The following is a 55,642-nucleotide window of genomic DNA, read 5'->3' as shown; positions in this document are numbered from 1 at the left end:
GTTGCCAACTCCCCAGGGCTTATCGCAGGCTCCAACGTCCTTCATCGGCTCTCGATGCCAAGGCATCCACCATGTGCCCTTCACAGCTTGTCTCCACACACACACACCCCACCACACCCCAGAAAACACCAGGGCACGGCGGCCACGCATGCACAGAAGACACAGACTACAAAGATGCTCGCGTCCACTATCCAGATCTCAAACAACAACCCCACACCGCCCCGACGACTCCCCTCTCCGACGAGGAGCCCAGGCACGGCCAGGACCAAGACAACCAACCCACCCCCACACCCCGATCCCCCACCACCACACACCATCAGCGCAGCAGCAGGGGACAACCAGGGAAACCAGCAGGGGCCGGCCCGATGCCTCAGAACCCCAACAGTGTGCCCCCACCCCGACCACCAGCCACCAGCACCGGACACAACCGGCACCAGCACCCAGCAACCACACGGGCAGGGAATGTCGACAGATTCCACTAGTGAACACCCCACACAACCCACCAGACACTCGCCCGGTGAGCACAGGGCGTGCTCCTTAGAAAGGAGGTGATCCAGCCGCACCTTCCGGTACGGCTACCTTGTTACGACTTCGTCCCAATCGCCAGCCCCACCTTCGACCACTCCCTCCGCAAGCGGTTGGGCCATGGGCTTCGGGTGTTGCCGACTTTCGTGACGTGACGGGCGGTGTACAAGGCCCGGGAACGTATTCACCGCAGCGTTGCTGATCTGCGATTACTAGCGACTCCGACTTCATGGGGTCGAGTTGCAGACCCCAATCCGAACTGAGACCGGCTTTTTCCGATTCGCTCCCCCTCACGGGATCGCAGCGGTCTGTACCGGCCATTGTAGCATGCGTGAAGCCCTGGACATAAGGGGCATGATGACTTGACGTCATCCCCACCTTCCTCCGAGTTGACCCCGGCAGTCTCCCATGAGTCCCCAGCACCCCGAAGGGCCTGCTGGCAACATGGAACGAGGTTGCGCTCGTTGCGGGACTTAACCCAACATCTCACGACACGAGCTGACGACAGCCATGCACCACCTGTACACCCCCAAAAGAAGCCCCATCTCTGGAGCGGCAGGGTGTATGTCAACCCAGGTAAGGTTCTTCGCGTTGCATCGAATTAATCCGCATGCTCCGCCGCTTGTGCGGGCCCCCGTCAATTCCTTTGAGTTTTAGCCTTGCGGCCGTACTCCCCAGGCGGGGCGCTTAATGCGTTAGCTGCGGCACGGAACCCGTGGAATGGATCCCACACCTAGCGCCCAACGTTTACGGTGTGGACTACCAGGGTATCTAATCCTGTTCGCTCCCCACACTTTCGCTCCTCAGCGTCAGGACATGCCCAGAGAACCGCCTTCGCCACCGGTGTTCCTCTCTGATATCTGCGCATTTCACCGCTACACCAGGAATTCCGTTCTCCCCCTGCATGCCTCCAGTCTGCCCGTATCGAAAGCAAGCCCAGAGTTAAGCCCTGGGTTTTCACTCCCGACGCGACAGACCGCCTACGAGCCCTTTACGCCCAATAATTCCGGACAACGCTCGGACCCTACGTATTACCGCGGCTGCTGGCACGTAGTTGGCCGGTCCTTCTTCTGCACCTACCGTCACTTGCGCTTCGTCGGTGCTGAAAGAGGTTTACAACCCGAAGGCCGTCATCCCTCACGCGGCGTTGCTGGATCAGGCTTCCGCCCATTGTCCAATATTCCCCACTGCTGCCTCCCGTAGGAGTCTGGGCCGTGTCTCAGTCCCAGTGTGACCGGTCACCCTCTCAGGCCGGCTACCCGTCGAAGCCTTGGTAGGCCATTACCCCACCAACAAGCTGATAGGCCGCGAGCACATCCTCCACCGAAAAACTTTCCACCCCCCCACATGCGTGAAGGAGTCATATCCGGTATTAATCCCGGTTTCCCGGAGCTATCCCGAAGTGGAGGGCAGATTACTCACGTGTTACTCACCCGTTCGCCGCTCGAGTACCCCCGAAGGAGCCTTTCCGCTCGACTTGCATGTGTTAAGCACGCCGCCAGCGTTCGTCCTGAGCCAGGATCAAACTCTCCGTAGAAAACCTACAAAAAACTCAAACCTGACAACAAACCCTGACACAATTGCCAGAATCAATCATCAAACCCAAACAACAACACAACAAACATTGCGCCATTGACAGGGCACACAAACTAATTCTATCGACATAAACACACTGTTGAGTTCTCAAACATCGGGCGCGCACCGACACCGACCCTTGCGGGCCAGCGCTGGGGCAACCTGCAAAAACTTACCGGTCCGGCTCGGTGCCCGTCAACTCGACGGGGCCGGGCTGTTCCGGCGCCGCGCGCGCCACCCAACGAGGGCCAGAGCCCGAGGTGTTGGGAGCCGCTCTCGCGACGGGTGGAACGTTAGCAGCGCGCTCGTCACGATCCCAAATCGGGTGCCCTCGTGGGCCTCGGGGTGGCCGGCCGGTAGGTCGAGACGGACCGCTCGCCGGGCAGCCAGAAGCGCCACGGACGCTCGGGAGCACCTCGCAGCCCGACCCGGGGGCCCGTCTGCCACCCGGTCATCGGCTCCCCCAGCTCCAGGGTCACCGGACCCGTGGCCAGGTCGGTCCCGTCCTGCTCGTGGGTGATGCCGAGGACCGAGCACAAGCGCGCGGGTCCGCGGGCGAGGTCGCGCTCGGAGGACCGTGGTCGACGCAGAGCCGCGACGTCGACACCCGCCACCACCTCGCCGGCACGCAGCAGCACCGCGCTGGCGACCCCGTCCTCCCCCGTCACCACGTTGCAGCAGTGGTGCATGCCGTAGGTGAAGTAGACGTAGAGGTGCCCCGGCGGGCCGAACATCACCTCGTTCCGTGCGGTGCGACCCCGGTAGGCGTGCGAACCCGGGTCGTCGGCACCGGCGTATGCCTCCACCTCGGTCAGGCGCACGGCGACGTCGCCGTGACGGACCACGGCGCCCAGCAGCCGGGGGGCGACCTCGAGGACGGGGTGGGCGAGAACAGCGGCCAGGTCAGGCAAGGCGCTCCCGCAAGGTGGTCACGGCGTCGGCGAGCTCGGCGAGCTGTTCGCGCACGCGGACCGGTGCCGTGCCACCCCGCCCGCGGCGGGACGCCACCGACCCCTCGACGGTGAGCACGGTCCGCACCTCCGGTGCCAGGTGCGGGGAGATGGCCCTCAGCTGATCGTCGGTCAGGTCCGGCAGGTCGAGGCCTAGCTCCTCGCACCGGCGGACGCAGGCGCCGGCGAGCTCGTGGGCGACCCGGAACGGCACGCCCTGCCGCACCAGCCACTCCGCCACGTCCGTCGCCAGGGAGAACCCCCGCGGCGCCAGCTCTGCCATCCGCGCGGCGTCGAAGCGCAACGTGGCGACCAGCCCGGTGACGGCGGGCAGCAGGACCTCGAGGGTGTCGACCGAGTCGAGCACCGGCTCCTTGTCCTCCTGCAGGTCGCGGTTGTAGGCCAGCGGGAGTGCCTTCAGCGTGGTCATCAGCCCCGTCAGGTTGCCCACGAGGCGGCCGGCCTTGCCACGCGCGAGCTCGGCGACGTCGGGGTTCTTCTTCTGGGGCATGATGCTCGACCCGGTCGACCAGGCGTCGTGGAGCTCGACGAAGCCGAACTCGTGCGTCGACCACAGGATCAGGTCCTCGGCCAGTCGGCTCACGTCCACCCCGACCATCGCGGCGACGAACCCGAACTCGGCGACGAAGTCCCGTGCTGCGGTGCCGTCCATCGAGTTGGCCGAGCTGCCCGTGAACCCGAGCTCGGCGGCGACCGCCTCCGGGTCGAGACCGAGCGACGAGCCGGCGAGGGCGCCTGACCCGTACGGCGAGTCGGCGGCGACGCGCGTGTCCCAGTCGAGGAGCCGGTGCACGTCCCGGACGAGGGGCCACGCATGAGCGGCGAGGTGGTGGGCCAGCAGCACCGGTTGCGCGTGCTGGAGGTGGGTGCGGCCCGGCATGACCACGTCGAGGTGGTCGTGCGCCTGCCTGTGCAGGGCCGCGACGAGGTCGAGCACGTGCCCGGCCACGACGCGCGCGTGGTCGCGCAGGAACACCTTGAGCATCGTGGCGATCTGGTCGTTGCGGGACCGGCCGGCGCGCAGCCGGCCGCCCACCTCGGGGCCGACCTCCTCGAGGAGCAGACGCTCGAGCGCGCCGTGGACGTCCTCGTCGCCCGGGTCAGGACGCAGCTCGCCGGCGGCGTACCGCTCCCCCAGGACGGTGAGCCCCCGCAGGAGCTCGGTGTGGTCGTCGTCGGTCAGCAGCCCGGCCCGGTGCAGGGCGTTGGCGTGGGCGCGCGACCCGGCGAGGTCGTAGGGAGTCAGCCGCCAGTCGAAGTGGGTCGACCTCGACAGCGCCTCGAGCTCGGGCGACGGCCCGCCGGCGAAGCGGCCACCCCACAGCTTGCCCTCGTTGGTCGTCATCAGTCGGTCCCGAACTCCATAGCGGCGTGGTCCAGCGCCGCCTCGCTCTCGTCACCCTCCGCCTGCGGGTTGCGGGTGATCCGGTCGTAGCCACCCGGCTCGATCGCCCCGTAGAGGGTTCCGTTCTCGACGAGCACCTGCCCCTGGTCGAGCGGCTGCCCGGCGTACATCTCGAGCTTGGCGCGCGAGTCGGCGATGTCGAGGTTGCGCATCGTGAGCTGGCCGATGCGGTCCAGCGGCCCGAACGCCGCGTTCTCGGTGCGCTCCATCGACAGCCGGTCGGGGTGGTAGGAGAACGCCGGTCCGTCGGTGGCGAGCACGGTGTAGTCCTCTCCTCGCCGCAGCCGCAGCGTGACCTCCCCCGTCACCAGCGAGGCGATCCACCGCAGCATCGCCTCGCGCAGCATCAGGGCCTGGGGGTCGAGCCAGCGGCCCTCGTAGAGGAGCCGTCCGAGCCGCCGGCCGTCCGCGTGGTACTGGGCGATCGTGTCCTCGTTGTGCACGGCGTTGAGCAGCCGTTCGTAGGCGGCCCACAGCAGGGCCATCCCCGGCGCCTCGTAGATGCCCCGCGACTTGGCCTCGATGATGCGGTTCTCGATCTGGTCGCTCATGCCCAGGCCGTGACGACCGCCGATCGTGTTGGCCTCGTGGACCAGCGCGACCGGGTCGTCGAAGGTGATGCCGTTGAGGGCGATCGGCCGGCCTTCGTGGAACCGGACCGTCACGTCCTCCGCCTCGATCGTGACCGCCGGGTCCCAGAACCGGACACCCATGATCGGCTGGACCGTCTCCAGGGACACGTCGAGGTGCTCGAGGGTCTTCGCCTCGTGGGTGGCGCCCCAGATGTTGGCGTCGGTCGAGTAGGCCTTCTCCGCGGAGTCGCGGTAGGGCAGGTCGCGCTCGGAGAGCCAGCGGCTCATCTCGGCACGCCCGCCGAGCTCGTGGACGAAGTCGGGGTCCAGCCACGGCTTGTAGATGCGCAGCTCCGGGTTGGCCATCAGCCCGTAGCGGTAGAAGCGCTCGATGTCGTTGCCCTTGAAGGTCGACCCGTCGCCCCAGATGTCGACGCCGTCCTCGTGCATGGCACGGACGAGCATGGTGCCCGTCACCGCGCGGCCCAGCGGCGTGGTGTTGAAGTAGGCCCGACCTCCCGAGCGGATGTGGAAGGCGCCGCAGGCGATCGCCGCGAAGCCCTCCTCGACGAGCTGGGTCCTGCAGTCGACGTGGCGGGCCAGCTCGGCGCCGTACTCGAGGGCGCGACCGGGCACGCCGTCGATGTCGTGCTCGTCGTACTGACCGATGTCAGCGGTGTAGGTGCAGGGCACCGCGCCCTTCTCGCGCATCCAGGCGACGGCGACGGAGGTGTCGAGCCCGCCGGAGAACGCGATGCCGACGCGCTCGCCGACCGGGAGGGAGACCAGGACCTTGCTCACGTGGGAACCCTTTCGGGAGAGGTGGGACGGGTGCGCGGGCGGCCGCTCAGCCGGGGACCGTCTGGTCACCGGCGAGGGCCACGAATCGTCGGGCCAGCGCGTCGCCGCCCCCCGAGACCCGCCCGATCACCAGCACGGTGTCGTCGCCGGCGATCGTGCCGAGCACGTCGGACAGCTCTGCCTTGTCGAAGGAGCTGGCCAGGAACTGGGCGGCACCGGGGGGCGTGCGGAGCACGACCAGGTTGCCGACGGCCTCGGCGCTGACCAGGAGCTCGTTGCAGAGCCGCGCGAGCCGCTGGTGTGCCGCGGCGTTGTCGCCGGGCACCACGGGCCGACGGTCGCCGCCCTCCCCCGGCACCGAGTAGACGAGCGCGCCGGAGTGACCGCGCACCTTGACCGCCTCGAGCTCGACGAGGTCGCGGCTCAGCGTCGCCTGCGTGACGTGGAGGCCGCTCGCGGCGAGCAGCTCGGCGAGCTCGGTCTGCGACCGCACCTCGTGGTGGGTCACCAGGGCGATGATGCGCTGGTGGCGGGCGCTCTTGGTGGTCGGCCGGAGGGCGGCGTCAGTCATCGTCGGCCCCCAGCAGCCACGTGAGGATCGCCTTCTGGGCGTGGCGCCGGTTCTCGGCCTCGTCCCAGACAAGACTGCGCGGCCCGTCGATGACCTCCGCGTCGACCTCCTTGCCGCGGTAGGCCGGCAGGCAGTGCAGCAGGACGGCGTCGTCGGCCGCGCGGGCGAACAGCTCGCTGGTCACGGTGTACGGCGCGAGGTCGGCCAGCCGGTCGGCGGCCTCGTCCTCCTTGCCCATGGACACCCAGGTGTCGGTGACGACGACATCGGCGCCGGTGACGGCCGCCACCGGGTCGGTCTCCAGGGCCACCGACCCGCCGGTCCCGGCGGCGACCGCCGCCGCGCGCTTCACCATGGCTGCGTCCGGCACGTAGCCCTCCGGGGCGCCGATCACCACGTGCATGCCCGCGGTCGCACCCGCCAGCAGCCAGGAGTTGCCCATGTTGCAGGCGCCGTCCCCGACGAAGGCGACGCGCTGCCCCGCGAGCCGACCACGGTGCTCCTGCACCGTCAGCAGGTCGGCCAGCAGCTGGCACGGGTGGTAGTCGTCGGTCAGCGCGTTGACGACCGGCACACCGGCGTACGCCGCCATCTCCTCGATCCGGTCCTGCCCGTAGGTGCGCCACACGACCACGGAGGCCTGGCGTCCCAGGACGCGGGCGACGTCGGCGATCGACTCGCGGACCCCGATGCCAGCGAGGCTGCCGTCGACCAGCATCGGGTGGCCGCCGAGCTCCGCGATGCCGGCCGCGAAGGACGCCTGGGTCCGCAGCGTCGGCTTGTCGAAGATCATGGCGACCGTGTGCGGGCCGGCCAGCGGCTGCCGGTCGAACGGGGCCTGCTTCATCGATAGCGCGAGCGCCAGCACCTCCGCCTGCTCGGCGGGGGTGAGGTCGTCGTCGGCAAGGAAGTGACGGGTCACGAGGGGTCCTCCACGATCCCGGCCCACGCGTCGGCGAGCTCGGCCACGTCGGCCTCGGTGATGGTGAGCGGTGGGGCGAAGCGCAGGCGGGCCGGGCCGGTGTTGTTGAGCAGGAAGCCGGCGTCCTGCCCCCGGGTGACGACCCCGACGGCGCGCTCGTCGGCCAGCTGGGCGCCGATCATCAGCCCCCGCCCCTCGACGGCCGTCACGTGGGAACTGCTCCGGAGCATGTCGACCAGCTGCCCACCGCGGTCGACGGCGTTGCCCAGCAGCCCCTCCTTCTCGACGGTCTCGATGACGGCGAGGCCGGCCGCGCAGGCGACCGGGTTGCCGCCGAAGGTCGTGCCGTGGTTGCCCGGCCCGAGCAGCGCTCCCGCCTCCCCCAGTCCGACGCACGCGCCGACGGGGATCCCGCCGCCGAGCCCCTTGGCGAGGGTGACCACGTCGGGGGCGACGGCGGGGTCGTGGGCGAACCACTCGCCGGTGCGTCCCACGCCGGTCTGGACCTCGTCGAGCCAGAGCAGCGCACCGTGGGCGCGAGTGATGTCGCGCGCGGCTGCGAGGTAGCCGTCCGGCGGGACGACGACACCCGCCTCGCCCTGGATGGGCTCGAGGACGACGGCCGCCGTGCGGTCGTCGACGGCAGCACGCAGCGCCTCGACGTCCCCGTAGGGCACCCAGTCGACCTCGCCGGGCAGCGGCTCGAACGGCTCGCGGTAGGCGGCCTTGTGGGTGAGCGCCAGCGCTCCCATCGTGCGGCCGTGGAACGAGCCCTCCGCGGCGACGAGCCGGGTACGGCCGGTCCGGCGGGTGAGCTTGAGGGCCGCCTCGTTGGCCTCGGTGCCCGAGCTGACGAAGAAGACCCTCCCCTCGGACCCGCCGAGCAGCTCGAGGATGCGCTCGGCCAGCTCCACCTGGGGGGCGGTGGTGAAGAAGTTGGAGACGTGGCCGAGCGTGCGCAGCTGCTCGGTGACCGCGTCGACCAGTGCGGGGTGGCCGTGACCGAGGGCGTTGACGGCGATCCCGCCGAAGAAGTCGAGATAGCTGCGGCCGGCGTCGTCCCACACCCGGGCACCCTCGCCCCGCACCAGCGCGAGCCGCGGTGGGCCGAAGGTGTTCATCAGCGCCTGGGGGTAGCGGTCCTGGAGAGTCATCCCTTCGCCTTCCTGAGCCGGGTCGGTACGCCGGGGAGCACCTGGGTGCCGATCCCCTCGTCGGTGAAGAGCTCGAGCAGCACCGAGTGCGGCTCGCGACCGTCGACCACGGTCGCCTTGGCCACGCCGCCGGTCACCGCCCGGTGGCAGGCGGTCATCTTCGGGACCATGCCGCTGGCCAGCGTCGGCATCAGCTCCTCGAGCGCCTCGGGGCTGATCTCCTGGATCACGTCGTCGCTGTCGGGCCAGTCGCGGTAGAGCCCCTCGACGTCGGTGAGCACCAGCAGCTTCTCCGCGCCGAGCGCGATCGCCAGGGCGGAGGCCGCGGTGTCGGCGTTGACGTTGTGGACCCGGCCGTCGGCGTCGGGCGCGACGCTCGAGATGACGGGGATCCGCCCGGCGTCGACGAGGTCGACCACCGCCTCCGGGCGTACGGACGCGACCTCACCCACGAGGCCGAGGTCGACCTCCTCGCCGTCGACGATCGTGTTGGCCGGCTTGGCGGTGAACAGCCCGGCGTCCTCGCCGGACAGGCCGACCGCGAGGGGTCCGTGGTCGTTGATCAGCCCGACCAGCTCGCGCTGCACCTGCCCGACCAGCACCATGCGCACCACGTCCATGGCCTCGGGGGTGGTGACGCGGAGCCCCCCGCGGAACTCCGACTCGATGCCGAGGCGGTCCAGCATCGTCGAGATCTGGGGGCCGCCGCCGTGCACGACGACCGGCCGGAAGCCCGCGAACCGCAGGAAGGCGATGTCCTCTGCGAAGGCCTGCTTGAGGGTGTCGTCGGTCATCGCGTTCCCGCCGTACTTCACCACCACGACCTTGCCGTGGTAGCGCTTCAGCCAGGGCAGGGCGCCGGCGAGCACCCGCGCCTTGGCCGAGGCCCGCTCGTGCTGCGCGGTGAGGTCGGGGAGGTCGGGGACGTCGGGGGTCTGGGGCTGTGACGTGGTCATGAGCTGTAGGCGCTGTTCTCGTGGACGTAGGCGTGGGTCAGGTCGTTGGTCCAGACGGTGGCCCGGGCGGGCCCCGCCTTGAGGTCGATGGTCACGCTCACCTCGCGACCCGACAGGTCGACCTTGGCGGGGTCCTCCGCCGGGGTGGAGCGTCGGCACACCCAGACGCCGTTCATGGCGACGTCGAGGTCGGCCGGGTCGAAGGCGGCACCCGTGGTGCCGATGGAGGCCAGCACGCGGCCCCAGTTGGGGTCGTTCCCGAAGACGGCGGTCTTGAACAGGTTGCTGCGCGCCACGCTGCGGCCGACCTCGACCGCCTCGTCCTCGCTCGCCGCACCCAGGACGGTGATCGCGATCTCGTGGCCGGCTCCCTCGGCGTCGGCGAGGAGCTGCATGGCGAGGTCGGTGCAGGCCCGGGTCAGCGCGTCGGTGAAGTCGTCGGTGGTCGGCGTGATGCCCGAGGCGCCGCTGGCCATCACCGAGACCGTGTCGTTGGTGGACATGCAGCCGTCGGAGTCGAGCCGGTCGAAGCTCACCCGCGTGGCGGACCGCAGCGCGGCGTCGAGCTCGGCCGCGTCCACCACCGCGTCGGTGGTGAGCACCACGAGCATCGTCGCCAGCTGGGGCGCGAGCATGCCCGCGCCCTTGGCCATGCCGCCGATGCTCCACCCGGCACCCTCGACGACGACCTGCTTGCTGACGGAGTCGGTCGTCATGATCGCCTCGGCGGCATCAGCACCCCGGTCGGGCGCGAGGCCGGCGTACGCCGCGTCGACCCCCGCGAGGACGGCGTCGCGGTCGTTGGCCAGGCCGATCAGCCCCGTGGAGCACACGACGACGTCGACGGCCCCGATCCCGAGGTGTCCCGCGACCCGCTCGGCGACCGCATGGGTGGTCTGGAAGCCGTCCGGGCCGGTGTAGCAGTTCGCGCCACCCGAGTTGAGCACGATCGCCCGCACGACTCCGTCGCGGGCGGCCTCCTCGCTCCAGAGCACGGGATTCGCCTTGCAGCGGTTGGCCGTGAAGACACTCGCGGAGTCGTGGCGGGGCCCGTCGTTGACGACGAGCGCCACGTCGCGCGCGCCGGTGGACTTGAGACCGGCGGCCACGCCCGAGGCCCGGAAGCCGGCCGGGGTCGTGATGCTCACGGGGCGAGCCCGACCGTCGTCAGGCCGGTCGTCTCCGGCATGCCCAGCGCGAGGTTGAGGCACTGCACGGCGGCGCCTCCGGTCCCCTTGGCGAGGTTGTCGACGACACCCACGGCGAGGAGGCGGCGTGCGGCCTCGTCGACGGTCACCTGCACCTGGACGGCGTTGGAGCCGAGCACGGACTGGGTCTGCGGCCACTGGCCCGGGGGCAGGACGCGCACGAACGGCTCGTCGGCGTAGGCCTTCTCGTAGACCGCGTGCGCCTCGTCGGCGCTGACGTCGCCCGCGAGCGGCGCCGAGCACGTGGCGAGGATCCCCCGCGACATCGGGACCAGGGTCGGCGTGAAGCTGACCCGCACGTCACCTCCGGCGACCTGGGTGAGGTTCTGGACGATCTCCGGGGTGTGCCGGTGGACACCCCCGACGCCGTAGGCACTGGCGTTGCCCATGACCTCACTGCCGAGGAGGTGCGGCTTGGCCGCCTTGCCGGCACCGCTGGTGCCCGAGGCGGCGACCACCACGACGTCGGGCTCGACCAGGCCGGCGGCCAGGGCGGGGACGAGGGTCAGCGTCGAGACGGTCGGGTAGCAGCCCGGCACGGCGATCCGGGCTGCCCCGGACAGCCGGTCGCGCTGGCCCGGCAGCTCCGGCAGCCCGTAGGGCCACGACCCGGCGTGGTCACCCCCGTAGAACTGCTGCCACGCGGCCGCGTCGCGCAGCCGGTAGTCGGCCCCGCAGTCGATGACCACGGTGTCCTCGCCCAGAGCAGCCGCCAGTGGCCCCGACTGCCCGTGCGGAAGCCCGAGGACCACGACGTCGTGGCCTGCGAGGGTCTCGGGGGTGGTCTCGTCGAGCACCCGGTCGGCCAACGGGCCGAGGTGGGGCTGCAGCGCCCCCAGGGGTTGACCCGCGTTGGAACCACCCGTGAGGGCACCGATCTCGACGTCCGGGTGGCCGAGCAGGAGCCGAAGCACCTCGCCCCCGGCGTACCCGCTCGCTCCGGCAACAGCGACGCTGACTGGCATGTGCATGACCATACATGCAATAGCACGATCATGCATCTGCGATCGGTCCCGTGACGTGCGCGACCAGCGGGTCTAGCCTGCGAGGATGAAGCTCGACTCCGAGGATTACCTCCGGCACCTCGCGTCCGAATCATCACGATTCCGCGAGGTGCTCTCGTCGTGTGAGCCGTCGGCCCGCGTCCCGGGCTGCCCGGACTGGAACGCCGCCGACCTGCTGTGGCACCTCACCGAGGTCCAGGACTTCTGGGCCCACGTCGTCACGCACCGGCCCAAGGCACCGGACGACTACCCCGACCCCAAACGACCCTCGGGGCACACCGAGATGCTCGCCGTCTTCGACGAGCGGTCACGGGCACTGCAGGACGCGCTGGCGGCGGCGGAGGCGCCCGACGAGGCCTGGACGTGGTCCACCGAGCAGACGGTCGGCTTCATCATGCGTCGCCAGGCGCTCGAGGCCTTGGTCCACCGGGTCGACGCCGAGCAGGCCGCGGGTGCGGAGTCACCGCTGGACGCGGCTCTCGCCGCTGACGGCGTGGACGAGGTGCTCGACGTCATGTACGGCGGGTGCCCGCCGTGGGGCAGCTTCAGCCCGCTCCCCCACTACCTGCGGCTGGACATCACCGACACCGACGAGCAGGTGTGGGTACAGCTGGGCCGCTTCTCCGGGGACGATGCCGAGGGGACCCACCACGACGAGGACGACATCCACGTCGTGGCGGACCCGGGCGTCGAGCCCGACGCCGTCATCAGCGGCGCTGCCGCGCCCTTGCTGACGCGGCTGTGGCGCCGCGGTGACGGATCGGAGATCCACCTGGCCGGCGACCTGAAGATCGTCGACCACTTCCGGCAGGTCATCCACCAGCCGATCAACTAGTCGGCCGATCCGGTCGGCCGGTCCTCCCGGAGGGCGTGCCGCGGCGGCTGGGGCCGCTGGAACCCGAGCTCGCCACCGATCCGGCCGCCGTAGGGCCGACCGTGGTCGGCGTACTCCTCCCGGGAGAAGACGAGCTGGCGCACACCGAGGTCGACCCGTGACCCCGTCCGCAGGACCCGCTCCCGGATCCGCTCGCCGTGCACGCGCACATCCGGGTGCAGCGCCACGAGCACGAACTCGTCGTCCGCGTCGTGACGCACCTCCGCATGCCTGGCGGCGAGTCCCGGCAGCACGACGTCGCACGCGGGGTCGCTACCGATCGTCGTGACCTCGCTCTGCAGCCAGTGCACGGGATGGTCGCTGCGCGCGACGTCCGTCATCGGCACCTCGACCAGTCGGGGACCACCGCCACGACCCGGGTCGTGCGTCGTGGTCACCCGCTTCACCGGGCGTCGCAGGAAGGTCGGCGCGACCGGGTACGGCGTGGAGGGCGGCGTGAGGCCGCCGCCCGGCAGCGCTCCGCCGGCGTCACGTGCCCGACCTCGACCGGCGGCCAGCAGACCCCGGACGCCCGCAACGCGCAGGTGGGCGCTGCGGGTCACCGGACGCTGCCACCAGGGGGTGCGGACGTCGCCCATCCGCAGCAGGCTGCGACCCCCGCGGTCGGTGACCCGCACGCGCAGGCCGAGGTCCGCCAGCTCGTCGGCGACGCGACGCAAGGACTCCGCGTCGCTGCCGCCGGCGAAGGCCGCCGGGTCGCTCACGGCGAGCGTGAGGTCGCTGCCGCTGCCGGTGAGCGAGCCGGTGACCGGTGGCCGACCGTCGACGTCGACCTGGAAGCACAGGTCGGCCTCCACGCGGGTGACCCTCGCGGTCACGAGGACTCCCGCGTGGTGGAGTCGTCGGTGGAGACCCGGAGGGTACCGTCGAACTTCCACACGGCCCGAGGGGCGCTGGGTCCGGTGTCCCGCGGGATCTCGACGGACATGTCGACGAACTGGTAGTTGATCGCGGCGCGGCGGCCGGTCAGGAACGACCACATCTCGCGGCCGAGGTCGGTCCAGTCGACGACCTGGTTGCTGGACTCGTGGGTGCTGGTGCTCATGACTTCCTCCTCAACAGTTTCCTAAACACGTTGTTTAGGTTACTGTTCAAGTATGAGCACGGAGACGACGAAGACGCAAGGGGCCCCCCCAGCACCTGACACGCTGCTCACGATCGGGGAGCTCGCGGCCCACACCGGTCTCACCCCCGAGCTGCTGCGCACCTGGGAGACCCGTCACGGGTTTCCCGAGCCGATCCGGTTGCCGAGCGGGCACCGGCGCTACACAGGTGACGACGTGCGCGCGGTCCAGCGGGTGCTGGAGGAGCGTGACCACGGTGTCCGCCTGGAGCAGGCCATCGCCGCCGCGGTGCGCGCCGGGTCCGTCGAGGACTCCGGGTCGGTCTACGCCGCCCTGTCCGCGCGCCACCCGACCCTCCCCTCCTACACCCTGACGAAGCGGACGCTGTTGGCGCTGTCGTGGGCGATCGAGGACGAGAGCGTCGCCGCGGCCACGCAGGCCGTGCTGATCGGCACCTTCCAGAAGGCGCGCTACTTCGGCCACTCGCGGGCCCGCTGGGAGGACCTGGCGCGTACCGCCCGCGGGGCGATGGTGATGGCGAACTTCACCGAGCACGACGACGACGCCCGGCCGGTGCGGGTGGCTCTTCCGGACGACTCCCCGTTGCTGCGGGAGTGGATCGTGGTGTGCGACGGGGCCAGCCTCGCCGCAGTGCTGGTCGCCATCGAGCTCCCCGGACAGGACGCGGTACCGGAGCCCGAGCGGCACTTCGAGGCGATCTGGAGCGTCGAGGGCCGGATCGTGCGTGACGCCGCGGCGATGACGGCGGGGGCAGGAGCCGCCCTCGGCTCCGAGGGCTCGCGACGCGTCCTCGGGCTGCTGGAGGACGCACCGCCACCCGCGCCCGCCTCGACCCGCAACGCGACAGCGGTCTTCAACCGCATGGTCGCCTACACGGACGGCACCGTGCTGCGCGGACGGGGGAAGCGATGACGGGTGAGCGGCTGGCGCGTGCGGTGGACACGACCCTCGACCGGACGATCGCTCCCGGCTACAGCAAGGTCGGCTACCTGGTCCGCAAGGCGTTGCCGGGATGGCCGGCCGACCCGTCCCCGCACGCCCTGGCCGGCCGCCACGCGCTCGTGACCGGGGCGTCCTCGGGACTCGGCACGCAGACCGCCGACGAGCTGGCAGCACTGGGCGCGCACGTGCACCTCGTCGTGCGCGACTCCGACAAGGGTCGATCCGTGCAGGACCGCCTGGTCGCCACCCACGGCGACAGGTTCACGCTGTGGACCGCAGACCTCGGCGACCTCGCGCAGGTCGAACGCCTGGCCACGGGCATCGCGGCCACGGCTCCCCCACTCGCGGCCCTGGTCCACAACGCCGGGGCCCTGCCTGCCCAGCGCACGCTGTCACCCCAGGAGCACGAGCTGACGATGGCGCTCCACGTGCTGGCCCCGGTGCTGCTCACCGAGCGGCTGCTGCCGACCCTGGACGGGAACGACGCGCGGGTGCTGTTCGTGACCTCGGGTGGGATGTACGCCCAGCGGCTGCGGGACGACGATCCCGAGTACCGCCGGGGCGACTACTCGGGCACCACGGCGTACGCCAGGAGCAAACGCGCGCAGGTCGAGCTCCTGCCGCGACTCCAGGAGCGGTGGGAAGCGGCGGGCGTCTCGGTCTACGCGACCCACCCCGGGTGGGCGGACACGCCCGGGGTGCTGGACTCCCTGCCGACCTTCCACCGCGTGACCGGTCCGGTGCTGCGGGACCTCCACCAGGGTGCCGACACCACCGTCTGGCTCGCCGCCGTGGAGCCGGCGCCCGAGGGCGGCACGCTCTGGCACGACCGGCGGCAACGGCCCGTCGCCCTCACCCCACGGACCCGCAGCACGGCCGCGCAGGTCGACCGGATGTGGCGCTGGGTGCAGGACCAGCTCGATCTGCCCGACCGCGCCGCCTGACCGGGGTCAGCTCCGCAGGATCGCGCCGTGCCGTTCGCCCGCCAGGGCGACGGCGTCCTCCCGCGCGGCCGATGCCTCCCCCTCCGTGAGCGTGCGGTCGGTGGCCCGGAAGCGGAGGGCGAACGCCAGGGACTTCTTCCCCTCCCCGACCTGGGCACCGGTGTAGACGTCGAACAGTCGCACCGACTCGAGCAGGTCACCCGCGCCCTCCCGCAGGGTGGCCTCGACCTCGGCAGCGGTGACCCCCTCGTCGACGACCAGGGCGACGTCCTCCTTGGCCACGGGGTAGTGCGACCAGCCGCGGGCCCGGACCTCCTCGGGGGCGAGCGCGAAGAGGCGGTCCAGGTCCACCTCCGCGGCCACGGCACGGGACGGCACGTCGAAGGCGGCGCACACCCGCGGGTGCAGCTCGCCGGCCCAGCCGACCACGACACCCTCCGCCAGCAGCGCCGCGCAGCGGCCCGGGTGCCACGGCGCGTGCGTGGACGCGCTGACCTGCAGGTCGACGCCGAGCACGTCGGCGACGTCACGAACGGCGGCGACCGCGTCGCTCCACTCGAACGTCCGGCCCTCACCCCACCAGCCGGACCGGACCTGCTCGCCCACCGCGACCACGCCGAGGTGGAGCGGCTGCTCGGGGACGGCCTTGACCAGCGCGGCGTACTCGTCGTCGTCGGGGCGGCGGTCGACCGGCAGGATGGCGGTCGCCTCGCCGCGGGGCTCGGTGACAGTGGCGAGCTCGAAGATCGCCACGTCGTCGGCACCGCGCCCGTGGTTGCGCGCGACCGCCCGCAGCAGGCCAGGCAGCAGCGTCGTCGTCATCGCCGGCTCCTCCGCGGAGAGGGGGTTGGCGAGGGTGAGCACCGTCCGGCGCGGGTCGTCGGCCGGGAGCTGGAGCCGGTCGAGGTCCGCGTGCCCGACGAAGGGGAAGCTCACGACCTCGACGAAGCCCGAGCCGGCCAGTGTGCGGCCGACGCGACGACGCAGCCGCTGCCGCCGGGTGAGGCCGCGGCCCGGCGGGGCGGGCGGCAGCACCGACGGCACGTTGCGGTAGCCGACGATGCGGGCGACCTCCTCCACCAGGTCGTGCGGGTCGCGCAGGTCGGGGCGCCACGGCGGGACCGTGGCGGCGACCCGGTCACCCTCGCGCTGCACGGCACACCCGACCGCCGTCAGGTGCTGGACCGTCGTGTCGGCGTCGATGTCCATCCCGGTGATGCGGGACGGCAGGTCCACCGGGATGGTGATCGTCGGGGAGGCCGGCGGGGTCCCGACCACGGTCACGCCGGGCTCGGCCGTCGCACCGCCGTACGTCGTCAGCAGCTCGACGACGCGGTCTGCGGCGGCCTCGCAGATCGTGGGGTCGACGCCCCGCTCGTTGCGCTTGCCCGCCTCCGAGGTGACACGGTGCCGACGACCGGTCCGGAACATCGCGACCGGGTCCCAGTGCGCGGCCTCGACCAGCACCCGCGTCGTGGACGCGGAGATCTCGGTGCTCTCACCGCCCATGACGCCGCCCAGGCCGATCGGGCCGGAGTCGTCGGTGACGACCAGGTCCTCGGGATGCAGCTCGCGCCGCTGCCCGTCGAGCGTGGTCAGCGACTCCCCCGGCTCCGCCCTGCGGACCCGCACCGGCCCCTGGAGGGTGTCGGCGTCGTAGCCGTGGATGGGCCGTCCGGTCTCGAGCATCACGTAGTTGGTCACGTCGACCGCCAGCGAGATGGGCCGCATGCCGGCGCGCAGCAGCCGCCGGGCCATCCACGCGGGCGTCGGGGCGGAGGGGTCGAAGCCGGTCACGGTGCGGGCCACGAAGACCGGGCAACCTGCCGGGTCGTCGACGACGACGGGGTAGCCGGCGTCGTCGGCCGGCGGGACGTCGCGCGCGACCGGGTCGCGGAACGACGCGCCGCCACCGTGGACGGCGTACTCCAGCGCGGCCTCGCGGGCGATCCCGCGCAGCGACAGCGCGTAGGCACGGTCGGGGTTGATCTCGAACTCGACGACCTCGTCGCGCAGGTGGAGCAGCCCGATGGCGTCGTCACCCGGCGCTCCGGCGTCCGGTGGCAGGACGATGATGCCGTCGTGGTCCTCCCCCAGGCCCAGCTCGCTGGCCGAGCAGATCATCCCGGCCGAGACGTGGCCGTAGGTCTTGCGCGCGGAGATCTCGAAGCCACCCGGCAGCACGCCACCCGGCAGGACGACGACCACCAGGTCGCCAGGCGCGAAGTTGTGCGCGCCGCACACGATGCCCTGGGGATCGCCGGTGCCGTTGGCGTCGCCCACGTCGACGGTGCACCAGTTGATGGTCTTGCCGTTCTTCTGCGGCTCGGCCTCCATCGTCAGCACCCGGCCGACGACCAGGGGGCCGGTCAGGTCGTGGCCGGGACGGTCCAGGGACTCCACCTTGAGCCCGAGGTCGGTCATCGCGTCGGCGAAGGCCGACAGCTCCAGGTCCTGCGGCAGGTCGACGTAGTCGCGGATCCAGGACACGGGGGCACGCATGTGCTCAGAGCTCCGTTCCGAAGTCGGCCGAGAAGCGGACGTCGCCCTCGAAGAAGTCGCGCAGGTCGGCCGCGCCGGTCCGGAACATCAGCGTGCGGTCGATGCCCATCCCGAACGCGAACCCGGTGTAGCGCTCGCTGTCGACACCGCAGGCGGTCAGCACCCGCGGGTTCACCACCCCGCAGCCACCCCACTCGATCCAGCCCTCGCCCTTGCAGGTGCGGCAGTCCTCGGCGTCGACGCCCCGACACACGAAGCACCGGAGGTCCACCTCGGCGGAGGGCTCGGTGAAGGGGAAGTACGACGGGCGGAACCGGGTCGCGATCCCCTCGCCGAACATCCGCGCCGCGAAGTGGTCGAGGCTCCCCTTCAGGTGGGCCATCGAGATGCCCTCGTCGACCACCAGCCCCTCGACCTGGTGGAACATCGGGCTGTGGGTGGCGTCGTACTCGTCGGTGCGGAAGACCCGCCCGGGGCAGATCACGTAGATCGGCGGGGTGCGCGTCAGCATCGTCCTCGCCTGCACCGGCGAGGTGTGGGTGCGCAGCACGAGGTGGTGGTCGGCCGGCTCGGTCCAGAAGGTGTCCTGCATGGTGCGTGCCGGGTGGTCCGGCCCGAGGTTGAGGGCGTCGAAGTTGAGCCACTCCGCCTCGACGACCGGTCCCTCGGCGACCTCCCAGCCCATGGCCACGAAGATGTCCTCGATCAGCTCGGACCCCGTCGTCAGCGGGTGGCGGCTGCCGCGGCGGGCCCGGTCGACGGGCAGCGTGACGTCGACGGTCTCCTCGACGAGCATGCGCTCCTCGTGCTCGGCCTCGAGGACGGCGGTGCGCGCGGCCAGCGCCTGGTTGACCGCTCCCCGCGCCTGGCCCACCCGCTGCCCGGCCTCCTTGCGGGCCTGAGGGGGCAGTGCCCCGATCTCGCGGTTGGCCAGCGCCAGCGGCGACCGGTCACCGGCGTGCTCGAGCCGGACCTGCTTCAGCTCCGCGAGGTCGGCGGCAGCCTCGATGGCGGCGATCGCCGCGTCGCGCATCGCGGCGACGTTCTCCTCGTCCAGGGGGGTCACCTGGACGGGGTCGTAGTCGGTGTTGGGGCCGGACATGGCTCCCTTTCGTGCGGACGTCAGTCAGTGCTGAGGACCCGCAGAGTCTAGGTGGGCGGGGACGGTCTCACTCCCCGGGCCCGGCGGCGACAGGGTTCAGGCGGCCGCGCCGCAGGCACCCCGGCCGTCGACCGGCCCGGGGCTGGGAAATCGCCTGCTCGCCTGCATGCGCCTCATCGTAGGGGGCTCGCTCCCCTGCCGCTAGCGCTCAGTCCTCGCCCACGACCTCGGGGCACGGCGCCGTCGGATCCGGTCCGATGCTGGCCAGCGCGGCTCGAGCCCGCTCCCGTCCGAGGTTCCAGTCGAGGACGTTTTCGCCCGGGGGCACGCCGAAGCCGGCGACGGCGCACGCGGCCAGCGGCCGAGGGAGCCGTTCGGCGATGACCGGGGTGGCGTCACCGGAGAGCTGGGAGAGGTAGAAGACGTCCAGCCGACCGGTCTCCTCCCACCGGTCGATGTTCCGCTCGGCGATCCAGGCGTCGGGGTTGAGGACCGCCAGCGCGAGGACGGTCGCCGCCCCCGACACCAGCGCGAACCGGGGCAGCCACCGGCCGAGCCGGAGCGTTCCCGCCACCATCACGGCCAGCACGAGCAGCCCCAGCCATCCCTCGAAGGCGTCGACCAGCAGCCGCAGCCGGGTGAAGCCGTAGGCCTCCTGGTAGACGTGCATCCGGTGGAGCGCGGACGCGACGACGACCAGCGTCAGGCAGCAGAGGGTGCCGAGGGAAGCGAGCAGCCAGCGCCGGTCCGCCGGCGACCTGCCCGCCCGGCGGGCCGCCACCCAGACCACCAGCAGCGTGAGCGCGGTGGCGACCGTCAGCTGCCCGAAGCCCTCGTGGACGTAGTCGGCATAGGTCAGCCCGGTGGTGCGCTCGAGGTAGGCGTGGCCACCGAAGACAGCCGTGGCCTGCGCTGCCAGGAACGCCACGAACACGGCGTCGACGAGCAGCACCGGCGCGAGCCACTCGAACCGGTTGGCCAGCGGGCGCGCGCCAGCGGTGGACACCAGGTCGGTGCGGGGCGGGTTGAGGGCGACGTACGCCGCGGCGAGGGTGAGGCCGAAGACGAGGACGGCCACGAAGCCGCGGACCACCACGTCACCCAGCGTGAGGGACGGCAGCAGGGCGTCCACCCAGCTCGCGAAGAGCGCGTCGGCGGAGGCGAACAGGACCACGAAGACGCTCACGCCGAGGGCCGACCAGGCCACGGTGCGTACCACTGCGGGCGTGCGACCGCCGGTGCCGACCAGTCGGAGGCGGCGTCCGAACCAGGGCAGGCCCCGCAGGGAGGCGAGCGGCCAGGCGAGCCAGGCGATCACCATGCCCGGCAGGCCACGGGCGCTGGTGACGCCGACGAGGAACACGGCGGCGGCCACTGCCAGGCAGAGCGGGACCATCCAGTCCCCGGCGCGCAGGACGACGGGGAGCACGAGGAGCGCGGCCAGGATCGAGCAGAGCCGGGCGAACCCGCTGCTCCGGTGTCGTGCCACCGACCACGCGGTCACGAGAGCGGCCAGCAGCACGAGCAGCCAGGCCAGGCCGGGAGGCCGGAAGGTGAGCAGGGCCCCACCAAGAACCCCCACCACGGCTGCACCGGTGATCGCCAACGGTCCGCGCAGTCCGGGCGGCTCGGGCCAGAAGCGGCCGAAGAGCGTGTCCAGCAGCGGTGCGGCCGGTGCCGCGACCGGTACGGGATCGGCAGGGCTGGCGGTCGTGGTCATGAGCGTCTCCTCGGTCGGGCTGGGGGCGGGCTCGGCGGGCAGCTCGAGGCGGAGTCGTGCGCCGTCCGATCCCCCGGGCGGGTCGACGAAGCGGAGGGTGCCGCCGTGCAGGGTCGCGACCCAGCGGGCGATGGCCAGACCGAGACCCGTCCCCCCGCCGTGGGTGTCGGTCACCGTGCCGAAGCGGTCGAAGACGCGCTCGCGGTCGGCTGGCGCGACGCCGGGACCGTCGTCGGCGACCTCGAGCCACCACCGGCCCGACTCCTCACCTGCGGTGATCCGGACCGTCGACCCGGCGGGGCCGTGGCGAGCCGCGTTGTCCAGGGAGTTGGTGAGCAGCTGCCGCAGCCGCAGCGCGTCCCCGGTCACCGAGAGCTTCTCGGGCACCTGCACGTCGTAGCCGACGTCGCGACCGGAGGCGGCCACCTGCTGCAGGCTCTGCGCGACCAGCTCGTGGAGCAGCACGGGACCGAGGTCCAGCCGGGTGGCGCCGGCATCGAGGCGGGAGAGCTCCAGCAGGTCGGAGACCAGCGCACCGAGCCGCTCCGCCTGCTCGAGGGCGTCCTGCAGGTGCGGGCGGTCCGGCGCGACGACCCCGTCGGCGAGGTTCTCGAGCACCGCCGTGAGCGCCGCGAGGGGCGTGCGGATCTCGTGGGACACGGTCGCCACCAGCTCCCGCCGCTCCCGGTCGACGGTCGCGAGGTCCGCCGCCATCCGGTTGAACGCCGCGGCGAGCCGGCCGACCTCGTCGGTGGCCTGGGTCCGCACACGGCCGGCGTAGTCGCCACGAGCCATGCGCTGCGCCACCACCGTCATCTCCCGCAGCGGCGCCACCATGCCTGCGGCGAGCAGCTGGGTCACGCCCAGGGCGAGCGCCACGGCCACCGGCAACGCCAGCAGCAGCGGTACGCCGGCCCGGGACCCCGCGGCGCCGACCACCGCGGCCACGACGACCGAGGCGGCCACCAGGGCTCCGAGCTTGACCTTGATGCTGCTGACCGCGTCGAGCGGACCTGGCGAGGCGGGTGTCATGCCTCGGGCTCCAGCGCGTAGCCGACGCCGTGGACGGTGCGGACCCGGGTGGCGCCGATCTTGGCACGCAGCGCCTTGACGTGGCTGTCGACGGTGCGGGTGCCCGAGGCGTCGGCCCAGTCCCACACGTCGGCGAGCAGCCGATCACGCGTGAGGACCTGCCCAGGTGTGCGCGCGAGGCACACCAGCAGGTCGAACTCGGTGGGGGTGAGCCGCACCTCGGTCCCCGCGAGGTGGACGCGTCGGGTGCCGGGGTCGACGGTCAGGTCGCCGATGGTGAGCGGTCCCGTGCTGCTGGAGGCGAGCTGTGACGCACGCTCCACACGCCGCAGGAGAGCGGCCACGCGTGCGACGACCTCCCGCATCCGGAACGGCTTGGTGAGGTAGTCGTCGGCCCCGACGCCGAGCCCGACGAGGATGTCGGCCTCGTCGTCACGCGCAGTCAGCATCAGCACGGGGACGGGCCGCTCAGCCTGCACCCGCCGGCACACCTCGTGCCCGTCGAATCCCGGGAGCATCACGTCGAGGACGAGCAGGTCCGGGCGGCTCCGGGAGCACTCCGCGACGGCCGACGGGCCGTCGAAGGCCTGGACGACGGCGTACCCCTCGGCGCGAAGGCGGTCGGCGACGGCCTGGTTGATCACGCGGTCGTCCTCGACGACGAGCACCGTGCATGGCGACATGCGACGACAGTAGGAGTCCGGGTACGGACCTCGTGGGCAGGACGCGTGAAGGTCCTGTGCAGATCAGACCGGTCAGGCGTCGGGCAGCTGCGGGGCGGGCCACACCAGGGCGACCCGCGCGCCTCCCCCGGGGGCGTCATCGATCGTCACGGTGCCACCGTGGGCACGGGTGAGACCGTTGACGAGGTACATCCCGAGCCCGGAGCCGCCGTGGCGACCGCTGTTCCAGAACTTGGTGAAGACCCGGCGCCGCATCTCCTCGGGGATCCCGTCCCCCTCGTCCTCGACGACCAGCCGGACACCAGGGTGCTCGTGGCCCTCGAGCGGCTCGAGGCTCACCGTGACCGTGCCGGCGCCGTGGCGTACGGCGTTCTCGACCAGGTTGGTGACCACCTGGGTGAACTTGTCCGGGTCGGCTCCGATCTGTGGCAGCTCACCTGAGCTCTCGAGCAGCACCGGGCGGGCGGTCCCCTCCCTGACCGAGGCGACGACACGCTCCACCAGGACCGTGGCGTCGCACGGCCGCGGGTGGAGCGAGAGCCGCCCGGTGTCGATGCGCGCCACGTCGAGGAGCTCGGTGATCAGCCGGCTCAACCGGTCGGAGTCGGCGTGGACCGTGGTGAGCATCAGCTTCTTCTGCTCGTCGGTGAGCTTGTCCCACCGGTTGAGCATCGCCTGTACGAAGCCCTTCACCCCGGTGAGCGGCGACCGCAGCTCGTGCGCGACGGTCGCCACCAGGTCCGACCGGTCCCGGTCGAGCCGGGCCCGGCCGCGCCCGCTGCGGATGAGCACCGTGAGCCTGACCACCGGTCCGCGCCCACCGCGTCGGGTGAACCGGGCGGTGGTGAGCACCTCGGTGCCGTTGGGCAGCAACCAGGACTGCTCGGGGATGCCGGTGCGGGAGGCCAGGCCGTCGAACGGGGCGTTCTGGTCGCACCAGTCGCGTCCCTCGGTGTCCTGGAGCCGCAGCACCTCCTCGAGCCGCTGGCCGACGGCCGCGTCGGGGTCGACGCCGAGCATGGTGCCGGCGAGCCGGGACACCAGCTGGACGGTGCCGCCACCGTCGGCGACCACCACACCGTCGGGCAGCGCGTCCGCGAGGGCGCGGGGCGCGAGCGTGTCCTCCACCGGTCCTCCCGTCGTCCGTCGGCGCGGTCCCTCGGAGGAAACCTAGTCGCTCACCGCCGGGTCGGGGCGTCAGCCCCGGCGCGCGCGGGCCGTGGCGTAGAGGCAGACGGCGGCGGCGGTGGCGAGGTTGAGGCTCTCGGCGCCTCCGGTGATGGGGATGGCGACGCGGTGGTCGGCAAGTCCGGCCAGCTCGGCAGGGAGGCCCCAGGCCTCGTTGCCGAAGAGCCAGGCGACCGGACCACGCAGCAGGTCGTCGGCGTCGAAGAGGTCGACCTCGCCGGCGCCGTCGGCGGCCAGGACCACCGCCCCCGCCTGCTGAGCGGCCCGGACGGCCTCAGCGGGCTCGGCCGCGACCGCGAGCGGGAGCTGGAAGAGGCTGCCCACGCTGGCGCGGACGGTCTTGGGGTTGTAGGGATCGACCGACCGGCCGGCGAGCACGACGGCGTCGGCCCCGACGGCGTCGGCGGTGCGGATGACGGTCCCCGCATTGCCGGGGTCGCGGACGTCTGCGCAGACGACCAGGAGGTCGCCGCTCGCGAGGGCCGCCGGGAGCGGCTGCTCGAGGAACCGGCACACCGCCACCACCCCGGCCGGGGTCACGCTGTCGCTCAAGCCCGCCATCGCCCGGTCCTCCACGAGGGTCCAGGCGACACCCTGCCGCGCGGCCCGGTCGCGCAGCTCGGCGTACGCCGCGGTCGCGCGCTCGGTCGCGAAGACCTCCACGACCCGGTCCGGCGTGGCGAGGGCGGCGCCGGTCGCCTTCGGACCGTCAGCGAGAAACAGCCGCCGCTCGGCGCGAACCGAGCGGCGGCTGAGCCTGCGGGCCGCCTTGACGCGGGCGTTGCCCGCCACCAGCGGCGCGTGGGTCGTCAAGCCTCAGGAGGCCTTCGGGGCGTTGACGTCGTCGGGCAGCGCCGCCTTGGCGGTCTCGACGAGGGCGTTGAACGCAGCGGTGTCGTTGACGGCGAGGTCGGCCAGGATCTTGCGGTCGACCTCGACGCCGGCCAGGCCCAGTCCCTGGATGAACCGGTTGTAGGTCAGGCCCTGCGCTCGGGCGGCCGCGTTGATCCGCTGGATCCAGAGGCGACGGAAGTTGCCCTTGTTCTTGCGCCGGTCGTTGTAGCTGTAGACCAGCGAGTGGGTGACCTGCTCCTTGGCCTTGCGGTAGAGGCGCGAGCGCTGACCGCGGTAGCCGGAGGCCCGCTCGAGGGTGGTACGGCGCTTCTTGTGGGCGTTCACTGCGCGCTTGACGCGTGCCATGTCGTTACTCCTTGTTGCTCAAGTCGTCGTGGTCGGGCGCGACCACCGGGGGTGGACGGGTCAGCGACCCAGCAGCTTCTTGGCGCGCTTGACGTCGGCCTTCGCCACGTCGGTGGTCCCGGCCATCCGGCGGGTCACCTTCGACGGCTTCTTCTCCAGGTTGTGGCGCAGGCCCGCCTTCTGGCGGCGGATCTTGCCCGAGCCGGTCACACGGAAGCGCTTGCTGGCACCGGAGTGCGTCTTGTTCTTCGGCATTCTCTTCGCTTTCTGTCTACGTCGGACGTGGGGACGGGAGCGGGCTCAGGCCTCGATCTCGGGATCGAGGTTCTCGGAGCGACCGCGCTCCTTCTTCTGCGCCGGCGGGTGAGCCGCGCGCTCGGCGCGCTCCTCGGCCTCCTCGGCGGCCCGCTCGGCTGCGCGGGTCTCCTTCTCAGCCTTGGCCTCGGCCTTGGCGTCGGCCTTCTTGCGGTGCGGCCCCAGGACCATGGTCATGTTGCGACCGTCCTGCTTGGGGGCCGACTCGACGAACCCGAGGTCGGTGACGTCCTCGGCCAGCCGCTGGAGCAACCGGAAGCCCAGCTCGGGGCGGTGCTGCTCCCGACCCCGGAACATGATCGTGATCTTGACCTTGTCGCCCGCCTTGAGGAACCGCACCACGTGACCCTTCTTGGTCTCGTAGTCGTGCTTGTCGATCTTGGGGCGGAGCTTCATCTCCTTGATCACGACGTTGGTCTGGTTCCGTCGTGCCTCACGGGCCTTCTGGGCGTTCTCGTACTTGAACTTCCCGTAGTCCATGAGCTTGCAGACGGGCGGCCGGGCCATGGGCGCGACCTCGACCAGGTCGAGGTCTGCCTCCACCGCGAGCTTCAGGGCCTGGTCGGTCGGGACGATGCCGACGGTCTCCCCGTTGGGGCCGACGAGCCGGACCTCGGGTACCCGGATCCGGTCGTTGATGCGCAACTCGGTGCTGATGTGTCCTCCTGTGGTCTGGCGGTCGGAGGTCCACCCCCGTCTGCGCGGCACCCGTGCCGACAGACGAAAAAGGCCTCCGCTGTCACAAGCGGAAGCCAGTCGCGACACGTCGCCCGCCGTGCGGACTCGTGTCCTCCGGTACGACGACACGCGGTGTCGCACCGGGACCGGACCCGACGACCTCGTTCGGTCGGTGCGGGTGGGAGACGTGAAGCTGCTGGTCCCCGCTTGCGGATCTGTCCTGCGGGGCCGCACGCGGCCGTCACGGGACGGATCGGTCAACGCCGAACTCTACCCGCTCATTCCGCGGCCGGTCGAATCCAGGCGCTGCGGCCGCCGACGCGCGTCAGCGCCCACTCCCCCGCCACCCCGGCGAGGTCGTGGCGGCCGATCACGAACCGGACAGGCCCGGCGACGTCGACCACCAGGGCGTCCGCCTCCTCCTGCTGCGCCGCCCGGGCTGCGGTCGCCGCGGTGACGGGCACCGGTCGCGCCTCGGGGTTCCAGGCGCGGAGCGAGTCGGTGCTGGTGAAGGCGAGCATGCCGCGGCGGCCGTCGGGCCGGGCCAGCAGCACCGCCGCCATGTCGCTGGACTTCTCCCTCGCCAGACCGTCGTGGCCGTGCTCGACCTCGCCCAGGACGGCGACCACGGGCACGACGAGGCGGCTGCGCCGGACGACGTCGAGGGCGTCGGCGTGGTCGATCTCGCCGGCGGCGTACGCCGTCAGCGCGGTCGCGACGGCGGGGTCGCCCGACCCGTCGTCGTCGGCGAACCCCGGGTCGGGGATGGATCGGGGCGTCGACACGCACCGATCCTCGCATCCGGGGCAGGTCTGGCCACCACCGGTGTGACAGGCTGGAGACGTGGACGAGGTCACCTGGACCGCACTCGCCGCGACCCTCACGGCCGTGGGTGCCGCCTGGACCTGGTTCGCCTTCCGGCACCGCGGCTTGGCCTCCGGCCTGCGGGGCGCCGGGCTCACGTTGCTGCCGCTGGCCGCCTGGCTCACCGGCACGCTCGAGATGTTCACCGAGATCGGCGGGTCGGTCCTCGACTGGGCCACCGGGCTCGTCTTCAGCCCCCAGGTGTGGATCGGCGTGGTGCTCTCCGGGCTCGCCGTCGTCCTGCTCGTGGTCTCGGGCATCGTGCGCGACCGGGCGCTGGCCCAGGGCAAGCAGGCTCAGCGGGAGACCGAGGCAGGGTCCCCGCGCGGACAGCTGACGGAGCCGAAGGCCGGAGACCCCGCGCTGGGCGACGACGACCTGTCTGAGATCGAGGACATCCTGCGGCGACGCGGTATCTCCTGATGCCGCCGACCTCCTCGGCGAGGTCCCTGCTCGCTCGCCGGCTCGCCGCTGCGCTCGACCGGACCGGCCCCCTGCCGACCCCGCTGATGGTGGTCGACCTCGACGCCTTCGACGCCAACGCCGCCGACCTCGTGCGCCGCGCCGCCGGCAAGCCGGTACGGGTGGCCTCGAAGTCGGTGCGGGTGCCAGACCTGATCACGAGGGCGCTGGCCACCCCCGGCTTCCGGGGCGTGCTGGCGTTCACGCTGCGGGAGGCGCTGTGGCTCCACGACCGGGGTGTCAGTGCCGACCTCCTCGTCGCCTACCCGACCACGGACCGGGCCGCGCTGACGCGACTGGTCGCCTCCCCCGAGCATGCCCGGGCGATCACCCTGATGGTCGACGACACGGACCACCTCGACCTCGTCGACGCCGTGCGCGGGCCAGCCGCACCCCCGGTGCGGGTGGCGATCGACGTCGACGCAGGCCTGCGGCTCGCCGGACAACACCTCGGACCGAAGCGGTCACCGCTGGCCGAGCCGCAGGAGGTGGCGGCGCTCGCCCGCTCCGTCGTGGCTCGGCCGGGGTTCCGGCTGGTCGGAGTGATGACCTACGAGGGACAGGTCGCCGGGATGCCCGACGAGGCGCCGTTGCGCCGTGGCGGTTCGCTGGTCGTCCGCGGCGTCAAGCGCGCCTCGATCGCCCAGCTCCAGCAGCGACGCCGCGCAGTGGCGCGCCTGCTCGAGGAGATCGCCGAGCTCGAGCTCTGGAACGCGGGGGGCTCCGGCTCGGTGGAGACCACGGCGGCGGACCCTGTGGTGACCGAGGTGGCCGCAGGTTCTGGCCTGCTGGTCCCCGCCCTGTTCGACCACTACCGCGACTTCGAGCCCCGGCCGGCGGCGTTCTTCGCGGTGCCGGTCGTGCGCCGGCCCTCGGAGTCGGTGGCCACGGTGCTCGGTGGTGGACTCGTCGCATCGGGCCCGGCCGGAGGCGACCGGCTCCCGGTGCCGTGGCTGCCCGAGGGCCTGCACCTGACGGCGCTCGAGGGGGCCGGCGAGGTGCAGACGCCGCTGGCCGGGCCGGGCGCCGCAGGACTGCGGATCGGCGACCTCGTGTGGTTCCGGCACGCCAAGTCCGGCGAGCTGTTCGAGCACACCGGCTCGGTGCAGCTGCTCTCGGGCTCGGAGCTGGTCGGCGAGGCCGCGACCTACCGGGGGCTGGGTCAGGCCTTCTGAGCGGCCCCGACCACCGGCCTCACTTCAAGCCGAGGCCTCACTTCCAGTAGGTGCGGATGCACACCTTCTCGGAGAAGGCGTCGGCGTACGTCGCGTCGCCCGGCACCTTGACCCGGTAGCAGATCACGCCGGGTCGGCGGAGCTGCCGCACGCGACGTCGGTAGCGGCTCGCGTCGGTCGTCCGGACGGTCCGCCACTTCTGCCAGTGGGCCGCCTGCGGCCGCTTGCGCTGCACCAGGACCCGACCGCCCGGGTGGTGGGGCCGCACCTTGCCCTTGACGAGGAAGACGTCGTCGCGGGGCTCCACGGCCGTGATGCTCACGGTCCGCGGTTCGGTGGTGCCCGCGTCAGCTGGCGTGCCGAGCGTCGTGACCGCGAGAGCGGCCACGAGGGGCAGGACGGTGGCGGCGGCGAGATCCCGAGCACGGTGGGCCGTCATGGCCCCATCCTGCCCCACGGTTAGCCTGCTGGCCGTGCACGAGACTCCTCGCCACGCCGAGACGCTCGGGGGCGGGCCCGACGCGGCCGCCCGTCGGGTGCTGGAGCTGGTGTCCGCGCGGGCACCGCGGCTGAGCGGCGGCCACCTCGTGTGCGTGGACGGGCCGGCAGGGTCGGGCAAGACCATGCTCGCCGAGCGGCTCCGGACCGAGGTCCCGGGATCGGCTGTGGTCCACATGGACGATCTCTACGAGGGCTGGGGCGGCCTGCCCACCGTGGACCGCCAGCTCACCGGCCTGCTGCGTCCGCTGGCCCACGGTCGACCGGGGGCCTACCGCCGCTGGGACTGGCACGCCGATGCGTGGGCCGAGCAGGTGACCGTCGATCCGGCACCCCTCCTCGTCGTCGAGGGAGTGGGCTCGGGGTCGCCGACCGTGGCGGAGCTGGTCACGGTCCTGGTCTGGGTCGAGGCGCCGCACGACCAGCGGCTGCGGCGCGGACTGGACCGGGACGGGGAGGCCTTCGCCCCCCACTGGGAGCGCTGGGCCGAGGCCGAGCAGCGGGTCTTCGACGCCCACCGGACCCGGGAGCGGGCCGACCTCGTCGTGGACGCCGCCGACCGAGGCTGACCCACGTCGGCGTCCGTCAGCCCGGCTGGCGGTCGATCAGCTCGCGGAGCTCGCGGACGGCGATCCGGGCGCGGGGCCCGTCGGAGCCCTGGATGCCCATCGCCGGCTGGCTGGTCCCGTCGGCGAGGTCGAGGACCGCCCAGGGCGCCCCCGGCGGCATGTGGACCGCGAGCACCTCGGGCCAGGTGTACTCCCGGCGCCGGTAGCCGTTGACCACCACCAGCCGCTCGGGCGTCGCGACCACGCGCGACCGCGCGAGGGCGTAGCCGGCGCCGTAGATGAGCAGTCCCAGGAAGACGAGCGTCCCTCGCTGGAAGGTCGTGAAGCGGGCGCGCACCTCGGCATCGAAGCTCCACCACGCGACGATGCAGACCACGAGCAGGCCGAGGCCGAACACGAGGCCGGCCATGCGCACGCCGAGCGGCCGCCAGGTGCGGGGCAGCCGGGGCTCAGAGGCGGCAGGCATGGATGTCGGTGACCAGGATGCCGCGGGCGCCGATCTCGAACAGCTCGTCCATCAGGCGCTGCGCCCCGGTGCGCGGCACCATCGCGCGCACCGCCACCCAGCCCTCGCGGTGGAGCGGGGACACCGTCGGGCTCTCGATACCGGGGGTGAGGGCGACCGCGCGGGAGACGTCGGCCTCGGGGATGTCGTAGTCCATCATCACGTAGGAGCGGGCCACGAGGACGCCCTCGAGGCGGCGGCGGAACACCCCGAACCCGGCCGGGGTCTCCTGCCCCCGGGTCACGAGCACCGCCTGCGACTCCAGGATCACCTCGCCGAAGGTCTCCAGCCCGGCGGCCTTGAGGGTGCTGCCGGTCTCGACGACGTCGGCGATCACGTCGGCGACCCCGAGCTGGATGCTCGTCTCGACCGCGCCGTCGAGGCGGGTCACCGTGGCGTCGATCCCCCGGTCCTCGAGGAATCGGGACACGACCCCGGTGTAGGACGTCGCGACCCGCTTGCCGGCGATGTCGCCGAGCTCGGAGAAGCGGCCGGCGGGTCCCGCGAAGCGGAACCGGCTGCGGCCGAACCCGAGCTCCATGGCCTCCTCGGCCTGGGCCCCGGAGTCCAGCAGCAGGTCGCGGCCGGTGATCCCGACGTCGAGGGTCCCCTCGCCGACGTAGAGCGCGATGTCGCGGGGTCGGAGGTAGAAGAACTCCACGCCGTTGTCGACGTCGAGCAGCGTCAGCTCCTTGGCGTCGTGACGCTGCCGGTAGCCGGACTCCCGGAGGATGTCCTGCGCGGCCTGTGACAGCGAGCCCTTGTTGGGCACCGCCACGCGGAGCAGGCGTTCACCGCCGTTGGTCGTGGTCATGGGTGGTCCTCGGGGTCAGAGGTGGGCGTAGACGTCGTCGAGGGTCAGGCCGCAGGCGAGCATGAGCACCTGCGCGTGGTAGAGCAGCTGGCTGATCTCCTCGGCGGCGCGCTCGCGTGACTCGTGCTCGGCGGCCATCCAGGACTCGGCGGCCTCCTCGACCAGCTTCTTGCCGATCGCATGGACGCCGGCGTCGAGCTGGCGGACGGTGCCGGACCCCGCCGGGCGGGAGGAGGCCTTGTCGCTCAGCTCGGACCAGAGCTCGTCGAACGTCTTCACGGGAGCCCAGCGTAGGCGGTCGCGCCGGACCGGAGGCGGCGGGTCCGCGGGGGGCTCCGCCGACCCGACCACCGCGCCCCTTCGGTGCGTCCGGGTGCGGACCTGCGGCGCCCCCAGGCTCAGCCGGGGGTTCCGATGCCTTTCAGCGTCAGAGCCGTCAGCACGGCGGCCGAGGCCGCCTCGTGGCCCTTGTCCTCGCGCGAGCCCGCCAGCCCCGCGCGGTCGAGGGCCTGCTGCTCGTCGTCACACGTCAGGACCCCGAAACCCACCGGGACCCCGTGGTCCAGCGCGACCCGGGTCAGCCCGTCGGTCGCGGCTGAGCAGACGTAGTCGAAGTGCGGGGTGCCGCCGCGGATCACGACCCCCAGGGCAACGACGGCGTCCACGCCCTGTCGCGCCACGGCCGCCGCGGCGACCGGCAGCTCGAAGGTCCCGGGCACCCGGACCAGCAGCGGGTCCACGACCCCGTGCTCGTCGCAGGCACGCCTGGCGCCGGCCACGAGACCGTCCATGACCTGCTCGTGCCAGCTCGCGGCGACGATCGCGATCCGGAGGCCGCTTCCGTCGACCGGCTCCTGCCGAGGTGCTCCTGATCCGCTCACCGGTCGGCTCCTTCCTGCTCGTGCTCCGCTCCTGCACCGGCCGCCAGGTCGGGCAGGTCGTGCCCCATCCGGTCGCGCTTGGTCAGCAGGTAGCCGAGGTTGTGGTCGTTGGGGTGCGGCGTCAGCGGGATCCGGGCCGCGACCGGCACGCCGTACTCCTCCAGGCTCGTGGTCTTGTCGGGGTTGTTGGTCAGCAGGCGGACGCTGCGCACGCCGAGGTCCCGGAGGATCTGGGTCGCAGCGCCGTAGTGACGCGCGTCCGCCGGCAGCCCGAGGTCGAGGTTGGCGTCGACGGTGTCACGACCGCCGTCCTGCAGCGCGTAGGCCTGCAGCTTGGCGACCAGCCCGATCCCGCGGCCCTCGTGCCCACGCAGGTAGACGACGAGGCCGCGACCCTCGGCCACGATGCGGGCCATCGCCTCCTCCAGCTGAGGGCCGCAGTCGCACCGGTGGCTGCCGAACACGTCACCGGTCAGGCACTCCGAGTGCACCCGCACCAGCACCGGCTGACCGGCCTCGTTGAGCTCGTCGATGTCGCCGTGGACCAGGGCGAGGTGCTCCCCGCCGTCCACGGTGATCCGGTAGCCGTAGGCCGTGAACTCCCCGAACCGGGTCGGCAGCGTCGTCCGCGCCACGCGCTCCACCAGCACCTCGTGGCGGCGTCGGTGGCGCACCAGGTCCTCGATCGAGATCATCGCCAGGCCGTGCTCGTCGGCGAAGTCGCGCAGCTCCTGCCCGCGCTTCATGGTGCCGTCGTCGTTGACGACCTCGACGAGGACGCCGGCCGGGGTCAGGCCCGCGAGCGTCGCGAGGTCGACCGCCGCCTCGGTGTGCCCCCGCCGTACCAGCACGCCACCCTCGCGGTAGCGCAGGGGGAAGACGTGACCCGGGCGGGTGATCTCCCACGGTTCGGTCGCCGAGTCGGCCAGCACCCGTGCCGTGTGGGCCCGGTCGGCCGCCGAGATCCCCGTCGTCACACCGTCCCGCGCGTCGACCGACACGGTGTACGCCGTCCGGAGCCGGTCCTTGTTGTGGGGGGTCATCAGCGGGATCTCGAGCCGGTCGAGCATGTCGGCCGGCATCGGGACGCAGATGACGCCGCTGGAGTGCCGGATGGTGAAGGCCATCAGCTCCGGGGTCGCCTTGCTGGCGGCGAAGATGATGTCGCCCTCGTTCTCGCGGTCCTCGTCGTCGACGACCACCACCGCCTTGCCGGCCGCGATGTCGGTGATGGCGCGCTCGACCGGGTCGAGCCGGATGCCGGCCGGCGCGCTCACGAGCCGACCACCTCGCGCGGCGTCGGGTCCTCCGCGACGCGCGAGGCACGCTCGGCGCGCCACCACACCACGAAGCCGAGCACCACGAAGCCGGCGTAGATGAGGTACATGACTGCCGTCGGGTAGTACCCGGCCTGGATGAGCGTGGTGACCCCGACGATGTCGACGAGCATCCAGACGATCCAGAACTCCACCCAGCCGCGGGCCATGCCGAAGGTCGCGAGCATCGACCCGGTGAGGATCCATGCCTCGGTCTGCGGACCCCACGAGCCGATCACGTGCAGCAGCGGGTAGGCGACGGCGTACCCGCCGACGGCCAGCGCCACGAGCAGCAGTCGCTCGCGGGCGGTCGCCCACCGCGGTGTGATGGCACCGCCGTCGGCCGCGCCACCGGCGGCGCGCGACCGGGACCAGCGCCACCAGCCGTAGACCGAGACCCCGATGAAGAACACCTGACGGCCGGCCTGCCCCCACAGCGGCTCCTCGGCGGCGCCGGAGAGCGCTCCCGTCGCGAAGACGGTGAACAGCAGCACGTTGCCGACCACCCCCACCGGCCACGCCCACACCAGGCGTCGCATGCCGAGCAGCGCGCTGGCCAGCCCGAACACGTTGCCGACAACCTCACGCACCAGCAGCACCCCGCCAGCGACGGGGATGGTGCCGTGCAGCAGCCACTCGATCATCGGTCTCCTCCGGTGTAGGGCTCCAGCAGCCGGGCGACGTGCCTGGCGATGACATCGGTCTCGAGGTTGACCCGGTCACCCGGGTCACGGCGGCCGAGGGTGGTCCGCGCGAGGGTCTCCGGGATCAGGCTCACGGTGAACTGGTCGCCCGCCACCTCGACGACGGTGAGGCTCACCCCGTCGACCGTGATCGACCCCTGGTCGACGAGGAAGCGCGCCAGCCCGGGCGGCAGCGAGACCGTGACCACGTCCCAGTGCTCACCGGGCGTGCGGGAGAGCACCGTGCCGACCCCGTCGACGTGACCCTGCACGAGGTGACCCCCGAGCCGGGTGCCGAGGGTCGCCGCGCGCTCGAGGTTGACGGGGTCGCCGGGACGCAGGTCACCGAGGGCCGTCATCGTGAGCGTCTGCGGCATCACGTCGGCCGCCCACACCTCACCGTCCGCCTCGGTCACGGTCAGGCAGCAGCCGTTGACGGCGATCGAGTCGCCGAGCCGGACGTCCTCGAGCACCCGCTCGGCCCGCACCGCCAGCCGCCAGGCCTCGCCGCGGTCCTCGACCGCCTCGACGGTGCCGAGCTCCTCCACGATGCCGGTGAACATCAGCGCCTCCCGACGGTCATGGTCAGGCGGACGTTGGTGTCCTCACCGTCATGCCCCTGCAGCACGTGGACGTCGGCGACGTGCAGATGGGCGGCGTCGGCGATGGTCCCGATGCCGAGCTCACCCACGGCGCTGGCGCCGGACCCGAGCAGCATCGGCGCGACGTAGGCCACGACCTCGTCGACGAGCCCCGCCTGCCAGAACGCCGCGGCGAGCGTCGGGCCACCCTCCAGGAAGACGTGCTGGCAGTCGCGTGCGAAGAGGGTCGTCAGGACCTCGAGCGGGTCACGGGTGCGCAGGTGCAGCGTCTCGGCGCGGTCGTTGAGGACGCGGCGCTGGTCCGGGAGGTCGCGCTCCCCCATGACGACCCGCAGCGGTTGGTGTGCCACGGGGTCGTCCACCTCGTCGCGGACCGTGAGCTCGGGGTCGTCGACGGCGACGGTCCCGGTGCCGACCAGCACGGCGTCGCACTCGCCGCGCAACCGGTGGGTGTCGAGACGCGCGGCACGGCTGGAGATCCAGCGGCTGGTGCCGTCGACGGCCGCGCTCCGGCCGTCCAGCGTGGTGGCGAGCTTCCAGGTCACGAACGGCCGGTCGTGCTCGACGGCGAAGGTCCACGCCCGGTTGAGGTCGCGCGCCTCGTCGGCGAGCAGCCCCCCAGCCACGTCCACGCCGGCCACGCGCAACCGGTCGGCGCCCCCGGCTGCCACGGGGTTGTGATCGGTCTGGGCGAAGACCACCCGGCGTACGCCGGCGTCGATGAGTGCCTGGGAGCAGGGACCGGTGCGACCGGTGTGGTTGCACGGCTCGAGCGTCACCACAGCGGTTGCGCCCCGGGCGTCCTCCCCGGCCGCAGCGAGCGCGTCCACCTCCGCGTGACCGGACCCGGCGCCGCGGTGGAAGCCCTCGGCGACCTCGGACCCGTCGGGGGCCAGGAGCACGCACCCGACACGGGGGTTCGGGCCCCGGGGGACGCCGGGAGTCGCGGCGAGGGAGAGCGCGCGACGCATCGCCTCGTGCTCGGCGGCGCTGAAGGTCATCTGCCTGTCCTCGGTCCGTGGTCGCGGACTCAGGGGCAGGTCGACGGGTCACCCGAGCGGGCGCCGTCGCGCGTGCTGCTTCTCATCCGGACTGTCACCGTCGGTCCAGGAGTTCCACCTGGTCAACCGGCCACTGGTGGTGGCCGGGTCGCGGACTGTCACCGCCGGTGCGGACTTCCACCGCCCCCAGAGCACGCGAGCCGTTGGCTCTTGCAGGGTCAAGGGTGCCACAACTGCGCCCCGGGTGACCCCGTGAGGTCGGCCACCGGGACGCGTTCGCCTCAACCGACCGACTCGGCGGCACGGCGCAGCGCGCCGACCATGGCGTCCGGGTCGTCGGCGGAGAAGACGGCGGACCCCGCCACGAAGACGTCCGCGCCGGCCTCCGCGCAGCGCTCGATGGTGTCGAGCGAGATGCCGCCGTCGACCTGCAGCCAGGTCTCCACGCCGTGCTTGTCCATCAGCGCCCGGGCCTGCTTGATCTTGGGCAGGACCAGGTCGAGGAACTTCTGGCCGCCGAAGCCCGGCTCCACCGTCATCAGCAACAGCATGTCGAGCTCGGGCAGCAGGTCCTCGTAGGGCTCGACCGGGGTGGCCGGCTTGAGCGCCATGCTGGCGCGGGCGCCGTGGCTGCGCAGCTCACGGGCCAGCCTCACCGGCGCGGCCGCCGCCTCGACGTGGAAGGTCACCGACGAGCACCCGGCCTCGACGTAGGCCATCGCCTCACGGTCGGGGTCGTCGATCATGAGGTGGGCGTCCAGCGGCACGTCGGTGCGCGCCCGCAACGCCTCCACCATCGTCGGGCCGAACGTCAGGTTGGGCACGAAGTGGTTGTCCATGACGTCCACGTGAACCCAGTCGGCGTTCGGGATGCGCGCGACCTCGTCGCCGAGCGCGGCGAAGTCGGCGTTGAGGATGCTCGGGGTGATCTGGATGCCCACGCACCCGATCCTAGGGTCCGGCCTCGTCGTCGGGGTCGGCCGGTGGGGCGGCGCCGGCGGCCTCGTCGCGGTCGGCCCACGCCAGCAGCGGGGCGATGTCGAACACGTCGTCGTCGATGCCGGCGTGGAGGTCTCCGAGCTCGGCGTACCGCGCCGGCACCGTGAAGATCGTGAAGTCACGCGGGTCGCAGGCGTCGACCTCGTCCCACCGCACCGGCGCGCTGACCCGGGCGTCGGGCAGCCCCCTCACCGAGTACGCCGCCGCGATGGTGTGGTCGCGGGCGTTCTGGTTGTAGTCCACGAAGAGGTGGTGCGGGTCGCGGTCCTTGCGCCACCAGGTGGTGGTGACGTCGTCGGGAGCCCGCCGCTCGATCTCCCGGGCGAAGGCGAGCGCGGCGCGACGCACGACCTTGTGGCCGTGGTCGGGCCGGATCCGCACGTAGACGTGGAGCCCCTTCCCGCCGCTCGTCTTGGGGTAGCCCACAGCACCCAGCTCGTCGAGGACCTCATGGACGACGCCGGCGACCCGCTGGACCTGGGCGAAGTCCGACAGCGGGCCGGGGTCGAGGTCGATGCGCCACTCGTCCGGTGACTCGGGGTCCTCGCGGCGGCTGTTCCACGGGTGGAACTCGACCGTGGACATCTGCACCGCCCAGATCACCGCCCCGAGCTCGGTCACGCACAGCTCGTCGGCCGTGCGGTCCCACCGGGGGAAGTGCAACCGGACGGTCTCCACCCACGGTGGTGCCCCGGCCGGCAGCCGCTTCTGGTGCACCTTCTCCCCCGCCAGGCCCTTCGGGAACCGGTGCAGCATGCAGGGCCGTTCCCACAGCGCGTTGACGATGCCCTCACCGACTGCGAGGTAGTACTCGACGAGGTCGAGCTTGGTGGCGCCGGACTCCGGGAAGTAGACGCGGTCGGGATTGGTGACCTTGACGACGCGGTCGTCCACCTCGATCTCGGTGAACGGGGACGCCATGGGCGGCACCGTAGCCCAGCCCATCCCAGCCCGCTCCCGGGCGACGGCGCTCGGCCTACGGCGAGCTGCTCGCCGAGGGCGACGGGCTCCCGGTCGTGGCCGTGGGGCTGCCCGACGGCGTCGGGCTGCCCGAGGGTGATGCGTCGGCGGCGGGCGAGGGCGCGGGCGTGGTGCTCGGACCGGTCGGCTCCGGATCCGGTTTCGGCGACTCCTTGTCCGGGCGGGGGCCGCGGGTGACGTCCGGCATGGCGGGCAGCGTGGGCTCCGCGGGACCCGAGTCCGCCGTCTCCGCCGTGGGCTCGTCCGTCGGCGGTGGCGCCACCACGACCCGGACCTCGGCCGACCGGTGGGCGTCGGTGTAGGCGGTCTCGGGGAACACCCAGCGGTAGTCCGTGGTCACCTCGGGACGGACGGTCGTGACCACCGACCCGTCCGCAGCCGGTGACACCAGGTCACCGACCGGAGTGAACGCGGTCGCGCCGTCGGGTCGCGCCTCGAGCTGGAGGGGCGCCCCCATCACGCGTTGGTCCGGCGCGACGGACCGCCCGACCAGGGTGACCTCCTGACCCGGGTCGACCTCGGTGGCGCTGGCCGTCACCGAGGTGGAGACCGACCAGCCCTCGAGGTCGAAGGTGGTGACCGCGCCGGGCGCGCCGGCGCGGATGGCGTCCACGGCGAACTCGCGGCCGTCGCAGCCGAAGCCGGCCAGCAGGTAGCCGGGCCCGTCCCCGTGGTCGGCCGTGAAGTCGTCGAGGGTCGCCGGGTCGGGTTGCTCCAGCACCTCACCCGAGGCGGCGTCGTACCTGGTCCAGGAGTAGGTCTCCCCGGTGGCGTCCACCGTCTGCCAGCCGTCGGTGGCGGTGGTCAGTCGAGCGCGGCCCGCCCAGACCTCGCCCTGCTCGAGCTCGTCGGAGACGAACCACACGTAGGCCACACCCCGACTGCCGGCGGCCGCGGAGACCGACATCTCGGAGGTCGCGGTCGCCACGGAGCCGACCAGGCTGACCGCACCGGAGGCCGTGCCCGGACCGGGCATGGCCAGCGACACCGCGCGTCGACCCAGCGGTCCGGCGTCGTCGCGAACCATCCGGACGGTGGGGCCGGTCGGATCGCCGTGGTAGAGGTCGGTGCACCCGAAGTAGGTGAGGTAGGTCGCCGTGGTGGGGAACGACGTGCCGGGGACCACCACCGTGTCGTCGGCGTGGCTCACCGCAGGCCAGAGCCCGAGCGCGAGCGCCACCGCTGCGGTGGCCGCAACCCTGCGCATGTCGACGTTCCCTCCCCCTCGCGGCCGCCGAGCCGGCCGGGTGCTTCCATTGGACACCACGGGGCAGGGGAAATCACCACCCAGCAGGGTTTCCCACGCATTCGTCATCGAAACTCGGTAGCGCCACGGGCGCGGCTGCGCCACCGTGGGCAACCATGGCCCTCGCGATCCAGTGCTTCGACCTCGACACGACCGACCCGGACCGGGTCGCCACGTTCTGGGAGGCTGCCCTCGGCTGGCGCCGCACCTACGACACCGACGACGAGGTCGTCCTCGAGCCGCCGGAGGGCAGCCCGCAGGACGGGGTCGCTCCCGACCTGCTCTTCCTGCGCGTCCCGGAGGGCAAGGCGGTGAAGAACCGGTGGCACCTCGACCTCCGCCCGGACGACCAGGACGCCGAGGTCGCGCGGCTCGAGTCACTCGGTGCGACCCGCGTCGACGTCGGGCAGGGCGACGGTGCGACCTGGGTCGTGATGGCCGACCCCGACAGCAACGAGTTCTGCGTGCTGCGGGCCTTCACCGCCGAGGAGCTGGCCGAGATCGCGGCGGAGCGCGCCGGGTGAGCCGCTGGGAGCAGTCAGCCGCGCCGCAGCACCGCCACGAACATCGCGTCCGTGCCGTGCCGGTGGGGCCAGAGCTGCACGGTGCCCGGGAGGGGCCCCACGGCGTCCGGGACGTCGAGGGGCACCGGCTCCAGCCTCGTGTCGTCCCGGCCCCCGACCACGCGCCCGACCACCTCGGCGGTCTCGGCGACCACGGGTGAGCAGGTGGCGTAGACGACGACCCCGCCGGGGCGGACGAGCTCGAGGGCCGAGGTGAGCAGGGCCTCCTGCAGGGGCACCAGCTCGGTGAGGTGCGACGGCTGCTTGCGCCACCTGGCCTCGGGCCGCCGACGCAGCGCCCCGAGCCCCGAACAGGGCGCGTCGACGAGCACCCGGTCGAAGGACCCGGCCGGCCAGGCCGGCTCCCGGCCGTCGTACGTCGTCACCCCGGCCACGCCGTCGGCGCCGGCCAGCGCCCGCTGCACCAGGGCGGCGCGGTGGGGTTGCACCTCGTTGGCCACCACCGTCGCGCCCCGCTGGGCGGCGAGGGCGGCGAGCAGGGCGGCCTTGCCGCCCGGTCCGGCGCAGAGGTCGAGCCAGCGGTGGTCCTCGCCCTCGACGACCGCCTCGGCCACCGCCACCGCGACCAGCTGAGAGCCCTCGTCCTGGACACCGGCTCGACCCTCGGCGACCGCCGGGACCGACGCGGGGTCCCCGCCCGCAAGGACGACGCCGTACGGAGAGAACGAGGTCGGCTCCCCGGGCAGCTCGTCGGGCCCGGAGCGTCCGGGCCGTGACACCAGCACCACGCCGGGCGCCGCGTTGTCGGCCGCCAGCAGCTCCGCCAGCTCCCCCTGCCGGTCGCCGAGCGCCCGGCCGAGCTCCTCGACGACCCAGCGGGGGTGGCTGTGCGCGACCGCCAGATGGCCCAGCGGGTCGGTCGCTGCGTCAGGTGCGACCCGCGCCACCCAGGTGTCGAGGTCGTACTCGGCGACCGTCCGCAGCACGGCGTTGACGAGGCCAGCCGAGCGAGGCCCGCCGCGCGCCTTGGCGAGGTCGACGGTGGCGCTGACCGCGGCGTGCGTCCCGACGCGCATCCCGAGGAGCTGGTGGACCCCGAGCCGCAGGACGTCGCGCACGCGGGGCTGCACCTTGCCGCGGGTGAGGCACGCGTCGACGACGGCGTCGTAGGTGCCCTGCCGCCGCAGCGTGCCGGAGGCGAGCTCGGTCGCGAAGGCGGCGTCCCGGCCGCTGAGCCGGTGGGACCGGAGCGCGTCCGGCAGGGCCAGATTGGCGTAGGCGTCCTCGACACGCACCGCCCGCAGCACGTCGTACGCCGCCAGCCGGGCCGGGTCGGCCATCAGTCGCCGAACCGCGCGTCGGGTGCGAGCGTCACGCCGCGGGACCAGTCGGCGGCCGGCATCTCCCGCTTGCCGAACGCCTTCACCAGCCCGAGCCTGACCGGGTCGGTGGCCGTGCCGACGAGCACGTCGCGCTTGCCCACCCGCAGCAGACCGGGGTCGAGCCGCTCCTCGCCAGGGGCCGGGACGACCGGGCCGAGCTTGACCCGGTCGCCGTCGAGGGTGGTCCAGGCGCCCGGCGCCGGGGTGCAGGCACGGACCCGGCGGTCCACGGCCGCGGCGGGCTCGTCCCAGACCACGCGGGCGTCCTCGACGGTGATCTTCGGAGCGAGGCTGACCCCGTCCGCGGGTTGCGCCCGAGCCTCCAGGCTGCCGTCCTCGATGCCGTCCAGCGTGGCCACGAGCAGGCCCGCTCCCCCCTCGGCGAGGCGCGCCAGCAGGTCGCCGGCCGTGTCGGTGGGCCGGATGGTCTCGGTCATCACGCCGAAGGTCGGGCCGGCGTCCATCTCGCGCACGATGCGGAACGTCGTCGCCCCCGTGACCTCCTCACCCGCCCAGATCGCGTGCTGCACCGGCGCGGCGCCCCGCCACGCCGGCAGCACCGAGAAGTGGAGGTTGACCCAGCCATGGACCGGGATGTCGAGCGCAGGCTGGGGCAGCAGCGCGCCGTAGGCCACCACGGGACAGCAGTCGGGACGGAGGTCGGCGAGCGCCGCCTGGAACGCCGGGTCGCGGGGGTGCTCCGGCTTGAGCACCGGCACGTCGAGCTCCTCGGCCCGCTGGGCCACCGGGCTGGCGAGGAGCTTGCGCCCGCGCCCGGCGGGCGCGTCGGGCCGGGTCACCACGCCGACCAGCTCGTGCCCGCTGGCAGCGACCGCGTCGAGGGAGGGCAGCGCCACCTCCGGCGTACCGGCGAAGACGACGCGCATCAGAGCCCCAGGCCGTGCGTCGGGTGGGGGCTGACCTTGACGGTGGGCCGCTCGAGGCCGAACCAGTCCGACTCGCGGATGGCGCGCATGGCTGCCTTGCGCCCCTCGGGGTCGAGGCGGTCGACGAAGAGGACACCGTCGAGGTGGTCGGTCTCGTGCTGGATCGCCCGCGCCAGCAGCTCGCTGCCCTCGATGGTCACCGGCTCCCCGTGGAGGTCGAAGCCCCGGGCGACCACCGACAGGGCGCGGCGGCAGTCGAAGCTCAGCTCCGGGATCGACAGGCACCCCTCGGGGCCCAGCTGCTCCTCCTCGGACAGGTCGAGGACCGGGTTGACGAGGTGCCCGACCTCACCGTCCACGTGCCAGGTGAAGACCCGCAGGCCGACCCCGATCTGCGGCGCGGCCAGCCCTGCGCCGGAGGCCTGCAGCATCGTGTCGGTGAGGTCGGAGACCAGCGTGCGCAGCTCGCGGTCGAAGTCGGTGACCTCGGTGGCGCGCTGCCGCAGCACGGGGTCGCCGAAGAGCCGGATGGGTTGGATCGCCACGGGCGCAGTCTAGGGAGGTGGTGGTCGGGTCCTCAGCCCGGTGGGCCGGGGTCGTCAGTGCCGCTGCCGCTTCCAAGCGACCAGCGCGACCCCGACGAGGACCAGGGCCAGGAACACCTCGGGCAGACCGACTCCGAACATGGCGGGAGACTAGCGCTGGCCGGTGGTCGCTAGAGGGAGTACGGGTCGATCTGCACCCGGACCGCGTCGAGCTTGCGAGCAGCACGGACCCGTTGCACCTCACCGAGCGCCTGCGACAACGCTGCCCCGTGGCTGCGGGGCACCCGGACGACGACCCGCGACGCGTCGTCGTGCTCGACCGGGCCGAGCACCTCCATCCCGTCGGGCCGGTCGAGCAGCGTGAGCACGTCGTCGACGGCCCCGGGGTCGCCGGTGATGGTCGCCAGCCGGGACGCGGGCGGGAGGTGTGCCTCGGCGCGCGACCGGGCCTCACGCTCCGCGAAGCCGGCGGGATCCCAGCGGACGAGCGCCTGCAGGGCGGGCTGGTCCGGAGCCCCCACCGCCACGACTCGGCCGCCCGGCCGCACCAGGGCCGCCGCGTTGAGCCAGCGGCGCAACGCCTCCTCCTCGGCCCGGAGGTCGGCCCGCGCGAGCGGGAGCCAGGTGTCGAGGAGCACCACGGCGGCGTAGCCTGGCGCGGCCACCGGTTCGGCGCCCGGCGTGGCGACCACGAGCGCGGGCTGGTCGCCCACCGCCGCCCGGACCGTGTCGCCCGTGGACGTCACCACCTCGACCCCGGGGAACGCCCGCCCGAGCTCCTCGGCGGTACGGCGGCCGCCGACGACCGGGGCCCGCAGACCACGGTCGCCGCACTCCCCGCAGGCCCAGTCGACCGCGGTCTCGCCGCACCACCGGCACACCGGCGGCGTCGTCGGTGCGGTGAGCTGCAGCGGACCGGTGCAGGCACGGCACCGCGCCGGGGTGCGGCACCGCTCGCAGGCGAGGCTCGGCCGGTAGCCGGCCCGGGGCGCCTGCACGAGGACGGGTCCGTCGGCGAGGGCGCGCTTGACGGCGGCGTACGCCGGGTGGGGCAGCCGCGCCCCGTGGTCGCGCTCTCCGGACTCGACGAGGTCGACCAGCACCCGCTCGCGGACGGTCGCCCGGGGAGCGGCGACCTCGTGGGCCCAGCCGCTGCGGACCAGCTGTTGGGCCTCGACGGTGCGGGCGTGACCGGCGACGAGCACCCCCGCGCCCTCGAGGTCGGCCCGGAGCAGCAGCACCTCGCGGGTGTGGGGGTAGGGAGCCCGGGGCTCGGCGTGGAGGTCGTCGCCGTCGTCCCACACCACGACGAGGCCGAGGTCGCGGACGGGCGCGAACCCGGCGGCGCGGGTGCCGACGACGACCCGCCGGTGGCCTCGCGACAGCGCGAGGAACTCGCGGTAGCGCCGCGCCGGCCCCGCCTCAGCGGTCAGGGCCACGTGGTGGCCCTCGCCCAGGACCTCAGTGAGCGCGGCGTCGACGCGCGCCACGTCACGGTGGTCGGGGACGGCGATGAGGCTGCCGCGCCCGGAGGCGAGGGTCGCGGCGGCGGCCTCCGCCAGGGCCTGCGGCCAGTCGGTGGCGGGCGCGACGGACCAGACGGCCCGCGGTGAGCCACCCCCGGCGAGGTGGGCGAGGTAGGCCGCAGCGGGTTCGTGGCCGGCCCAGGCGCGACCGACGTGGGCTGCGGGCGGGTCGGGTGACGGCGCCGGGGGCGGCTCGGCCTCGGTGGTGGCGTGGCGCGGTGGGACGGCCAGCCGGAGGACGTCGGCCCGGCTGCCGGCGTAGCGCTCGGCGACGGCGGCGACGAGCGCGAGCACCGCCGGCGTCAGCACGGGCTCGGGGCTGACGACGCGCCGCAGCGGTGCGAGCCGCCCGACGTGGTCGCTGTCGCTGCGTCGTTCGACGACGAAGCCGTCGACGTCCTGACCGGCGAAGCGGACCTTGACCCGGGCGCCGGGCACTGCCGCCTCGGCGTCCTTCGCCGCGACCAGGTAGTCGAAGGGCCGGTCGAGGTGGGCCAGCGGCACGTCGACGAGCACCCGCGCCACGGGGTCGACCGGCGCCGGCTCGACCTCCGCTGCCTTGCGACGTCGGGTGGCGGCCGCCTTGGCCCGGGAGTCCGCGACGGCGGCCCGGAGCCCGGGCAGCATGTCGGGCTCGTCGGTCATGGGTGCGTGTCTACCAGCGGGCGGTGACGGCGCGCGGCCCCACCAGCCCTGACGAGCAGCGAGCCGGCGTCCGGTGGCGGAACAGCGGCCACCTTGTCGAGCAGAACTGACGGACAAGGCCCGCGGCTTTGCCTGACAACTTCGGGTTTCCCCGGCCGACCGGGGAAACCGCCAGGGGCCTCAGACCCCGACGGCGGCCTTCAGGTCGGCGGCCCGGTCGGTGCGCTCCCAGGTGAACTCGGGGAGCTCGCGGCCGAAGTGGCCGTAGGCGGAGGTCTGGGCGTAGATCGGCCGCAGCAGGTCGAGGTCGCGGATGATCGCGGCCGGCCGCAGGTCGAAGACCTGCAGCACCGCGGCCTGGATGTCCTCGTCGGGCACCACGCCGGTGCCGAAGGTCTGCACGTAGACCCCGACGGGGGCGGCCTTGCCGATGGCGTAGGCGACCTGCGCCTCGCAGCGCCGGGCCAGGCCGGCGGCGACGACGTTCTTGGCCACCCACCGCATGGCGTACGCCGCCGAGCGGTCGACCTTGGAGGGGTCCTTGCCCGAGAACGCACCGCCGCCGTGGCGGGCCATGCCGCCGTAGGTGTCGACGATGATCTTGCGGCCGGTCAGGCCGGCGTCGCCCATCGGTCCGCCCACGACGAACTTGCCGGTCGGGTTGACCAGCAGCCGGTAGCCCTCGGAGGGGATGTCGAAACCGTCGAGCACCGCGTCGATGACGTGCTTCTTGATGTCGGCCTCGAGGGTCGGGTGGTCGATGTCGTCGGCGTGCTGGGTCGAGAGCACGACGGTGTCGACCCGGACGGGTCGGTCGTCGGCGTCGTACTCGATGGTGACCTGGGTCTTGCCGTCGGGCCGCAGGTAGTCGAGCGTGCCGTCCTTGCGGACCTCCGTCAGCCGCTGGGCGAGCCGCTGGGCGATCATGATCGGCAGCGGCATCAGCTCGGCGGTGTCGTCGCAGGCGTAGCCGAACATCAGGCCCTGGTCGCCCGCGCCGCGCTTGTCGAGCTCGTCGAGCGAACCGCCCGTCCGCGCCTCGTGGCCGTCGTCGACGCCGGCGGCGATGTCGATGCTCTGGCCGCCGATGGCGACCTGGACCCCGCACGAGTGGCCGTCGAACCCCTTGAGCGAGGAGTCGTAGCCGATGTCGAGGATCGTCTGCCGGACCAGCTCGGCGACGGGCGCATAGGCATTGGTGCGGACCTCACCGGCGACCACGACCAGACCCGTGGTGAGCAGCGTCTCCACCGCGGTCCGCAGGTTGACGGTGTCGGAGTCGTTCGCCATCAGGTAGTCGAGCACCGTGTCGCTGATCCGGTCGGCGATCTTGTCGGGGTGACCCTCGGTCACCGACTCCGACGTGAAGAGACGTCCTGTCACAGCTCGCTTCTCACTCTCTGGTCCGAGGGCATGCCCGTCGCCTCACCCTACCGGGCGTCCAGCATGCAAGAGCGGGGTCTCAAGCCCCGAATCGCCGCGCGACCTGGTCCCACACGACGTGGGCCAGCGCGGTCTTGGTGCCGTGGGGCACCTCGACGCGCTCCCCGTCGGCGGCCAGCACCACGGCCTGGTTGTCGGCGCTGCCGAAGACCGCTCCCCCGCTGACGTCGTTGACCACGAGCAGGTCGCAGCCCTTGCGGGCGAGCTTGGCCTCGGCCAGCTCGAGCACCGACCCCGAGTCGTCGCCGGTCTCGGCGGCGAACCCCACGACCACCATCCCGGGGCGCACCCGGTCACGGGCGACCTCGGCGAGGATGTCGGGGTTCTGCGCCAGCTCGATCGGCGGGGCCGAGCCGTCGCCGACCTTCTTGATCTTCGCCTCGCTGACCGACACCGGCCGGAAGTCGGCCGGGGCAGCGGCCATCACGACGGCGTCGGCGGATGCGGCCGCGCCCACGACGGCGTCGCGCAGCTGGCCGGTCGTCTCCACCCGCACGACCTTGACCCCGGCCGGGTCGGGCAGCTCGACGTTGGCGCTGACGAGGGTGACCTCGGCGCCACGGGCGGCCGCGGTCCGCGCCAGCGCGTACCCCTGTCGCCCGGAAGAGCGGTTGCCGAGGAAGCGGACGGGGTCGAGCGGCTCCCGGGTGCCGCCGGCCGAGACGACCACGTGACGTCCCGCCAGGTCGAGGCTGGTGTGGTCGCCGCCGGTCGCCGCACGGGCCAGGACGTCGACGCAGAGCTCGAAGATCTCGCCCGGCTCGGGCAGCCGTCCCTTGCCGCTGTCAGCGCCGGTGAGCCGGCCCTCGGCGGGCTCGAGCACGTGGACACCGCGCTCGCGCAGCGTCGCCACGTTGGCCACGGTGGCCGGGTGCTCCCACATCTCGGTGTGCATGGCCGGCGCGACCACGACGGGGCAGCGGGCGGTGAGCAGGGTGCTGGTCAGCAGGTCGTCGGCCATGCCGTGGGCGGCACGGGCCACCAGGTCGGCGGTGGCGGGTGCGACCACCACCAGGTCGGCGGACTGGCCGATCCGGACGTGGGGCACCTCGTGGACGTCTTCCCACACGCTGGTGCGGACCGGCTTCCCGGACAGCGCGGCCCAGGTCGCCTCGCCCACGAAGTGGAGGGCCGACTCTGTGGGCACCACCGTCACGTCGTGGCCGGACTCGGTGAGCAGGCGCAGCAGCTCACAGGCCTTGTAGGCCGCGATGCCGCCGGTGACCCCGAGAACGACACGAGGCCGCCCCCCGTCCGGGGAAGCGGCCACGTCGTCGGTGTGGGTCATGCGGGACCGGGCCCGATCACTCGCCCGCGGTGAAGGTCGCCTCGAGGGACGCCTGCTGGCGGGCCTCCTCCTCGGCGGCGAGCTCGGCCGGGTCGACCTGCTCGCAGGTGAGGAGGTCGTCGTTGATCTCGCGCAGCGCGATCGAGAGCGGCTTCTCCTGCACATGGGTGTCGACCAGCGGGCCGACGTACTCGAGCAGGCCCTCGCCCAGCTGCGAGTAGTAGGCGTTGATCTGCCGGGCGCGCTTGGCGCTGTAGAGGACGAGCTGGTACTTGCTGTCGGTCTTGGTCAGCAGCTCGTCGATCGGCGGGTTGGTGACGCCCTCGGCGGCGATGTTGGGTGCAGACACGCGTGAAGCCTCGCTCGGGATGGTCTCGGGGTTCAGGAGTCGGCGGACTCCTGCTGATGCTTCATCAAGGCTACCAACTCCTCCGCGGCAGCGTGAACTTCGTGGTTGACGATGGTCTCGTCGAACTCCGGCTCCGCGGCCAGCTCCTGGTGGGCCGTCTCCAGTCGGCGCGCCTGCTCGGCCTCCGACTCCGTGCCCCGGCCGATCAGCCGCCGCACCAGCTCCTCCCACGAGGGCGGCTTGAGGAAGACGAACAGCGCCTCCGGCATCGTGGCGCGCACCTGCCGGGCCCCCTGCAGGTCGATCTCGAGCAGCGCGGGCCGTCCCTCCGCGAGCTTCTCCTCCACGGCGAGGCGCGGCGTGCCGTAGCGGGCGGCACCGTGGACCTGGGCCCACTCCAGCAGCTCGCCCGCCGCGACCAGCCGGTCGAACTCGGTGTCGTCGACGAACCAGTAGTGGACGCCGTGCACCTCGCCCGGGCGGGGGCGGCGCGTCGTGGCGGACACCGAGATCCACACCTCGGGGTGGTGGTCACGGATGTCCGCGGCGACCGTCCCCTTGCCGACGGCCGTGGGGCCGGCGAGCACGACGAGCCGGGACCGACGCGGACCCGGCGCGGTCACGCTCCGGTGCCCGGCTGTCCGAACTCGCGCTCGAGCGCGGCGACCTGCTTGGCCCCCAGACCGCGGACGCGGCGGCTCTCGGCGATCCCGAGGCGTTCCATCACCTGACGGGCGCGGACCTTGCCGAGCCCCGGCATCGACTGCAGCAGGTCGAGGACCCGCATCTTGCCGATGACCTCGTTGTTCTCCCCCTCCTGCAGCACCTCGGAGATGGAGGCGCCGGAGTGCTTCAGGCGAGCCTTCACCTCTGCCCGTTCACGCCGGGATGCGGCGGCCTTCTCGAGCGCCGCAGCGCGCTGTTCTGGGGTCAGGGGCGGCAGGGCCACGGGCCTCGGGATCCCTTCAGAGTGGGGTCGGCAGCATGAGCGGCCCAATCTAGCCACGTCGCTCGCAGCCCTGCAATCGAGGCGGGGCGGGCCGACCGGCCTGCTCAGCGGTAGAGCGGGGTCTGGCAGACGTCCTTCGCCTGCTGCTGCACGCCCTCGTACGCCGCTGCCACCTCGCCGCTGGCCAGCTCGTCCGCGGCGCGGGCGATGGCACGCTGCTGTTCCTCGCTGACCCCCGGGGGCGGGTCGTCGGCGTCGTAGTCGGCCGGCTCGACGCCGGCGTCGTTCAGGGCGGCGTCCAGCCCGTCGAGGGCACCGATGAGCAGCTCCCACTCGTCGGCGATGTCGCGCGGCGCCTCCGCGGCGAGGTCGCGGAAGACCGGCAGCGCCCGCAGCAGCGTGGCCGGCGAGTCCTCGGCCATGATCTCGCTGAGCTCGACCTGCCGGTCCTCGACCTCTTCGCAGTAGTCGGCACGCACGTCCTCCGGGCTCTCGCTGCACCCCCCGAGCACGCCGAGGGACAGCACGCCGGCCACGGCGGCCCTGGCCACGACGACCCGGCGGTGCCTCACCGCAACGCCCCGGCCAGCTCGTCGTTGGCGCGCCTGACGGCGTCGGCGAGCGCCGCGGGGTCGGGCCCGTGGCGCAGCAAGCCGCGCGAGGAGCTGGGGACGACGGTCCCGGCAGTGTCGCCGAAGATCCGGCGTACGTCGGCGGTGGTGGCCCCCTGCTCCCCGAACCCGGGCGCCAGCAGCGGACCGTTGATCTCGAGCGACTCGTCGGTGTGCCCGATGGTGGCCCCGACCACCGCGCCGAAGGAGCCCAACGGATCGGCGCCCTCGTTGAGCCGCCGCAGCCGCTCCAGCACGAGCCCGGCGACGGTGCCTCCTCCAGCGGTGGTCGCGTGCTGGACCTCGGGCCCCTCCCTGTTGGAGGTGAGGGCGAGCACGAAGACCCCGGCGCCGTGGCGGCGCGCGGTGTCGATCATCGGGTCGAGCGACCCGAAGCCGAGGAAGGGGCTGGCGGTGACGGCGTCGGCGGCCAGCGGGGAGGACGGGTCGAGGTAGGCGTCGGCGTAGGCCTGCGACGTGGAGCCGATGTCGCCCCGCTTGACGTCGAGCAGCACCAGGGCGCCGGCGTCGCGCGCCGTGGCGATCACCTGCTCGAGCACGGCCACGCCGCGGCTGCCGAAGCGCTCGTAGAACGCCGACTGCGGCTTGACCACCGCCGTGTGGGGAGCCACGGCCTCGACCGCGGTCAGGGCGAACCTCTCCAGGCCCCCGACGTCGACGGGCAGTCCCCAGTCGGTCAGCAGCCCCGGGTGGGGGTCGATGCCGACGCAGAGCCGGCCTCGCTCGTGCAGGGCGGCGTGCAACCGGGTTCCGAACGTCATCGGGTCTCCTCCTCGATCGGCGCAGGGTCGTGGGCGAGCGCCGCGGCCAGCCGGGCCGCCGTCGTCGGGTCACGGAACAGGGCCGCCCCGACCTGCACCCCCACGGCGCCCAGGTCCAGCGCCGCACGGGCGTCGGCGGTGTCGGCGATGCCCCCGCAGGCGATCACGGGGGCGGCGGGGTCGGCGGCCAGCACCTCGGCGACGCAGCGCAGCGCCAGCGGCCGGATGGCGAGGCCGGACAGCCCCGCGGGGCGACCGTCCGGCATCGCCGCGGGCAGCGCGTTGCCGACGACGACCGCGTCGGCGCCCGCCTCGAGCACGCTCCGGGCGCTCTCGGCGACCCGCAGCAGGTCGGTGCGCAGCTTGGCGAGCACCGGCAGGCCGCGCGGCAGCTCGCGGCGTACGGCGGCCACGACCGAGGCGGCGTGGAACGGTTCGCGCACGTCGAAGACGCCGTCGCCGGCGACGTCGGGCGGGGAGAGGTTGACCTCGATCCCGGCGACCCCGGGCGCGAGGCCGATGCGCCGGGCCAGCTCGGCGTACTCACCGAGCGACCTGCCGACGACGGAGACGAAGACGGCGACCCGCTGCTGGGCCAGCCACGGCAGCTCCAGGGCGAGGAACTGGTCGAGGCCGGGGTTCTGCAGGCCCACGGCGTGCACGAGGCCGGACGGTGTCTCCAGCACGCGCGGCTGCGGACCCCCGGGCCGGGCCCCGACCGAGATCGAGCGGGTGACGAAGCCGCCGAGCACCGCCAGGTCGGCGAAGGCGGCCAGCTCGCGACCGGTGCCACCACAGCCGGAGGCCACCATCACGGGGTTGCGGAGCTCCAGCGTCATCCGGGCACCCCCAGGTCGGCCCAGGCCACCCGGTCGCCCCGGAAGACCGGGCCGTCGTGGCAGGCGCGGACCTGGCGGGTGTGGCCGCCCTCCCCCACCACCGGCACCGCGCAGCCCTGGCAGAGCCCGGTGCCGCAGGCGACCGGTTGCTCCAGGGCGACCTGGCTCCAGGCCCCGGCGTGCTCGGCGGCTGCGGCCACCGCGTGCAGGGTGGGCAGTGCTCCGGTCGCGTAGACGACAGCGGCGCCGGAGCGCTGGAGCGCGTCCTCGACCACGTCGGCGACGGTCCCGCGGCGGCCCACGGAGCCGTCGGCGGTGACCACGGTGACGGCGCGGGCCGACCGACGGGCCTCCAGGGCCGACAGCAGGTGGGCCTCGTCGCGCGCGGCGACGACCAGCGAGACCGGGCACCCACGCTCGCGGAGCCGTTCGGCGAGCGGGAACAGCGGCGCGGCGGCGTACCCCTCGCCGACGAGCAGGCAGTCCACCGGCTCCGTGGGGAGCGCGAACGGGCGCCCGAGGGGACCGCTGACGGCGAGCCGGGTGCCGGCCGGTTGGGCAGCGAGCCAGCTGCTCCCGGCGCCGCGCGGCTCCACGACCAGCTCGAGGGTCGCGCCGTAGCCACCGCTGGTCTTGAGCCGGTGGATCCAGTACGCGCGCGGGGCGAGCAGCTGCGGGTCGGTCGAGACGGCGACGAAGCTCCCCGGCCGGAACCGCTCGGGGATGCCGGGCGCGACCACCGTCAGGTGGTGGTGGGCACCGATCCGGCGGTTGTCGAGCAGCTCGCCCGCCACGTGCAGCGGCTCCCGTGGGGCTGTCGGCGTCGCTCTCATGCGATCCCGTGGAGGACCCGCCGCGGCCACCACGGCCCCGCGTAGACGAACCCGGTGTAGCCCTGGAGCAGGGTCGCGCCGGCGTCGAGCCGCTGCCGGGCGTCCTCGGGCGTGGTGATGCCGCCGACGCCGACCAGGGTCAGCTCCTCCCCCACGCGCTCGCGCAGCAGCCGCAGGACGGCGGCGGCGCGGTCGCGGAGCGGGCGTCCCGAGAGTCCTCCGGCGCCCACCTGCTCGACCCGGTGCGGGTCGCTGGTCAGGCCCTCGCGGGCGATCGTGGTGTTGGTGGCGATGACACCGTCGAGACCGGTGGCGGTCGCGAGGTCGGCGACCGCCAGCACGTCGTCGTCCGCCAGGTCGGGAGCGATCTTCACCAGCAGCGGCACCCGCCGCTCGGTCACGTCGTCGGCCGTGCGCCGCACCGTGGTCAGCAGTGGCTCCAGCCGTTCGACCGACTGCAGCGACCGCAGCCCCGGGGTGTTGGGCGAGGACACGTTGACCACCAGGTAGTCGGCGTAGGGCGCCAGCAGCCGGGCGCTCTTGGCGTAGTCGGCCGCCACGGCCGTCGCGTCGTCCTCGGGCACCACCTTCGTCTTGCCGATGTTGACCCCGAGGACGGTGGGGGTCTCGGGGGGCTCGGTCCTCGCGAGCCGGTGTCGGCGGGCGTCGAGCCGTCGCGCCACCGCCTCGGCCCCGTCGTTGTTGAAGCCCATCCGGTTGACGACCGCGCCGTCGGCGGGCAGCCGGAACAGCCGCGGCCGGGGGTTGCCGGGCTGCGGCTCCCCCGTGACGGTGCCGACCTCCACGTGCCCGAAGCCGAGGGCGGCGAGCGCGTCGATGCCCACGGCGTTCTTGTCGAAGCCCGCCGCGAGCCCGAGCCGGTTGGGGAAGCGGAGCCCCATCGCCGTCACGGGTGCCTCCGGGCGCCGGACCCGGGACAGCGCGGGGCGCGCCGCCCGGATCGCGCGGAACCCGAGTCGGTGGGCCCGCTCGGCGTCCAGCCGCGAGAACCCCTGGCGGAAGAGCAGGTCGTAGCTCACCGGTGGGTCCCGGCCCACTCCTGCAGCGACCTGACCCCGATCTCGCCCGCGCGCATCGCCTCGATGCCCTGCACGGCGGCGCCGAGTCCCTGCACCGTCGTGATGCAGGGGATGTTGGCCAGCACCGCAGCGGTGCGGATCTCGTAGCCGTCGGTGCGCGCCGACCCGCCGCTGCTCGCACCCGCGGGGGTGTTGACGACGAGGTCGATCTCGCCGTCGGCGATCAGCTGCACGGTCGTCGGCTCACCGGCGGGCCCGGTGCCCTCGAAGTGCTTGCGGACCACCCGGGCGTCGATGCCGTTGCGCCGCAGCACCTCCGCGGTCCCCTGGGTCGCGAGGATCTCGAAGCCGAGGTCGGCCAGGCGCTTGATCGGGAAGATCATCGTCCGCTTGTCGCGGTTGGCCATGCTCGCGAAGACCCGGCCCCGGGTCGGCAGCGGGCCGTAGGCGCCGGCCTGGGACTTGGCGAAGGCCCGCCCGAAGAACCCGTCGAAGCCCATCACCTCACCGGTGGAGCGCATCTCCGGGCCCAGGACCGTGTCGACGGTCTGGCCGTCCGCGGTCTTGAAGCGGTTGAAGGGCATCACGGCCTCCTTGACCGCGATGGGGGCGTCAGGCGGCAGGTCGCCTCCGTCACCCTCGGCAGCGAGCAGGCCGGCGGCACGCAACGACGCGATCGGCTCGCCGAGCATCACCCGCGCCGCCGCCTTGGCGAGCGGCACGGCGGTGGCCTTGGAGACGAACGGGACGGTCCGCGAGGCACGCGGGTTGGCCTCGAGCACGTAGAGCACGTCGGAGCCGAGGGCGAACTGGATGTTGATGAGGCCGCGGACACCCACCCCCCGGGCGATCGCCTCGGTGGCCTCGCGGATCCGGCGGACCTCCGAGTCGCCCAGCGTGATGGGGGGCAGTGCGCAGGACGAGTCTCCCGAGTGGATGCCGGCTTCCTCGATGTGCTCCATCACGCCGCCGAGGTAGAGCTCCTCGCCGTCGTAGAGCGCGTCGACGTCGATCTCGACGGCGTCGTCGATGAAGCGGTCGACCAGCACGGGCCGCTCGGGACTGATCGCGGTGGCACGTCCGATGTAGGCCTCCAGCGCCGCGTCGTCGTAGACGATCTCCATGCCTCGGCCGCCGAGGACGTAGGACGGCCGCACCAGCACCGGGTAGCCGATGGTGTGGGCGATGCCCTGGGCCTCCTCGAAGGATGCCGCCATCCCGTGCTTGGGCGCGGGCAGCCCGGCCTCGGCCAGCACCCGCCCGAAGGCTCCCCGCTCCTCGGCGAGGTGGATCGCCTCCGGGGTGGTGCCGACGATGGGCACGCCGGCGTCGGCCAGCCCTTGCGCCAGCCCCAGCGGCGTCTGGCCGCCGAGCTGGCAGATGACGCCCGCGATCGGCCCGGCCTGCTGCTCGGCGTGGACGATCTCCAGGACGTCCTCGAGGGTGAGCGGCTCGAAGTAGAGGCGGTCGGAGGTGTCGTAGTCGGTCGACACCGTCTCCGGGTTGCAGTTGACCATCACCGTCTCGTAGCCGGCCTCCCCGAGCGCCAGCGACGCGTGGACGCAGGAGTAGTCGAACTCGATGCCCTGGCCGATCCGGTTGGGCCCCGAGCCGAGGATCAGCACCGCCGGGCGCTCCCGCGGCTGGACCTCGCTCTCCTCGTCGTAGGACGAGTAGTGGTAGGGGGTCTGCGCCGCGAACTCCGCCGCGCAGGTGTCGACGGTCTTGTAGACCGGCCGGATCCCCAGCGCGTGGCGCACCCCGCGGACGACCGGCTCGTCCATGTTGCGGATCCTGCCGAGCTGCCCGTCGGAGAAGCCGTGGCGCTTGGCGAGCCGCAGCAGCTGCGGCGTCAGCTCGGGCGCGGTGATGAGCTCCTGGGCGATCTCGTTGAGCAGGCACAGCTGGTCCACGAACCACGGGTCGATGCCGGTGGCGTCGTGCACCTCCTCCGGCGTCGCGCCGGCGCGGATGGCGTCCATGACGACGCGCAACCGCCCGTCGTGGGGAGTGCGGGCATCGGCCAGCAACCGCTCCTTGTCGAGCTCGACGTGGCGGTGGCTCCAGTCGAAGGGGGCGTCACGGCTCTCCAGCGAGCGCAGCGCCTTCTGCAGCGCCTCGGTGAAGTTGCGACCGATCGCCATCGCCTCGCCCACCGACTTCATGTGGGTCGTCAGGGTGGGGTCGGCACCGGGGAACTTCTCGAACGCGAACCGCGGCACCTTCACCACGACGTAGTCGAGCGTCGGCTCGAAGCTGGCCGGGGTCTCCTGGGTGATGTCGTTGCGGATCTCGTCGAGGGTGTAGCCGATGGCCACCTTGGCGGCGATCTTGGCAATGGGGAAGCCGGTGGCCTTCGACGCCAGCGCGCTCGAGCGGGACACGCGTGGGTTCATCTCGATGACGACCACCCGGCCGTCCTCGGGGTTGACGGCGAACTGGATGTTGCAGCCGCCGGTGTCGACGCCGACCTCACGGATGATCCCGAGCGAGAGGTCCCTCAGCTTCTGGTACTCGCGGTCGGTCAACGTCATCGAGGGCGCGACGGTGATCGAGTCGCCGGTGTGCACGCCCATCGGGTCGAGGTTCTCGATGGTGCAGACGATGACCACGTTGTCGGCCTGGTCGCGCATCACCTCCAGCTCGTACTCCTTCCAGCCGAGGATCGACTCCTCCAGGAGCACCTCGCTGGTCGGGGAGGCCGCAAGCCCACCGCCGCCGATGCGGCGCAGGTCGGCCTCGTCGAAGGCCATCCCGGACCCCGAGCCGCCCATCGTGAAGGACGGCCGGACGACCAGGGGGTAGCCGAGCTCACCGGCGCCCGCGAGCAGGTCGTCGACGGTGTGGCAGATGACCGACCGGGCCACCTCCCCGCCCAGCCGCTCGACGATCCGCTTGAAGGACTCGCGGTTCTCCCCCCGGTGGATGGCCTCGATCGAGGCGCCGATCAGCTCGACGCCGTACTTGTCGAGGACACCGGCCTCGGCCAGCGCGATGGCGGTGTTGAGCGCCGTCTGACCGCCCAGGGTCGCCAGCAGCGCGTCGATCGGTCGGCCGGCGTCGAACTCGGCCGCGATCACCTTCTCGACGTACTCCGGGGTGATCGGTTCGACGTAGGTCGCGTCGGCGAACTCCGGGTCGGTCATGATCGTGGCCGGGTTGGAGTTGACCAGCACGACCCGCAGGCCCTCGGCCTTGAGCACGCGGCACGCCTGGGTTCCGGAGTAGTCGAACTCGCAGGCCTGGCCGATGACGATCGGCCCGGAGCCGATGACCAGGACGGACTGGATGTCGGTGCGCTTGGGCATCAGCGCCCACCCCCCATGAGGTCGCAGAACCGGTCGAAGAGGTACGCCGCGTCGTGCGGCCCGGCCGCGGCCTCCGGGTGGTACTGGACCGAGAAGGCACGGAGCTCGCCGTCCGCGTCGCGCAGCTCGAGTCCCTCCACGACGT

At 72.8% G+C, this 55,642-nt stretch carries 56 protein-coding genes, 2 rRNA genes and 1 riboswitch (2 of these 59 only partly in view); of the genes, 7 read left to right on the top strand and 51 right to left on the bottom strand.

All coding sequences use genetic code 11. From position 1 onward, the window contains the following. The 11 genes from K6T13_RS07970 to argC form a co-directional block, all read right to left on the bottom strand. A 23S ribosomal RNA gene (locus K6T13_RS07970) occupies nt 1-93 on the bottom strand (it extends 3,049 nt beyond the left edge of the window). Nucleotides 94-541: 448 nt separating this feature from the next. Next, nucleotides 542-2,062, bottom strand: a 16S ribosomal RNA gene (locus tag K6T13_RS07965). The 16S and 23S rRNA genes sit together here, the layout of an rRNA operon. Before the next feature lie 346 nt (nt 2,063-2,408). After that, a complete protein-coding gene (locus K6T13_RS07960; protein WP_222897953.1) occupies nt 2,409-3,011 on the bottom strand; it encodes a DNA-3-methyladenine glycosylase in 603 nt (200 codons plus the stop codon). After that, a complete protein-coding gene (gene argH, locus K6T13_RS07955; RefSeq protein ID WP_222897952.1) occupies nt 3,004-4,416 on the bottom strand; it encodes an argininosuccinate lyase in 1,413 nt (470 codons plus the stop codon). Before argH ends, K6T13_RS07960 begins: the two co-directional genes overlap by 8 nt. Further along, the gene (gene argG / locus K6T13_RS07950; protein ID WP_222897951.1) at nt 4,416-5,849 is read right to left on the bottom strand and encodes an argininosuccinate synthase; all 1,434 of its coding nucleotides are present in this window, start codon (nt 5,847-5,849) and stop codon (nt 4,416-4,418) included. Before argG ends, argH begins: the two co-directional genes overlap by 1 nt. Before the next feature lie 46 nt (nt 5,850-5,895). Further along, nucleotides 5,896-6,420 (bottom strand): arginine repressor, encoded by a 525-nt coding sequence (locus K6T13_RS07945; RefSeq protein WP_222897950.1) that lies wholly within the window; start codon nt 6,418-6,420, stop codon nt 5,896-5,898. After that, entirely contained in the window at nt 6,413-7,342 is a 930-nt protein-coding gene (gene argF, locus K6T13_RS07940) for an ornithine carbamoyltransferase (protein WP_222897949.1), read from the bottom strand. The genes K6T13_RS07945 and argF overlap by 8 nt, the downstream gene beginning before the upstream one ends. Further along, entirely contained in the window at nt 7,339-8,496 is a 1,158-nt protein-coding gene (locus K6T13_RS07935) for an acetylornithine transaminase (protein ID WP_222897948.1), read from the bottom strand. The genes argF and K6T13_RS07935 overlap by 4 nt, the downstream gene beginning before the upstream one ends. Further along, nucleotides 8,493-9,452, bottom strand: a complete 960-nt coding sequence (gene argB / locus K6T13_RS07930; RefSeq protein WP_222897947.1) for an acetylglutamate kinase — start codon at nt 9,450-9,452, stop codon at nt 8,493-8,495. The genes K6T13_RS07935 and argB overlap by 4 nt, the downstream gene beginning before the upstream one ends. Continuing rightward, a complete protein-coding gene (gene argJ / locus K6T13_RS07925) occupies nt 9,449-10,600 on the bottom strand; it encodes a bifunctional glutamate N-acetyltransferase/amino-acid acetyltransferase ArgJ (RefSeq protein ID WP_222897946.1) in 1,152 nt (383 codons plus the stop codon). Before argJ ends, argB begins: the two co-directional genes overlap by 4 nt. Further along, on the bottom strand, nt 10,597-11,625 hold the full coding sequence (gene argC / locus K6T13_RS07920; protein ID WP_346729104.1) for an N-acetyl-gamma-glutamyl-phosphate reductase: 1,029 nt from the start codon (nt 11,623-11,625) through the stop codon (nt 10,597-10,599). The genes argJ and argC overlap by 4 nt, the downstream gene beginning before the upstream one ends. Before the next feature lie 85 nt (nt 11,626-11,710). Here argC and K6T13_RS07915 point away from each other — a divergent pair, with 85 nt between their 5' ends. After that, nucleotides 11,711-12,499, top strand: a complete 789-nt coding sequence (locus K6T13_RS07915; RefSeq protein WP_222897944.1) for a maleylpyruvate isomerase family mycothiol-dependent enzyme — start codon at nt 11,711-11,713, stop codon at nt 12,497-12,499. Here the strand turns inward: K6T13_RS07915 and K6T13_RS07910 are convergent. Together K6T13_RS07910 and K6T13_RS07905 are read right to left on the bottom strand one after the other, a co-directional pair. After that, nucleotides 12,496-13,356: an FHA domain-containing protein gene (locus K6T13_RS07910; protein ID WP_222897943.1), complete on the bottom strand. Its 861-nt coding sequence runs from the start codon at nt 13,354-13,356 to the stop codon at nt 12,496-12,498. The two genes, K6T13_RS07915 and K6T13_RS07910, sit on opposite strands and share 4 nt — an antisense overlap. Nucleotides 13,357-13,373: 17 nt before the next feature. Further along, nucleotides 13,374-13,604: a hypothetical protein gene (locus K6T13_RS07905; RefSeq protein WP_222897942.1), complete on the bottom strand. Its 231-nt coding sequence runs from the start codon at nt 13,602-13,604 to the stop codon at nt 13,374-13,376. A gap of 52 nt (nt 13,605-13,656) precedes the next feature. Between K6T13_RS07905 and K6T13_RS07900 the strand changes: the two genes are divergently transcribed. Together K6T13_RS07900 and K6T13_RS07895 are read left to right on the top strand one after the other, a co-directional pair. Beyond that, nucleotides 13,657-14,556, top strand: a complete 900-nt coding sequence (locus tag K6T13_RS07900) for a DICT sensory domain-containing protein (RefSeq protein WP_222897941.1) — start codon at nt 13,657-13,659, stop codon at nt 14,554-14,556. After that, nucleotides 14,553-15,530, top strand: coding sequence for an SDR family NAD(P)-dependent oxidoreductase (locus tag K6T13_RS07895; protein ID WP_222897940.1), 978 nt, complete (start codon nt 14,553-14,555; stop codon nt 15,528-15,530). Before K6T13_RS07900 ends, K6T13_RS07895 begins: the two co-directional genes overlap by 4 nt. Before the next feature lie 6 nt (nt 15,531-15,536). On the opposite strand, the gene pheT is transcribed toward K6T13_RS07895, so the two are convergent. From pheT to K6T13_RS07845, 10 genes are all read right to left on the bottom strand, one after another. Then, the gene (gene pheT, locus K6T13_RS07890; protein WP_222897939.1) at nt 15,537-18,032 is read right to left on the bottom strand and encodes a phenylalanine--tRNA ligase subunit beta; all 2,496 of its coding nucleotides are present in this window, start codon (nt 18,030-18,032) and stop codon (nt 15,537-15,539) included. Nucleotides 18,033-18,036: 4 nt separating this feature from the next. Further along, nucleotides 18,037-19,134 carry a phenylalanine--tRNA ligase subunit alpha gene (pheS, locus tag K6T13_RS07885; protein WP_222897938.1) on the bottom strand — a complete coding sequence of 366 codons (1,098 nt, stop codon included), beginning with the start codon at nt 19,132-19,134 and terminating at the stop codon, nt 18,037-18,039. Between the two features lie 208 nt (nt 19,135-19,342). Then, on the bottom strand, nt 19,343-21,886 hold the full coding sequence (locus tag K6T13_RS07880) for a DUF4153 domain-containing protein (protein WP_222897937.1): 2,544 nt from the start codon (nt 21,884-21,886) through the stop codon (nt 19,343-19,345). Then, a complete protein-coding gene (locus K6T13_RS07875) occupies nt 21,883-22,569 on the bottom strand; it encodes a response regulator transcription factor (protein ID WP_222897936.1) in 687 nt (228 codons plus the stop codon). The genes K6T13_RS07880 and K6T13_RS07875 overlap by 4 nt, the downstream gene beginning before the upstream one ends. 72 nt (nt 22,570-22,641) lie before the next feature. Continuing rightward, the gene (locus tag K6T13_RS07870; protein WP_222897935.1) at nt 22,642-23,697 is read right to left on the bottom strand and encodes a sensor histidine kinase; all 1,056 of its coding nucleotides are present in this window, start codon (nt 23,695-23,697) and stop codon (nt 22,642-22,644) included. Between the two features lie 69 nt (nt 23,698-23,766). Further along, on the bottom strand, nt 23,767-24,570 hold the full coding sequence (locus K6T13_RS07865) for a TrmH family RNA methyltransferase (RefSeq protein ID WP_222897934.1): 804 nt from the start codon (nt 24,568-24,570) through the stop codon (nt 23,767-23,769). Nucleotides 24,571-24,573: 3 nt separating this feature from the next. Continuing rightward, entirely contained in the window at nt 24,574-24,957 is a 384-nt protein-coding gene (rplT, locus tag K6T13_RS07860) for a 50S ribosomal protein L20 (RefSeq protein WP_222897933.1), read from the bottom strand. A 60-nt stretch (nt 24,958-25,017) separates the two neighbouring features. Next, complete coding sequence (rpmI, locus tag K6T13_RS07855) at nt 25,018-25,212, bottom strand: 50S ribosomal protein L35 (RefSeq protein WP_222897932.1); 195 nt, start codon at nt 25,210-25,212, stop codon at nt 25,018-25,020. Between the two features lie 45 nt (nt 25,213-25,257). Further along, entirely contained in the window at nt 25,258-25,917 is a 660-nt protein-coding gene (infC, locus tag K6T13_RS07850) for a translation initiation factor IF-3 (protein WP_249423997.1), read from the bottom strand. 311 nt (nt 25,918-26,228) lie between these two features. Next, nucleotides 26,229-26,735: an SseB family protein gene (locus K6T13_RS07845; protein WP_222897930.1), complete on the bottom strand. Its 507-nt coding sequence runs from the start codon at nt 26,733-26,735 to the stop codon at nt 26,229-26,231. Nucleotides 26,736-26,793: 58 nt separating this feature from the next. Between K6T13_RS07845 and K6T13_RS07840 the strand changes: the two genes are divergently transcribed. Together K6T13_RS07840 and K6T13_RS07835 are read left to right on the top strand one after the other, a co-directional pair. Continuing rightward, complete coding sequence (locus K6T13_RS07840; protein WP_222897929.1) at nt 26,794-27,237, top strand: hypothetical protein; 444 nt, start codon at nt 26,794-26,796, stop codon at nt 27,235-27,237. Continuing rightward, entirely contained in the window at nt 27,237-28,451 is a 1,215-nt protein-coding gene (locus K6T13_RS07835; protein ID WP_222897928.1) for an amino acid deaminase/aldolase, read from the top strand. Before K6T13_RS07840 ends, K6T13_RS07835 begins: the two co-directional genes overlap by 1 nt. 37 nt (nt 28,452-28,488) lie before the next feature. On the opposite strand, the gene K6T13_RS07830 is transcribed toward K6T13_RS07835, so the two are convergent. Beyond that, the gene (locus K6T13_RS07830) at nt 28,489-28,890 is read right to left on the bottom strand and encodes a hypothetical protein (protein WP_222897927.1); all 402 of its coding nucleotides are present in this window, start codon (nt 28,888-28,890) and stop codon (nt 28,489-28,491) included. 34 nt (nt 28,891-28,924) lie between these two features. On the opposite strand from K6T13_RS07830, the gene K6T13_RS07825 reads away from it, so the two are divergent. Next, nucleotides 28,925-29,518 (top strand): uridine kinase family protein, encoded by a 594-nt coding sequence (locus K6T13_RS07825; RefSeq protein WP_249423996.1) that lies wholly within the window; start codon nt 28,925-28,927, stop codon nt 29,516-29,518. A 16-nt stretch (nt 29,519-29,534) separates the two neighbouring features. On the opposite strand, the gene K6T13_RS07820 is transcribed toward K6T13_RS07825, so the two are convergent. The 11 genes from K6T13_RS07820 to K6T13_RS07770 form a co-directional block, all read right to left on the bottom strand. After that, complete coding sequence (locus K6T13_RS07820) at nt 29,535-29,984, bottom strand: PH domain-containing protein (protein WP_222897925.1); 450 nt, start codon at nt 29,982-29,984, stop codon at nt 29,535-29,537. After that, a complete protein-coding gene (gene hisG, locus K6T13_RS07815) occupies nt 29,968-30,837 on the bottom strand; it encodes an ATP phosphoribosyltransferase (protein ID WP_222897924.1) in 870 nt (289 codons plus the stop codon). The genes K6T13_RS07820 and hisG overlap by 17 nt, the downstream gene beginning before the upstream one ends. 15 nt (nt 30,838-30,852) lie before the next feature. After that, nucleotides 30,853-31,116: a phosphoribosyl-ATP diphosphatase gene (locus tag K6T13_RS07810; protein WP_222897923.1), complete on the bottom strand. Its 264-nt coding sequence runs from the start codon at nt 31,114-31,116 to the stop codon at nt 30,853-30,855. Between the two features lie 119 nt (nt 31,117-31,235). Next, nucleotides 31,236-31,718, bottom strand: coding sequence for a 6,7-dimethyl-8-ribityllumazine synthase (gene ribH / locus K6T13_RS07805; RefSeq protein WP_222897922.1), 483 nt, complete (start codon nt 31,716-31,718; stop codon nt 31,236-31,238). Next, the gene (locus K6T13_RS07800; RefSeq protein ID WP_249423995.1) at nt 31,715-32,995 is read right to left on the bottom strand and encodes a bifunctional 3,4-dihydroxy-2-butanone-4-phosphate synthase/GTP cyclohydrolase II; all 1,281 of its coding nucleotides are present in this window, start codon (nt 32,993-32,995) and stop codon (nt 31,715-31,717) included. Before K6T13_RS07800 ends, ribH begins: the two co-directional genes overlap by 4 nt. Beyond that, entirely contained in the window at nt 32,992-33,678 is a 687-nt protein-coding gene (locus K6T13_RS07795; RefSeq protein ID WP_222897921.1) for a nicotinamide mononucleotide transporter family protein, read from the bottom strand. The genes K6T13_RS07800 and K6T13_RS07795 overlap by 4 nt, the downstream gene beginning before the upstream one ends. Beyond that, nucleotides 33,675-34,280: a riboflavin synthase gene (locus K6T13_RS07790; protein WP_222897920.1), complete on the bottom strand. Its 606-nt coding sequence runs from the start codon at nt 34,278-34,280 to the stop codon at nt 33,675-33,677. Before K6T13_RS07790 ends, K6T13_RS07795 begins: the two co-directional genes overlap by 4 nt. After that, nucleotides 34,280-35,320, bottom strand: coding sequence for a bifunctional diaminohydroxyphosphoribosylaminopyrimidine deaminase/5-amino-6-(5-phosphoribosylamino)uracil reductase RibD (gene ribD / locus K6T13_RS07785; protein WP_249423994.1), 1,041 nt, complete (start codon nt 35,318-35,320; stop codon nt 34,280-34,282). The genes K6T13_RS07790 and ribD overlap by 1 nt, the downstream gene beginning before the upstream one ends. Nucleotides 35,321-35,388: 68 nt before the next feature. Beyond that, a riboswitch (FMN riboswitch) is annotated at nt 35,389-35,519 on the bottom strand. A gap of 82 nt (nt 35,520-35,601) precedes the next feature. Next, complete coding sequence (gene rpe, locus K6T13_RS07780; RefSeq protein ID WP_222897919.1) at nt 35,602-36,261, bottom strand: ribulose-phosphate 3-epimerase; 660 nt, start codon at nt 36,259-36,261, stop codon at nt 35,602-35,604. Between the two features lie 10 nt (nt 36,262-36,271). Continuing rightward, entirely contained in the window at nt 36,272-37,240 is a 969-nt protein-coding gene (gene ligD / locus K6T13_RS07775; RefSeq protein ID WP_222897918.1) for a non-homologous end-joining DNA ligase, read from the bottom strand. A 55-nt stretch (nt 37,241-37,295) separates the two neighbouring features. After that, the gene (locus K6T13_RS07770) at nt 37,296-38,507 is read right to left on the bottom strand and encodes a superantigen-like protein SSL4 (protein ID WP_222897917.1); all 1,212 of its coding nucleotides are present in this window, start codon (nt 38,505-38,507) and stop codon (nt 37,296-37,298) included. Nucleotides 38,508-38,662: 155 nt separating this feature from the next. On the opposite strand from K6T13_RS07770, the gene K6T13_RS07765 reads away from it, so the two are divergent. Beyond that, on the top strand, nt 38,663-39,070 hold the full coding sequence (locus K6T13_RS07765; protein WP_222897916.1) for a VOC family protein: 408 nt from the start codon (nt 38,663-38,665) through the stop codon (nt 39,068-39,070). Nucleotides 39,071-39,084: 14 nt separating this feature from the next. On the opposite strand, the gene K6T13_RS07760 is transcribed toward K6T13_RS07765, so the two are convergent. The 16 genes from K6T13_RS07760 to carA form a co-directional block, all read right to left on the bottom strand. Then, nucleotides 39,085-40,410: an RsmB/NOP family class I SAM-dependent RNA methyltransferase gene (locus tag K6T13_RS07760; protein WP_222897915.1), complete on the bottom strand. Its 1,326-nt coding sequence runs from the start codon at nt 40,408-40,410 to the stop codon at nt 39,085-39,087. Next, complete coding sequence (gene fmt / locus K6T13_RS07755; RefSeq protein WP_222897914.1) at nt 40,410-41,339, bottom strand: methionyl-tRNA formyltransferase; 930 nt, start codon at nt 41,337-41,339, stop codon at nt 40,410-40,412. Before fmt ends, K6T13_RS07760 begins: the two co-directional genes overlap by 1 nt. After that, nucleotides 41,339-41,884 (bottom strand): peptide deformylase, encoded by a 546-nt coding sequence (gene def, locus K6T13_RS07750; RefSeq protein WP_222897913.1) that lies wholly within the window; start codon nt 41,882-41,884, stop codon nt 41,339-41,341. Before def ends, fmt begins: the two co-directional genes overlap by 1 nt. A 170-nt stretch (nt 41,885-42,054) precedes the next feature. Then, complete coding sequence (locus K6T13_RS07745) at nt 42,055-44,055, bottom strand: primosomal protein N' (protein ID WP_222897912.1); 2,001 nt, start codon at nt 44,053-44,055, stop codon at nt 42,055-42,057. A gap of 180 nt (nt 44,056-44,235) precedes the next feature. Next, the gene (metK, locus tag K6T13_RS07740; RefSeq protein WP_222897911.1) at nt 44,236-45,438 is read right to left on the bottom strand and encodes a methionine adenosyltransferase; all 1,203 of its coding nucleotides are present in this window, start codon (nt 45,436-45,438) and stop codon (nt 44,236-44,238) included. A 79-nt stretch (nt 45,439-45,517) separates the two neighbouring features. After that, nucleotides 45,518-46,786 (bottom strand): bifunctional phosphopantothenoylcysteine decarboxylase/phosphopantothenate--cysteine ligase CoaBC, encoded by a 1,269-nt coding sequence (gene coaBC, locus K6T13_RS07735; protein WP_222897910.1) that lies wholly within the window; start codon nt 46,784-46,786, stop codon nt 45,518-45,520. Nucleotides 46,787-46,802: 16 nt separating this feature from the next. Beyond that, on the bottom strand, nt 46,803-47,135 hold the full coding sequence (rpoZ, locus tag K6T13_RS07730; protein ID WP_222897909.1) for a DNA-directed RNA polymerase subunit omega: 333 nt from the start codon (nt 47,133-47,135) through the stop codon (nt 46,803-46,805). A 32-nt stretch (nt 47,136-47,167) separates the two neighbouring features. Continuing rightward, nucleotides 47,168-47,758 (bottom strand): guanylate kinase, encoded by a 591-nt coding sequence (gene gmk / locus K6T13_RS07725; RefSeq protein ID WP_222897908.1) that lies wholly within the window; start codon nt 47,756-47,758, stop codon nt 47,168-47,170. After that, the gene (gene mihF / locus K6T13_RS07720; RefSeq protein ID WP_222897907.1) at nt 47,755-48,084 is read right to left on the bottom strand and encodes an integration host factor, actinobacterial type; all 330 of its coding nucleotides are present in this window, start codon (nt 48,082-48,084) and stop codon (nt 47,755-47,757) included. Before mihF ends, gmk begins: the two co-directional genes overlap by 4 nt. Nucleotides 48,085-48,188: 104 nt before the next feature. After that, nucleotides 48,189-48,656, bottom strand: a complete 468-nt coding sequence (locus K6T13_RS07715; protein ID WP_222897906.1) for a hypothetical protein — start codon at nt 48,654-48,656, stop codon at nt 48,189-48,191. Next, nucleotides 48,653-49,477: an orotidine-5'-phosphate decarboxylase gene (gene pyrF, locus K6T13_RS07710; RefSeq protein WP_222897905.1), complete on the bottom strand. Its 825-nt coding sequence runs from the start codon at nt 49,475-49,477 to the stop codon at nt 48,653-48,655. Before pyrF ends, K6T13_RS07715 begins: the two co-directional genes overlap by 4 nt. Then, a complete protein-coding gene (locus K6T13_RS07705) occupies nt 49,474-50,316 on the bottom strand; it encodes a nitronate monooxygenase (protein WP_222897904.1) in 843 nt (280 codons plus the stop codon). The genes pyrF and K6T13_RS07705 overlap by 4 nt, the downstream gene beginning before the upstream one ends. Beyond that, complete coding sequence (locus K6T13_RS07700) at nt 50,313-51,149, bottom strand: iron-sulfur cluster-binding protein (protein WP_222897903.1); 837 nt, start codon at nt 51,147-51,149, stop codon at nt 50,313-50,315. Before K6T13_RS07700 ends, K6T13_RS07705 begins: the two co-directional genes overlap by 4 nt. Continuing rightward, entirely contained in the window at nt 51,146-52,189 is a 1,044-nt protein-coding gene (locus K6T13_RS07695) for a quinone-dependent dihydroorotate dehydrogenase (protein ID WP_222897902.1), read from the bottom strand. The genes K6T13_RS07700 and K6T13_RS07695 overlap by 4 nt, the downstream gene beginning before the upstream one ends. Continuing rightward, nucleotides 52,186-55,497, bottom strand: coding sequence for a carbamoyl-phosphate synthase large subunit (gene carB, locus K6T13_RS07690; protein WP_222897901.1), 3,312 nt, complete (start codon nt 55,495-55,497; stop codon nt 52,186-52,188). The genes K6T13_RS07695 and carB overlap by 4 nt, the downstream gene beginning before the upstream one ends. After that, a protein-coding gene (gene carA, locus K6T13_RS07685) for a glutamine-hydrolyzing carbamoyl-phosphate synthase small subunit (RefSeq protein ID WP_222897900.1) crosses the window boundary here: on the bottom strand, nt 55,497-55,642 show its 3' end. 991 nt of this gene lie beyond the right edge of the window; the window shows 146 of its 1,137 coding nt (coding positions 992-1,137); the start codon falls outside the window, past its right edge; the stop codon is at nt 55,497-55,499. The genes carB and carA overlap by 1 nt, the downstream gene beginning before the upstream one ends.

Source organism: Nocardioides coralli, from assembly GCF_019880385.1.
Lineage (GTDB): Bacteria > Actinomycetota > Actinomycetes > Propionibacteriales > Nocardioidaceae > Nocardioides > Nocardioides coralli.
The sequence above is the reverse complement of the archived record's forward strand: the minus strand, read 5'-3'. Positions and strand labels throughout refer to the sequence as shown.

Bases quoted from the DNA above. Each gene is read 5' to 3' on its own strand.
- argH (WP_222897952.1), bottom strand. From the start codon at position 4,416: ATGACGACCAACGAGGGCAAGCTGTGGGGTGGCCGCTTCGCCGGCGGG.
- K6T13_RS07945 (WP_222897950.1), bottom strand. From the start codon at position 6,420: ATGACTGACGCCGCCCTCCGGCCGACCACCAAGAGCGCCCGCCACCAG.
- K6T13_RS07935 (WP_222897948.1), bottom strand. From the start codon at position 8,496: ATGACTCTCCAGGACCGCTACCCCCAGGCGCTGATGAACACCTTCGGC.
- argB (WP_222897947.1), bottom strand. From the start codon at position 9,452: ATGACCACGTCACAGCCCCAGACCCCCGACGTCCCCGACCTCCCCGAC.
- argC (WP_346729104.1), bottom strand. From the start codon at position 11,625: ATGCCAGTCAGCGTCGCTGTTGCCGGAGCGAGCGGGTACGCCGGGGGC.
- K6T13_RS07915 (WP_222897944.1), top strand. From the start codon at position 11,711: ATGAAGCTCGACTCCGAGGATTACCTCCGGCACCTCGCGTCCGAATCA.
- K6T13_RS07905 (WP_222897942.1), bottom strand. From the start codon at position 13,604: ATGAGCACCAGCACCCACGAGTCCAGCAACCAGGTCGTCGACTGGACC.
- K6T13_RS07900 (WP_222897941.1), top strand. From the start codon at position 13,657: ATGAGCACGGAGACGACGAAGACGCAAGGGGCCCCCCCAGCACCTGAC.
- K6T13_RS07895 (WP_222897940.1), top strand. From the start codon at position 14,553: ATGACGGGTGAGCGGCTGGCGCGTGCGGTGGACACGACCCTCGACCGG.
- pheT (WP_222897939.1), bottom strand. From the start codon at position 18,032: ATGCGTGCCCCCGTGTCCTGGATCCGCGACTACGTCGACCTGCCGCAG.
- pheS (WP_222897938.1), bottom strand. From the start codon at position 19,134: ATGTCCGGCCCCAACACCGACTACGACCCCGTCCAGGTGACCCCCCTG.
- K6T13_RS07880 (WP_222897937.1), bottom strand. From the start codon at position 21,886: ATGACACCCGCCTCGCCAGGTCCGCTCGACGCGGTCAGCAGCATCAAG.
- K6T13_RS07875 (WP_222897936.1), bottom strand. From the start codon at position 22,569: ATGTCGCCATGCACGGTGCTCGTCGTCGAGGACGACCGCGTGATCAAC.
- rplT (WP_222897933.1), bottom strand. From the start codon at position 24,957: ATGGCACGCGTCAAGCGCGCAGTGAACGCCCACAAGAAGCGCCGTACC.
- rpmI (WP_222897932.1), bottom strand. From the start codon at position 25,212: ATGCCGAAGAACAAGACGCACTCCGGTGCCAGCAAGCGCTTCCGTGTG.
- K6T13_RS07835 (WP_222897928.1), top strand. From the start codon at position 27,237: ATGCCGCCGACCTCCTCGGCGAGGTCCCTGCTCGCTCGCCGGCTCGCC.
- K6T13_RS07830 (WP_222897927.1), bottom strand. From the start codon at position 28,890: ATGACGGCCCACCGTGCTCGGGATCTCGCCGCCGCCACCGTCCTGCCC.
- K6T13_RS07820 (WP_222897925.1), bottom strand. From the start codon at position 29,984: ATGCCTGCCGCCTCTGAGCCCCGGCTGCCCCGCACCTGGCGGCCGCTC.
- hisG (WP_222897924.1), bottom strand. From the start codon at position 30,837: ATGACCACGACCAACGGCGGTGAACGCCTGCTCCGCGTGGCGGTGCCC.
- K6T13_RS07795 (WP_222897921.1), bottom strand. From the start codon at position 33,678: ATGATCGAGTGGCTGCTGCACGGCACCATCCCCGTCGCTGGCGGGGTG.
- K6T13_RS07790 (WP_222897920.1), bottom strand. From the start codon at position 34,280: ATGTTCACCGGCATCGTGGAGGAGCTCGGCACCGTCGAGGCGGTCGAG.
- ribD (WP_249423994.1), bottom strand. From the start codon at position 35,320: ATGACCTTCAGCGCCGCCGAGCACGAGGCGATGCGTCGCGCGCTCTCC.
- ligD (WP_222897918.1), bottom strand. From the start codon at position 37,240: ATGGCGTCCCCGTTCACCGAGATCGAGGTGGACGACCGCGTCGTCAAG.
- K6T13_RS07770 (WP_222897917.1), bottom strand. From the start codon at position 38,507: ATGCGCAGGGTTGCGGCCACCGCAGCGGTGGCGCTCGCGCTCGGGCTC.
- K6T13_RS07765 (WP_222897916.1), top strand. From the start codon at position 38,663: ATGGCCCTCGCGATCCAGTGCTTCGACCTCGACACGACCGACCCGGAC.
- K6T13_RS07760 (WP_222897915.1), bottom strand. From the start codon at position 40,410: ATGGCCGACCCGGCCCGGCTGGCGGCGTACGACGTGCTGCGGGCGGTG.
- fmt (WP_222897914.1), bottom strand. From the start codon at position 41,339: ATGCGCGTCGTCTTCGCCGGTACGCCGGAGGTGGCGCTGCCCTCCCTC.
- K6T13_RS07745 (WP_222897912.1), bottom strand. From the start codon at position 44,055: ATGACCGACGAGCCCGACATGCTGCCCGGGCTCCGGGCCGCCGTCGCG.
- coaBC (WP_222897910.1), bottom strand. From the start codon at position 46,786: ATGACCCACACCGACGACGTGGCCGCTTCCCCGGACGGGGGGCGGCCT.
- pyrF (WP_222897905.1), bottom strand. From the start codon at position 49,477: ATGACGTTCGGAACCCGGTTGCACGCCGCCCTGCACGAGCGAGGCCGG.
- K6T13_RS07705 (WP_222897904.1), bottom strand. From the start codon at position 50,316: ATGACGCTGGAGCTCCGCAACCCCGTGATGGTGGCCTCCGGCTGTGGT.
- K6T13_RS07700 (WP_222897903.1), bottom strand. From the start codon at position 51,149: ATGAGAGCGACGCCGACAGCCCCACGGGAGCCGCTGCACGTGGCGGGC.
- carB (WP_222897901.1), bottom strand. From the start codon at position 55,497: ATGCCCAAGCGCACCGACATCCAGTCCGTCCTGGTCATCGGCTCCGGG.